Origin of the sequence: Nostoc sp. (assembly GCF_036919615.1) — a bacterium.
Taxonomy (GTDB): Bacteria; Cyanobacteriota; Cyanobacteriia; order Cyanobacteriales; family Nostocaceae; genus Nostoc.
The window spans coordinates 57,672-115,342 of sequence record NZ_JBALCN010000003.1; the positions used below are offsets into that span (position 1 = coordinate 57,672).

Annotated in this window: 46 protein-coding genes (2 of these 46 cut by a window edge); 29 read left to right on the forward strand and 17 right to left on the reverse strand. The window is 41.2% G+C overall.

The genetic code is table 11. The features are described from left to right. The 3 genes from V7K48_RS01120 to V7K48_RS01130 all read left to right on the forward strand — a co-directional run. On the forward strand, positions 1–609 hold the 3' portion of the coding sequence (locus V7K48_RS01120) for a class I SAM-dependent methyltransferase (protein WP_335068784.1). It extends 183 nt beyond the left edge of the window; the window shows 609 of its 792 coding nt (coding positions 184–792); the start codon falls outside the window, past its left edge; it ends in the stop codon at positions 607–609. A 1-nt stretch (position 610) separates the two neighbouring features. Beyond that, positions 611–1,819: a precorrin-6y C5,15-methyltransferase (decarboxylating) subunit CbiE gene (gene cbiE / locus V7K48_RS01125; RefSeq protein WP_335068786.1), complete on the forward strand. Its 1,209-nt coding sequence runs from the start codon at positions 611–613 to the stop codon at positions 1,817–1,819. A 293-nt stretch (positions 1,820–2,112) separates the two neighbouring features. Continuing rightward, positions 2,113–4,134 carry a GAF domain-containing sensor histidine kinase gene (locus V7K48_RS01130; RefSeq protein WP_335068788.1) on the forward strand — a complete coding sequence of 674 codons (2,022 nt, stop codon included), beginning with the start codon at positions 2,113–2,115 and terminating at the stop codon, positions 4,132–4,134. Between the two features lie 435 nt (positions 4,135–4,569). On the opposite strand, the gene V7K48_RS01135 is transcribed toward V7K48_RS01130, so the two are convergent. Beyond that, positions 4,570–4,803 carry a hypothetical protein gene (locus tag V7K48_RS01135; RefSeq protein WP_335068790.1) on the reverse strand — a complete coding sequence of 78 codons (234 nt, stop codon included), beginning with the start codon at positions 4,801–4,803 and terminating at the stop codon, positions 4,570–4,572. A 45-nt stretch (positions 4,804–4,848) separates the two neighbouring features. Here V7K48_RS01135 and V7K48_RS01140 point away from each other — a divergent pair, with 45 nt between their 5' ends. Next, positions 4,849–5,052, forward strand: a complete 204-nt coding sequence (locus tag V7K48_RS01140) for a type II toxin-antitoxin system HicB family antitoxin (protein WP_335068793.1) — start codon at positions 4,849–4,851, stop codon at positions 5,050–5,052. 232 nt (positions 5,053–5,284) lie between these two features. Here V7K48_RS01140 and V7K48_RS01145 read toward each other — a convergent pair whose 3' ends face one another. After that, positions 5,285–10,984 (reverse strand): alpha-2-macroglobulin family protein, encoded by a 5,700-nt coding sequence (locus V7K48_RS01145; protein ID WP_335068795.1) that lies wholly within the window; start codon positions 10,982–10,984, stop codon positions 5,285–5,287. Positions 10,985–11,573: 589 nt separating this feature from the next. On the opposite strand from V7K48_RS01145, the gene pbpC reads away from it, so the two are divergent. The 3 genes from pbpC to V7K48_RS01160 all read left to right on the forward strand — a co-directional run bounded on the left by pbpC (position 11,574) and on the right by V7K48_RS01160 (position 16,795). Then, positions 11,574–13,982: a penicillin-binding protein 1C gene (gene pbpC / locus V7K48_RS01150; RefSeq protein WP_335068797.1), complete on the forward strand. Its 2,409-nt coding sequence runs from the start codon at positions 11,574–11,576 to the stop codon at positions 13,980–13,982. A 1,081-nt stretch (positions 13,983–15,063) separates the two neighbouring features. Next, positions 15,064–16,434, forward strand: coding sequence for a PQQ-dependent sugar dehydrogenase (locus V7K48_RS01155; RefSeq protein ID WP_335068799.1), 1,371 nt, complete (start codon positions 15,064–15,066; stop codon positions 16,432–16,434). A gap of 205 nt (positions 16,435–16,639) precedes the next feature. Continuing rightward, on the forward strand, positions 16,640–16,795 hold the full coding sequence (locus tag V7K48_RS01160; RefSeq protein WP_335068801.1) for a hypothetical protein: 156 nt from the start codon (positions 16,640–16,642) through the stop codon (positions 16,793–16,795). A 95-nt stretch (positions 16,796–16,890) separates the two neighbouring features. Here V7K48_RS01160 and V7K48_RS01165 read toward each other — a convergent pair whose 3' ends face one another. Next, the gene (locus V7K48_RS01165) at positions 16,891–17,820 is read right to left on the reverse strand and encodes an NmrA family NAD(P)-binding protein (RefSeq protein WP_335068803.1); all 930 of its coding nucleotides are present in this window, start codon (positions 17,818–17,820) and stop codon (positions 16,891–16,893) included. 265 nt (positions 17,821–18,085) lie between these two features. On the opposite strand from V7K48_RS01165, the gene V7K48_RS01170 reads away from it, so the two are divergent. The 5 genes from V7K48_RS01170 (at position 18,086) to V7K48_RS01190 (ending at position 23,935) form a co-directional block, all read left to right on the forward strand. Continuing rightward, positions 18,086–19,129: a nitrilase-related carbon-nitrogen hydrolase gene (locus V7K48_RS01170; protein ID WP_335068805.1), complete on the forward strand. Its 1,044-nt coding sequence runs from the start codon at positions 18,086–18,088 to the stop codon at positions 19,127–19,129. Between the two features lie 143 nt (positions 19,130–19,272). Further along, a complete protein-coding gene (locus V7K48_RS01175) occupies positions 19,273–20,694 on the forward strand; it encodes an aldehyde dehydrogenase family protein (RefSeq protein ID WP_335068807.1) in 1,422 nt (473 codons plus the stop codon). Between the two features lie 367 nt (positions 20,695–21,061). Next, positions 21,062–21,508, forward strand: a complete 447-nt coding sequence (locus V7K48_RS01180; RefSeq protein ID WP_335068809.1) for a DUF3598 family protein — start codon at positions 21,062–21,064, stop codon at positions 21,506–21,508. Positions 21,509–21,669: 161 nt separating this feature from the next. Then, a complete protein-coding gene (gene hisS / locus V7K48_RS01185) occupies positions 21,670–23,058 on the forward strand; it encodes a histidine--tRNA ligase (protein ID WP_335068811.1) in 1,389 nt (462 codons plus the stop codon). A gap of 241 nt (positions 23,059–23,299) precedes the next feature. After that, on the forward strand, positions 23,300–23,935 hold the full coding sequence (locus V7K48_RS01190) for a restriction endonuclease subunit R (protein WP_335068813.1): 636 nt from the start codon (positions 23,300–23,302) through the stop codon (positions 23,933–23,935). A gap of 447 nt (positions 23,936–24,382) precedes the next feature. On the opposite strand, the gene V7K48_RS01195 is transcribed toward V7K48_RS01190, so the two are convergent. From V7K48_RS01195 to V7K48_RS01205, 3 genes are all read right to left on the reverse strand, one after another. Further along, positions 24,383–25,621, reverse strand: a complete 1,239-nt coding sequence (locus tag V7K48_RS01195; protein ID WP_335068815.1) for a GUN4 domain-containing protein — start codon at positions 25,619–25,621, stop codon at positions 24,383–24,385. A 250-nt stretch (positions 25,622–25,871) separates the two neighbouring features. After that, positions 25,872–26,924 (reverse strand): glycerate kinase, encoded by a 1,053-nt coding sequence (locus V7K48_RS01200; protein WP_335068816.1) that lies wholly within the window; start codon positions 26,922–26,924, stop codon positions 25,872–25,874. Positions 26,925–26,939: 15 nt separating this feature from the next. Continuing rightward, positions 26,940–27,272: a DUF565 domain-containing protein gene (locus tag V7K48_RS01205; protein WP_335068818.1), complete on the reverse strand. Its 333-nt coding sequence runs from the start codon at positions 27,270–27,272 to the stop codon at positions 26,940–26,942. A gap of 557 nt (positions 27,273–27,829) precedes the next feature. Between V7K48_RS01205 and V7K48_RS01210 the strand changes: the two genes are divergently transcribed. Continuing rightward, positions 27,830–28,462: a hypothetical protein gene (locus V7K48_RS01210; protein ID WP_335068820.1), complete on the forward strand. Its 633-nt coding sequence runs from the start codon at positions 27,830–27,832 to the stop codon at positions 28,460–28,462. 382 nt (positions 28,463–28,844) lie between these two features. Beyond that, positions 28,845–30,830, forward strand: coding sequence for an ArnT family glycosyltransferase (locus V7K48_RS01215; RefSeq protein ID WP_335068822.1), 1,986 nt, complete (start codon positions 28,845–28,847; stop codon positions 30,828–30,830). A 421-nt stretch (positions 30,831–31,251) separates the two neighbouring features. On the opposite strand, the gene V7K48_RS01220 is transcribed toward V7K48_RS01215, so the two are convergent. Then, positions 31,252–34,515 (reverse strand): ATP-binding protein, encoded by a 3,264-nt coding sequence (locus V7K48_RS01220; protein WP_335068824.1) that lies wholly within the window; start codon positions 34,513–34,515, stop codon positions 31,252–31,254. Positions 34,516–35,152: 637 nt separating this feature from the next. Here V7K48_RS01220 and V7K48_RS01225 point away from each other — a divergent pair. The 10 genes from V7K48_RS01225 to V7K48_RS01270 all read left to right on the forward strand — a co-directional run bounded on the left by V7K48_RS01225 (position 35,153) and on the right by V7K48_RS01270 (position 42,905). Further along, the gene (locus V7K48_RS01225) at positions 35,153–35,734 is read left to right on the forward strand and encodes a KaiA family protein (protein WP_335068827.1); all 582 of its coding nucleotides are present in this window, start codon (positions 35,153–35,155) and stop codon (positions 35,732–35,734) included. 104 nt (positions 35,735–35,838) lie between these two features. After that, complete coding sequence (gene kaiB / locus V7K48_RS01230) at positions 35,839–36,153, forward strand: circadian clock protein KaiB (RefSeq protein ID WP_335068830.1); 315 nt, start codon at positions 35,839–35,841, stop codon at positions 36,151–36,153. Positions 36,154–36,230: 77 nt separating this feature from the next. Then, positions 36,231–37,793: a circadian clock protein KaiC gene (gene kaiC, locus V7K48_RS01235; protein ID WP_335068832.1), complete on the forward strand. Its 1,563-nt coding sequence runs from the start codon at positions 36,231–36,233 to the stop codon at positions 37,791–37,793. A 103-nt stretch (positions 37,794–37,896) separates the two neighbouring features. Next, on the forward strand, positions 37,897–40,137 hold the full coding sequence (locus V7K48_RS01240) for a TolC family protein (protein WP_335068834.1): 2,241 nt from the start codon (positions 37,897–37,899) through the stop codon (positions 40,135–40,137). Positions 40,138–40,317: 180 nt separating this feature from the next. Further along, positions 40,318–40,695: a hypothetical protein gene (locus V7K48_RS01245; protein WP_334811771.1), complete on the forward strand. Its 378-nt coding sequence runs from the start codon at positions 40,318–40,320 to the stop codon at positions 40,693–40,695. 22 nt (positions 40,696–40,717) lie between these two features. Then, complete coding sequence (locus tag V7K48_RS01250; protein WP_335068836.1) at positions 40,718–40,966, forward strand: hypothetical protein; 249 nt, start codon at positions 40,718–40,720, stop codon at positions 40,964–40,966. An 85-nt stretch (positions 40,967–41,051) separates the two neighbouring features. Then, positions 41,052–41,558 carry a hypothetical protein gene (locus V7K48_RS01255; protein WP_334975856.1) on the forward strand — a complete coding sequence of 169 codons (507 nt, stop codon included), beginning with the start codon at positions 41,052–41,054 and terminating at the stop codon, positions 41,556–41,558. Further along, complete coding sequence (locus V7K48_RS01260; RefSeq protein ID WP_335068838.1) at positions 41,558–41,779, forward strand: hypothetical protein; 222 nt, start codon at positions 41,558–41,560, stop codon at positions 41,777–41,779. The genes V7K48_RS01255 and V7K48_RS01260 overlap by 1 nt, the downstream gene beginning before the upstream one ends. Then, positions 41,779–42,081, forward strand: a complete 303-nt coding sequence (locus tag V7K48_RS01265; protein WP_335068840.1) for a GNAT family N-acetyltransferase — start codon at positions 41,779–41,781, stop codon at positions 42,079–42,081. Before V7K48_RS01260 ends, V7K48_RS01265 begins: the two co-directional genes overlap by 1 nt. Positions 42,082–42,125: 44 nt before the next feature. Continuing rightward, entirely contained in the window at positions 42,126–42,905 is a 780-nt protein-coding gene (locus V7K48_RS01270) for a photosystem II S4 domain protein (RefSeq protein WP_335068842.1), read from the forward strand. A gap of 224 nt (positions 42,906–43,129) precedes the next feature. On the opposite strand, the gene V7K48_RS01275 is transcribed toward V7K48_RS01270, so the two are convergent. From V7K48_RS01275 to V7K48_RS01295, 5 genes are all read right to left on the reverse strand, one after another. Then, a complete protein-coding gene (locus V7K48_RS01275) occupies positions 43,130–43,906 on the reverse strand; it encodes an SDR family NAD(P)-dependent oxidoreductase (RefSeq protein WP_335068844.1) in 777 nt (258 codons plus the stop codon). A gap of 154 nt (positions 43,907–44,060) precedes the next feature. Beyond that, the gene (locus V7K48_RS01280; protein ID WP_335068846.1) at positions 44,061–44,990 is read right to left on the reverse strand and encodes a hypothetical protein; all 930 of its coding nucleotides are present in this window, start codon (positions 44,988–44,990) and stop codon (positions 44,061–44,063) included. Positions 44,991–45,208: 218 nt separating this feature from the next. Beyond that, the gene (locus V7K48_RS01285; RefSeq protein WP_335068848.1) at positions 45,209–45,766 is read right to left on the reverse strand and encodes a hypothetical protein; all 558 of its coding nucleotides are present in this window, start codon (positions 45,764–45,766) and stop codon (positions 45,209–45,211) included. A gap of 638 nt (positions 45,767–46,404) precedes the next feature. Next, positions 46,405–47,010 carry an exopolysaccharide biosynthesis protein gene (locus V7K48_RS01290; RefSeq protein WP_335068850.1) on the reverse strand — a complete coding sequence of 202 codons (606 nt, stop codon included), beginning with the start codon at positions 47,008–47,010 and terminating at the stop codon, positions 46,405–46,407. Between the two features lie 131 nt (positions 47,011–47,141). Further along, the gene (locus V7K48_RS01295) at positions 47,142–48,026 is read right to left on the reverse strand and encodes a lipid kinase (RefSeq protein WP_335068852.1); all 885 of its coding nucleotides are present in this window, start codon (positions 48,024–48,026) and stop codon (positions 47,142–47,144) included. 371 nt (positions 48,027–48,397) lie between these two features. Between V7K48_RS01295 and V7K48_RS01300 the strand changes: the two genes are divergently transcribed. Next, entirely contained in the window at positions 48,398–48,520 is a 123-nt protein-coding gene (locus V7K48_RS01300; RefSeq protein WP_335068854.1) for a hypothetical protein, read from the forward strand. Between the two features lie 329 nt (positions 48,521–48,849). Here V7K48_RS01300 and V7K48_RS01305 read toward each other — a convergent pair whose 3' ends face one another. Next, the gene (locus V7K48_RS01305; protein WP_335068856.1) at positions 48,850–50,367 is read right to left on the reverse strand and encodes an ABC transporter permease subunit; all 1,518 of its coding nucleotides are present in this window, start codon (positions 50,365–50,367) and stop codon (positions 48,850–48,852) included. A gap of 261 nt (positions 50,368–50,628) precedes the next feature. Between V7K48_RS01305 and V7K48_RS01310 the strand changes: the two genes are divergently transcribed. After that, the gene (locus V7K48_RS01310; protein ID WP_335068859.1) at positions 50,629–51,384 is read left to right on the forward strand and encodes an amino acid ABC transporter ATP-binding protein; all 756 of its coding nucleotides are present in this window, start codon (positions 50,629–50,631) and stop codon (positions 51,382–51,384) included. A 71-nt stretch (positions 51,385–51,455) separates the two neighbouring features. Here the strand turns inward: V7K48_RS01310 and V7K48_RS01315 are convergent, their stop codons facing one another. Continuing rightward, positions 51,456–51,656: a hypothetical protein gene (locus V7K48_RS01315; protein WP_335068861.1), complete on the reverse strand. Its 201-nt coding sequence runs from the start codon at positions 51,654–51,656 to the stop codon at positions 51,456–51,458. Positions 51,657–51,838: 182 nt separating this feature from the next. Then, positions 51,839–52,531 carry a lipoyl(octanoyl) transferase LipB gene (lipB, locus tag V7K48_RS01320; RefSeq protein ID WP_335068863.1) on the reverse strand — a complete coding sequence of 231 codons (693 nt, stop codon included), beginning with the start codon at positions 52,529–52,531 and terminating at the stop codon, positions 51,839–51,841. A gap of 617 nt (positions 52,532–53,148) precedes the next feature. Here lipB and hpf point away from each other — a divergent pair. Further along, positions 53,149–53,796: a ribosome hibernation-promoting factor, HPF/YfiA family gene (gene hpf / locus V7K48_RS01325; protein ID WP_335068865.1), complete on the forward strand. Its 648-nt coding sequence runs from the start codon at positions 53,149–53,151 to the stop codon at positions 53,794–53,796. Between the two features lie 123 nt (positions 53,797–53,919). On the opposite strand, the gene V7K48_RS01330 is transcribed toward hpf, so the two are convergent. Beyond that, positions 53,920–54,381 (reverse strand): peroxiredoxin, encoded by a 462-nt coding sequence (locus tag V7K48_RS01330; protein WP_335068867.1) that lies wholly within the window; start codon positions 54,379–54,381, stop codon positions 53,920–53,922. Positions 54,382–54,500: 119 nt separating this feature from the next. On the opposite strand from V7K48_RS01330, the gene V7K48_RS01335 reads away from it, so the two are divergent. After that, positions 54,501–55,628: an acyltransferase family protein gene (locus V7K48_RS01335; RefSeq protein WP_335068869.1), complete on the forward strand. Its 1,128-nt coding sequence runs from the start codon at positions 54,501–54,503 to the stop codon at positions 55,626–55,628. A gap of 443 nt (positions 55,629–56,071) precedes the next feature. Continuing rightward, positions 56,072–56,755 (forward strand): CAP domain-containing protein, encoded by a 684-nt coding sequence (locus tag V7K48_RS01340; protein WP_335068871.1) that lies wholly within the window; start codon positions 56,072–56,074, stop codon positions 56,753–56,755. A 359-nt stretch (positions 56,756–57,114) separates the two neighbouring features. Here the strand turns inward: V7K48_RS01340 and V7K48_RS01345 are convergent, their stop codons facing one another. Beyond that, positions 57,115–57,671 carry the 3' portion of a carotenoid oxygenase family protein gene (locus V7K48_RS01345; RefSeq protein WP_335068873.1) on the reverse strand. It continues 829 nt past the right edge of the window, so only the last 557 of its 1,386 coding nucleotides appear in the window; its start codon lies off the right edge, out of view; the stop codon is at positions 57,115–57,117.

Genomic DNA, 57,671 nt, shown 5'->3' on the forward strand with positions numbered 1-57,671 from the left:
GACCAATCAAAACAGATGATTGATGCTGGTATGAATAAGAGTAATGCTGTAGCTTGGGAAGTTGCAGAAGCTGAGGCTTTACCTTATGCTGATGGGACTTTTTCAGGTGTGTTATGCACGCTAGCAATACATCATTTTGCTGCACTAACTCCTGCTTTCCGGGAGATTTACCGTGTCTTGGCGGCTGGTCGTTTTGTATTGTTTACTGCCACGCCGGAGCAAATGAGCAAATATTGGTTAGTCGAATATTTTCCAGAGGCTATACATAAATCTGCTGAACAAATGCCAAGTTTAGAAAAAGTCAGATATGCTCTTAATCAGGCAGGTTTTAACTCAGTAGATATCGAATCTTATTCTATTTCCGAAAACTTGCAAGACCTATTTTTATATAGTGGAAAACATCGTCCGGAAATATATTTAGATGAAAATGTCCGCTCTGGAATTTCTACATTTGCTTTGCTAGCTTATGCGGATGAAATTGCCGTAGGGTGTCAAAGGCTAGCAGCAGATATTAATACAGGACGCATTACCAAAATTGTCAATAAGTATGAAAATAATCAAGGAGATTACTTGTTTGTAATTGCCGATAAAGTATTAATCATGAATTAACATGACAGAGAAATGGCTTTCTATCGTCGGTATTGGGGAAGATGGCTTACAGGGGTTAAGCGCGATCGCTCGTTCTCTAGTCGATCAAGCTAAAGTAATTGTGGGAGGCGATCGCCATTTAGCAATGCTCCCTACAGATGACCAACGTGAGAAACTAGTCTGGACATCTCCCATTAGCGCCTCAGTTGAGGAAATCATCCAGCATCGGGGTGAATCAATTTGCGTACTTGCAAGCGGCGATCCTATGTGTTATGGCATTGCTGTTACCTTGATGCGGCGAATTCCCGTCTCGGAAATGACGATTATTCCCGCACCTTCAGCCTTCAGCCTCGCCTGTGCCAGGGTTGGATGGTCTTTAACTGAGGTGGAAACCTTGAGTTTGAATGGTCGTCCATCCTCCCTGCTCCAGTCTTACATCTATCCGAAAGCGCGGCTGTTGATTTTGAGTGAAGGCAAGGACACACCCGCGATTGTTGCTGAAATTTTGACAAATCGCAGCTATGGTGGTAGTAAAATCACCGTCTTGGAGCGCATGGGCGGCACTCATGAAAGAATTGTAGAAGGTACGGCTGCATCTTGGAATGAAACTGAAGTTGCTGCTTTGAATGCGATTGCAGTTTATTGTATTGCTGATGCTGGGGTTGTCCTTTTACCAAGATTACCAGGACTACCAGATAATGCCTATCACCACGATGGACAATTAACTAAACGTGAAGTTAGGGCAATCACCCTAGCAGCTTTGGCTCCCACACCGGGAGAATTATTATGGGATGTTGGTGCAGGTTGCGGTTCAATTTCTATCGAATGGATGCGGAGTAATGCTCGGTGTCGGGCGATCGCGATCGAACAAAACTCATCTAGACTACTATATATTGCTGATAATGCCGCCACTCTCGGTACTCCAAATCTGCAAATCATTGAAGGTAAAGCGCCCCATGTGCTGAAAGATTTGCCAGCACCAGATGCGATTTTTATTGGTGGTGGCGTAACAGCAACGGGACTTTTTGATGTTTGTTGGGAAGCACTGCGATCGGGTGGACGTTTGGTGGCAAATGTCGTGACGGTAGAGGGTGAGCAAACTTTATTTCAATGGCATCAACGAGTCGGTGGCGATTTAACTCGTGTTGCTATCCAACGGGCGGAACCTATTGGGAAATTTTTGGGCTGGCGAGCAATGGCGGCTGTGACACAATGGGTAGTTGCAAAATAACAAGATTTGTGCGTCATCTGAAAACGTGCCAGCTAAATCTTTGAATCTTCTTGTCAATAAAAAGACCTAAATCTCAATTAAGCTTGGTTCCTAGAAAATAAATCAAGCGATAAATCTGATTATTTTAATAACACATTAACTAATGTTTTGTCAAGATTAATTTAAATAGATGCGCTTAATCTACTTATCTTTAATTTATAAATATTCAATTCTCTTAAAGTTTTGAGGAGGATGTTAAGGTTCCAAGTTTTTTAGGGAATTATTAGATACGTAGAATAAATAATATTTTGTTTATGAACTTAAATTTACAGGCATCAAGCAAAACAACTCAGTCAAACAATAACTGGCATAATTTTGATAATTCATCAATAAATTTCAGCTATCAAGCCGCAGTCAATGCATTAGGACAAAAAGCACTTTCAGGACTGGAATTATCGTATTTGTTCCAAGATACAGTTGCTTTAGTAGCTCAAATACTCAATGTCAAATACAGTAGAATTTGGCAAGTACTTTCAGATAGTAATGCTTTTCGTAAAGTAGCTAGCATTGGGGATAAACCTTTAGAGACAGACTATGCTGAGATTAATGTCACAAATAATCAGCAAGTACAAAAATTGTTGGATAATACTCAGTCAATTACTAATTGCAACACACCCTATTGTCAGATAGATGATTTAACTATTCCCTTTCCTCCAGATAGCGTTACTGGTTTGAGTGTACTAATTCCAGGTACGAATAAACCTTTAGGTTTGCTGGAAGTATATGCTACTGAGGGGAGGAATTTTTCTCCAGATGATGTTCATTTTTTACAATCTGTAACCCATATCTTAGCAACAGCGATTGAACGCAAGCGTTCAGAAGCATTAGTGTATACCCAAAGCCAAGTTCTAGAACAAGTTGCGTTTGGAGTCAACCTATATGAAATTTTTAACAACCTTTGTGTATTGCTAGAGCAACAATTACCTGGGGCGTATTGCTCCATTTTAGTTGTAGATCCAGACAATCAACGACTGCGGGGAGGAGCAGCACCCACTTTACCACAAGAATATGTTAAGGGTGTTGATGGTTTGATGATTGGTGAATGTTGTGGTTCTTGTGGAACAGCAGCTTATAGAAGAGATTCAGTATTTGTTACTGATATTGCTACTGATCCTTTATGGGCTGATTTCCGAGATTTCGCTTTAAGTTACAACATCAGAGCTTGTTGGTCATCACCTTTTACTTCGCAAACTAGTGAAGTTTTAGGGACATTTGCTATATCTCATAAATTTCCTTGTCATCCTACTCAGCATCATCTAGAAATTCTGAAAACCGCCACCCATATTGCCAGTATTGCTACAGAAACCTACAGAGCCGCAGCAGCTTTGCTAAAGGCTAACAATGAGTTAGAACAAAAAGTTGCAGAACGAACCTTTGAATTAAGAAAAACTCTGCTGGACTTACAAAATACACAAGCTCAACTGGTTCACAGTGAAAAAATGTCCAGTCTAGGACAAATGGTAGCAGGGGTTGCCCATGAGATTAACAATCCTGTTAGTTTTATTGCTGGTAATCTCAGATATGCGAATCAATATATCAATGATTTACTAGATTTAATTACGGTTTATCAAGGGCAGTATCCCCAATTAAATCCCACCCTAGTAGCCAAAACAAAATCTATTGAGCTGGAGTACTTGTGTGAGGATTTACCTAAGTTAATGGCATCTATGAGAGTAGGTAGTGAGCGAATTACAGACATTGTTCTGGGCTTACGCAACTTCTCACGACTAGATGAAGCAAAATTTAAATCTGTAGATATTCATGAAGGCATAGATAATACATTGATGATTCTGAATCATCAGTTGATACTACCCAATAAATTACTTGATATTCAGATAGTTAAAGAGTATGGTCAACTGCCCAAGGTTAGTTGTTATGTCAACCAGTTAAATCAGGTATTTATGAATATTCTCAACAATGCAATTTATGCCTTAAAGGAGAATATGCAATATTGGCAGTCTACAACTAATATACCAACTATTCAAATTCAAACTTTAGTTGTAGACAACGAGAGAATTTTAATTCGGATTAAAGATAATGGACCTGGTATCAAGTCAGAGATTAAGGAACAGATATTTAATCCCTTTTTCACTACTAAACCTGTTGGTCAAGGAACTGGTTTAGGGTTATCAATCAGTTATCAGATTGTTGTTGAAAAGCACCAGGGGAAACTCAGTTGTATCTCTGCATTAGGTGAGGGAACTGAATTTCAAATTGAAATTCCTATTCAGAATTTTAAGGAGTCAGCAATAACATCGATTGACCCTTTACCTTAAAATTGGGCTGTATCTCTTGTATGACTGCCGATATTGTTCCGGTGCGCTAGAGGTATTGCAGCAACGATTGGGCAAATGGCGGTAGGAGATGGACATTGCCATAACAGAATGCCCCCAGTGTTAACTGGGGACTTTTGTTTACGCCTATATTTCGTCAGCAAGTTCAACCCACTAGATCCCAACACGGTTAAGTTAAAGGTAAAACTGTTTTTTTTGAACGTAGACGCTCGCACTCTACTGTTAAGCGCCCTGTTTATCTCCTATTAAAGTACTCAATTTTTCTTTATAAAACTCAGCGCATGACGCTTAAAATATGGACGCAAATTTATTTTAATAAATAAATCTTTCAAGAATTCGCAAGAAAAAAGCGAGCGCTTTTTTTGTCGATGTTGTAGGATTGCATAGGCGTAGCCCGCCGTAAGCATCGCCTGTCTTTTAACTACCGTGTTTATCTATTATTAGATTCCTCAATTTTTCTTCATCAAAACTCAGCCCATGACGCTCAAAATATGGGTGCAAATTTATTTTAATGAATAAATCTTTCAATTCTTGGGCAATTTCTTGGGGTGGATTTCCTGATAATGCGTAGGCGTAGCCCGCCGTAGGCATCGCACCTTTCAAATTTTCCCACTTCAATGACAATGCGTAGGCACAGCCCAACCCAGGCATTGCCAAAAATCATTAAAAATAGAAAAGTAGGTTCATTGTCAAGTTATGAAACTCAAAGTTGTATTAGAACCCAGTGACGAAGGCGGATACACTGTCTATGTTCCTTCACTTCCTGGCTGTATCAGCGAAGGAGAAACAGTAGAAGAAGCATTAGAGAATATCCAAGAAGCAATAGAACTTTACCTTGAGCCATTGGAAGATGAATTGATTACTCAAGAAGGCGTAATTGTCAGAGAATTGGTACTGTGAGCAAAGTTCCCAATTTACCCTACACTCAGATTCTCGCTGCTTTAAAACAGGATGGATGGATAGTCGTACGCCAGTGAGGTAGTCAGATTAGATTGGAAAAAACCTTACCAGATGAAGTTTTGAAATTAACTGTTCCATCTCATCGGCCAGTTAAGCGTTCCACCCTAGCTAAGATTTTAAAGCAGGCTCGTATGAACTTGGAAAGATTTTTAGATTAAGATGGCATAAATAATTACTTCCCATCCTCCAGTATTAATGTAGACTCAGCTGTACGGCCAAATTCTTCTGGTGCATATTGCAAGTGAACTTGGGCACCAGGCCAAGAAAATGTACCAGGAGTAACAGAACGGACTAAGTAATGCAGACTATAAACTCCTGGTTCCAGGTGGTCGGCGTAGGCGATAATGCGATCGCGGTAGATATTTTTAAAGCCAAGTTCCCAGCTATCGGCTTTTGCTTGTAATGCAGCCGTGGTAGTTTGAAAACTTGCATCCACCGCCTCAAAACCTGCTGGTAGCGGATCTTTAATTACTATATGATCCACGGGGCGATCGGCGATGATTTCTAAACCAATATCAAACACCTGTCCAGAGGCTAAAGTCAAGGGTTTATCGAAAGCATAAAGACCTGTTTTTTGTAAAACTTTCTCTTTATTTACTTGACTAATTTCACGTGTTATGCGTAAGCCGTTAAACCTACCTGGTTGATTTCCCTGCAAGCGATAATTATAAGCAACCAGATAGTGCAAAGTCCCATTACCTGACTTTTCTAGCGTTAAATCATTACGACCATGAGGTAATTGATTCATCGGCACATTCATTTGTAAGCTAGGATTTTGGTAGCCTTCAAAGCGATTTTCTCCTAACTTCTTACCAGCTAATTGCACTGTGGCAACAAAATTAGGCGGTGTGGGTTGCAGTTGACTATATTCTACCAGAGCTGTTAATGCTTGAGCATTATTATAGTTAGTTTGCCATGTGCCATTCCGTCGCAATGTGAGAAGACTTTGGAATAACTTATCTATAACTTCGGGTTTACTCTGCTTGGCAATAAATAGGCGTAAAGCTTGCGCTTGCGTTGTGGTAGATGAACTCATCCATCCCCAACTACCTGGTAAACTCACAACTGCTGTGCGACCAGTTTCATATATATTCTGTTGTAACTTGTTCACCAGTTGTTGAGATTCGTCTTGCCATTCTGGGAATTGAGATAAGTATCGCGCCAATTTAATTTGAGTTACTAAATCAAAATTATTGCGCTGTTCATAAATATCTGCAAGAAAAGTATTGCGTTTGTCTCCTAGTTTTGCTAGGGCTATTAAAGCATTAAATTGTAGTTGTCTTTTACACAGTTGCTGTTTACAAAAATCGTATTCTCCCGGATTTGCCAGAACTTTTTGTAGATAAGCTTTGAGGCGAGACACCATTGCAGAATCGACTAAATTAGAGAACACCTGACTGGCTTGAGCTAAAGATTCACCCGTATATGAAGAAACCCAAGGATCTGATTTTTCTTGTCCGGGGAAAGCGGCAAAACCACCATCTGCTATTTGAAGTTTTTGTAATTTTTCAATTGCTTGATTTGCCTGTTGGGTGGGATTAAATTCTGCAAATACCTGACCATATTTTTGGACAATAGTTTGCAGATTGGTAGCAATGATTAACTGACTCGCAGCAGGTTCTGTAAACGGCAAATCATCATCATCATCTAAAACCTGCTTTGCTGGTGCTTTAATTTCCGTTATCAAAGTACTCGCCAACTGAATATCTAAACCTCCCGCATCAGGGAAGGTATTTTTATCAACATTCAGGGGAATCTTCACCTTATCCCCCCCTTTGGTAAGGGGGGTTGGGGGGATTACACCAGATTCAACGACTTGTTCTGTAATTTCAATTGGCTTAATTTCCAAAGGTACTTCAAAAGCATCTGTGGCTGTATTTAGCTGAGTGGTAAAGCGAACTTTCCCAACTCCCACACTATCCGCCACCATTGGAAAGCGATAAGCATGAGTTGCAGATTCAGCTTTGGTTTGCAAAGCAATAGTTGTAGGGTTTTTCTCGGCAAACTTCACATTAGTGCTAAGTTCGCCATTAATTGAGAGATTTCCTGTATTTCCAGTGTTGTTAGTTACGGATAAACCAGCAAGGATGCGATCGCCTGGACGGGCAAATTGTGGCAAGATGGCATTAGTTAGCAGTGGCTTTGTGGTGATAAACGTCGCGTCCCCATTACCGAAGCGCAGATTTCCATCGGTGGCGACAGCCATCACCCGCCATGTAGTTAAGTCATCCGGCAATTTAAAGGTTATCTGTGCATTACCATTAGTATCAGTGAGGACAGAACCGTTGTAGTAAGCTAAGGCTTTAAAATCGGTACGGGTACGAGTATTTGCTGCACCAGTTGAGAAACCACCGCCATAACCCCAACCTTTGGGTTTGGCTACATCTTGTGGTTGTAATATTACATCCGGTCGATTATCGCTAAAGCGGGTAGATATTGGCTGTTCTGCATAAACTGTATCCACCAAATCTGGCGGACGATAACCAGAAAGTTGTAACACCGCCTCGTTCACCACCATGACTGTAAACTGTCCTTTGGTGGGGTTACCTTGATTGTCCTTCAGTTCTAGTTGTACTGTTTCCTCTGCACCAGGTTCTAATGATGCTTGCACTGGCTTAACTTGCAGTTTTAAATACTTATCTTCTAAGTTAACTTTAAAAGGTGTAAAACCAATCTTCACCAAGTTATCTAAACTTCCGGCTTCCACTTGGTTTATCGGTTTACCTTGCCTTACTAATACAGCTTCGATAGCGGCATTTGGTAGCATTTCTGGCGTGACTTGAAACTGAATTTTTGGTGTGCCTCCCTGAACTTTGATAATCTGCTGATAAAGGGGTTTGTTTTTAATCACAGCAAAGTACAATTCTGCATCTGGATAGGGAGATTGAATTAGTGCAGTAGCAGTTTCTCCTGGTTTGAACTCTTTTTTATCTAATTTAACTTCTAAGACATCTTGTTCTTTAGAACCCCAAAAAACCGGATTTCCTCCAGTTGCCCAAATTTGTAAATCTGTGGCACTTAATTCGCTTTTGGCATCGCTAAAATTAACTCTAATCCGATATGAAGCAGATTCAGGTGCTGTCAAATTTACCGATTGCGGATTGCTAGCAGATATAATTTCTGCTTGTCCTACTGTTTTATATTCAACTTGATTTTTTGGTGTTTGGCTACCTTCCACCAACTGCGTGACGCTGCTGTATTTAATTTGTTGTAATTCCAGGCGCACCCGTTGACCTATTATTGGTTTTCCTGTAGGGTCAGTAACAATCACTTCAATCGGAAAAGCTTTTCCAGCATCAGCGATAAAATTACTTTTTAACCCGATGAGGTGATTACTTGGTAGGGCTGTAAAAGTTTTGGAATTCGCTACAGACAGATTAGAAACATCTGCAACTTGTACATCTACTCGGTAAGTCATTGGATATGGTAAATCCTTAGCCACTGTTACCGTTTGGCTGGTTGTCCCATTAACATCTAATTGGGCATTAGTTTGTAACACATCACTAGATATAGTAGGAGTTTCCTCCGGCCATAACCATTGCCTACCAAAAGTAAATTCCTCCCAACCTTTAGGGATAAAATTAGCCTGCTGGCGAGTAATAAAATATTTTGCTTCTCCACCTTCTACAGGCGCACCAAACAAATAATTACCTTTAGCATTAATATCAATTTTTTCGTCAATGAGAGTAAATTCTTTATCTAAGTTGAGTTCGACTTTAAAATTAGGTGGCTTAAACTCAGCTACCCGAAATTCTCCAGAAATTTCTTGCCCGTTTTTTCCCTTAGCCTGGATTGTATGGTAGCCTAAGCGCTGAGTAGTCTTGATTGGCAATTCTAGAGAAAATGTGCCAAATTCATTTGTAGTTTGTGTACCTAAATTGGTCTTTTGTCCATCAGGATTTACCAAAGTTAATTGGTAAATAGCATTTTTATCTTGCTGAATTACACCATTTTGTAAGTAGTCTGCAAACCCAGTTAACCAGGCTTTTTCGCCTGGTTGATATAACTGTCTGTCAGAGAAAATTACCCCGCGTGATTCTGGCTTACCATCTTGCCAACTTGCATCAATGCCATATCCATAAACGCCGCTATATTCTTCAGTTCTGGCGAATGCCCAATCTTGATTTTCATGGGCAATTACTAATAATTGTGGTGATTTACTAGAGCTTTCATTCCCAGAATAACATTGCTGTAATTCTTCACGAACAATTTTAAAAGTTCCATTTTCATCAGTTTTACCCGTTGCACAAGGTAAAGGTTCGGGGCGAGATTTTGCCTGTAACTTTGATTGATAAATTTCAACAGCACTATTTTTAACTGGTGAACCATCTGTAAGATGATTAACACGAATCAAGCCTGACTCAGGAAACCATTGAGTAAATATGCCCAAATTCGTCAATTCAACTAAGCCATAAGTTATCGGTTCTCGCCACAATTCCTTACCATTCTCCTGATATTTATTAGTCCGGGCTTGCACTCCGTAAGCTAACATTCCCGTAGCAGCACTTATTTTTTCCCGGAGAGGAACAGCAATATCAACTGATTGATTTTTCTTACCTGATACCTTAAAGCTTTGCCAATCAGAAGGTTGTGGTAATAAATCATTACTATTATTAAAATAAACTAAATCTGTCGGTTTAACTGCTCGATAAGCTGCTTTGTACTTAGATTCTGGCAGATTTCCCGTACTAATATTTAGCTGTAAATCTTTACCTGTGGGGAAAATATTCAAATCTGATGGTACCCAGATATCCCCAGCTAAATCTCCAGTATCATATTTAACTGTGACAGCTTTACCCAAAGTTTGTCCAAACTTATCTTTGAGATTAGCACCGATAGTAATTGTATAAGTCTTGGCAGGTTCTAGCGCATAAGGATTGATGCCGACAATTTTATCTTCATCATTTATTTGTATAATTCTCGAAATGGCTTTTGGGGCTGGATTAATAGTAATGTTTTCTTTAGCTGAATCTGCTAATAAGACATTATTAAATTCTAGCTGCGGACTGCCTTTAAGAAATCTTCCAAAAGTTCCACCTGCATCTGGCTGTCCGTAAAAGTTAATTTTCTGAAATGCCAAAGGCGAATAAGTTACTAACTTAGTGGCAAATTCTTTTTCTGTAGAGAGATTGCCATAAGCAGGACGTATTCCTGGGGCAAATACTAAGCGATAACTAGTCGATTTTTCGAGATTTTGCTGGGGGATGAGGTTATAAATCCAATTGCGTGCTGAAGGGTCAAATTTTTCTAAAGGGTTTTCATTTTCTTCTTTTAATGGTTTTTCTTCTTTGTTTAATTCAACTTTAAAACCTGTACCTTTATTTTTTCCTTCAGAAATTAACTGTAAATGCTCTTGTACAGAAGCTAAATCTAATTTTACATTGGAAGTAAATTGTAACTTCTGTTGTAAATCAATTGGTTCAACATCAGCCTTCTCAATGGGATTGACACCTGGTAAATTAGTCAGGTTAATAGATTCAGTATTGAAAGTCCAAGGTAAATCTTTGTCTAAGCGATGATTTTTTAAATCGGCTAAACCTGCTTTGAGAGTGACTTGAAATCTTGTCGCTATTGGCAATGCTTTATCAGCTTGAAAACCCACCATCCGCGGTGTTAAAAAGCGAAACTGACCAGGTAAAGGCGGCGAAAAAGCAAATTTTTCTAATAATTTTTGTTGTTTTGGACTGTCAAGACTTTCAACTGGTATTAAAGCTTCTTTAAAACGGATGCGGATTTGGTTAAGAGATTTTGCATCCCCAATGGGACTAATTTGTTCTATCCAGTCTGGTAATTTCGGCGGTGTGAGTGGGGAAACTGTTGGGAGTTGTTCTTTACTTGAGTTGATACCAAAGAAATTACACCCTGTCATCATTAGTATAAATGTAAAGAGAAGAATAAACTGTATTGTTCTCTTCTGGCTTGAGGAATGACTAATTTTTTTTAACGAACTGCCAAGGACGCCAAGGGAGAAATTGATAACTTTATAGTTAAAACGGAGTAAAACTCTGATAATCATATTTTTAGTAATTCAAAATTAAAAATTCACAAATTATAGCCAACAAAAGTTTGCACCACTTCATTGATTGGGCAATACCAAGACTAAGAAAGTCCGCCAGATGACTAGTACCGCAAGGCGGAAGTCAAAAGTCAAAAGTATTACGGAATGGGCTTTTTAGGGTTTTTAAATGGTTGCTCTATTTACGCCGTGGCGTACTAGTTATTTGTACTCAAAGCTTTGATTTAACTATGTTTATTTACATTGATAACTAACTCAGTGTGATTGTTCCAAAAAATAACTACAATTCTTAACTATAAAGAAGTATTTAAATTTCGCAAACATTAATTTACATTTGCTAGGTTAGTAAAAATGAATTATTAAGGATTTGACATATTTACTGATGTAGATGTAAGTAAGTCGGCGGGAAAATTAAGGTAAGTTTTCTTAGACAGGGGATTCCCTGATGAAACTAATTTCACGATCGCTAACTCAAATTAAGCACAAACTGCGTCAAACGAGTAAAGTTATCCTGGTTGTGCTGCTAATCTGTCTGATGGTACACTTATTACCATATTTTGCGCCCATTCGTGCCGCAGACATTGCCCAAAATCAACTGGCAATGCAATTTAGCGATCGCAATGGTTTACCATTAGGAACATTGCTCACCCGTGACCAAGAGCATACATCAGTAGTGCCACTAAATCAGGTTTCGCCCCAGTTTATCCATGCCATTTTAGCCGCCGAAGATGGTAGCTTTTACCATCATGGGGCGTTGGACATGAAAGCTGTTGTCCGTGCCATCAAAGAAGCCATCCACGCCAAAAGAGTTGTTTCCGGCGCTTCCACTATTACTATGCAGTTGGCGCGGATGTTAGATGCTGTCCCCCGTAACTTCTCTGGTAAACTGAGTGAGGTTTGGCTATCTTGGCGGTTAGTAGCAGGGATGAATAAAGATGAAATTCTCTCTGCATATATCAATCGGCTGCCAATGGGAGGCAATATATATGGTGTGGAAGCAGCCGCGCGGACTTATTTTTCCATCCCAGCTAATGAATTGAATCTTGCTCAAGCTAGTTTGTTGGCTGCTATTCCTAATAATCCCACTTACTTTAATCCTTATGAGCATTGGGAACGGCTGAAGCAGCGACAAAAATACGTCCTCAATCGGATGGTACAGGAAAAGTATATTAGTGGGGCGATCGCAGCCCGAACACACACTGAAAAGGTTGTGTTTCAGTCTCGCCAACCAGGAATCATCGCCGCACCACACTTTTTATTTTGGTTAGCCAATCAGATCCCCCCAACCCCCCTTTTTAAGGGGGGTTGGGGGGATCAATCCGTTATTCGCACGACTATAAATCGTCCTTTACAGCAGTTTGTCGAAGCACAGGTGCAACAGGTAATTTCTTCCCTAGCTGCGAACAATGTTCATGATGCATCTGCATTGGTGATTGACAACCGCACTGGTGAAGTATTGGCTTATGTCGGTTCGCCTGATTACTTTAATGAAGCAAAACTAGGACGCAATGATGGAGTGCAGGCACTACGTCAACCAGGATCTACTCTCAAGCCTTTTGTGTATGAATTAGCTTTAGAAAAAGGTTTAATTCGTCCAAATACTATTTTGCCAGATGTACCAGCCCATTATGCAATTCCTGGTGCGAAACTTTATAGCCCCACAGACTATACCGAACGCTTTCTTGGCCCAGTAGGGGTGCGAATCGCTTTAGCAAATTCCCTAAATGTACCCGCAGTCAGGGTGTTAGAAAAGGTAGGCGTGGAAACTTTCTTAGAACGACTGCATCAGCTAGGATTTGAACACCTCAATCAAACACCAGAACATTATGGTTTAGGTTTGACTCTAGGTAGTGGCGAAGTCAGTTTATGGGAATTAGCCCGTGCCTACCTGACCATAGCACGACAAGGAGATGCTACCCCTTTAGTAAGTACATTTTCCAATTCCCCAATCCAAAATCGTTCGATTGAGCGTAGCCGTACCACTTCGTGGAAGCAAGCTACGCGTAGCGTTCCGCAGGAAAGTCCCAAATCTAAAATCCCAAATTCGACGACGATATGGCAATTAATCACCAACATACTCAGTGACAGCCATGCTCGTGCAACAGCATTTGGTGTAGACTCAGTGTTAAATTTACCCTTTGCCACTGCTGTTAAAACTGGCACTTCTTCCAATTTTCGTGATACTTGGACAGTTGGCTTCACTACCGATTACACCGTCGCTACTTGGGTAGGCAATTTCAACGGCGAACCGATGCGACAAGTTTCAGGTGTTACAGGGGCTGCACCCTTGTGGAATCGGATTATGTTACACCTGCACGAACATCAAGAACCAGCAGGTTTTCCATCTCCAGAAGGTTTAGTGCAATTACCTATTTGTGCAATTTCGGGGTTACGACCAACACCAGATTGTACCTCAGTGATGCAGGAATATTTCTATCTAGAAGATAAAAGTAATTACCAACGTGAAAATCAATTCAATTTGCCACCAGAGTATGATGAATGGTTGGCAAAACAACAGCAATCGAATTTTACTTCTACCAATTTGAGAATTTTATCTCCGCATCATGGCGATTTATTCTTACTGTATCCAGGTAAAGAAGCAAAGCAAAAACTCGAATTTAAGCTAGTGGGAAATAAATCTGCACCCGTAGAGTGGTGGCTAAATGGTGAAAAACTAGATACACAGTCAGCTAATTCTTTATTTTGGGAGCTGCATCCTGGTAATTGGACTTTGGAAGCGAGAAGCGGGGAAATGAGCGACAAAGTAAGTTTTCAGGTGGAATTAGCAAGTCTTAAACCCACGCGTCGGGGATTTTCTATTAGTAATTCTCAGATAAAGAAGAATCGCCCATAATTCAATAGTAAGTGGGCGTGAATAAATAAAGTTTTACACTCAATACCTTGCTCTAAAAAGAAGGACAAAGATAGATAAATGATGTCAGTAAGCTAACAATAACTTGTATTTGAGTATCGCCATTTTTTGCTAAAATATGATATTCAATTCCAGCTTACGTAAATTTACTAACGTAAATTCACTATAAAAATTTTCTCTATAAAAATTAAATATTAGTGAATATACGAGTTACGTTTCACTTTTATCTCAATAGGATGTAACCAAACATAGGAATCCGACTTGAATAATGATCAGCATACTGAAACTCAAGCCTTTGTCCAGCAAAGTTTTTATCTGAAAAACTTTTCATTAATCAAACCGGAGTTCTATATATGCTAGTTAAATCTAGCCAAGAGCAATATTAATCAATCAAACCTGTAATTCAGAGATTTTGATGTCACAATTAGACTTGCCCAAAAATTTATAACCCAGTCTGCTTAAGGGTTTTAGACAACATTTATATATATGTCTTCAAACAATGCAGCAATCAGTATTTAATATAGTTGCTGAGAATTGAAAGACAAAAATAGTGTTGTTTGATTTTAAGTATCTGCCCGATTTCGGATGTTATGTATTCCGTACTAGTCTTTTGGAGTATTAATTTGATTCAACAGAGATAGCATTTATTTCTTTGGTTTATTCCCAGGAAAATTTGAGGCGGGTCTATTAACTAGAATCACCTTTAATCATCTATCTGAACTCAGATTATTGGCAAATAGACTCAACTTATTGCTAGCCCCATACTTTAACAACTAGCAGAATTTTAAAAAAGCTATCTCTGAATTGACCCAAATTAAGATAAAATCTTTACTGGTTTTTTTCTTGGAAAATAAACAGTTTAAGGTTTGGAAGTCTAACTAGTGTGGAAAAAGTAGGGCTACTTAACCAAGTACATAAGTATTGAGTAATTTTCAATTCACTCAGCACTTCATTCTCAACACTCAGTGCAGTCAAAGCGTTTTTGGTCGCTACAACTAAGGCTTTAAACACAGTCTTAAGTGTAGTTATGTATTTTACTACTCACATCAAAAGGAAGTTGAAAATGTCAATTCTGTTTTCTCTACAGCCAAAACAGTGGCTCGGACGGATAGTATCTGCGCGGCTAGTTAGTTTGCTCGCTCTGCTTACTACAGTGATGCACTTCGAGGTTCTTTCCACCCCAACATTGGCCATCCCTGCAGCTGCATCTGTTGACACCAAGATTAAGGTGCCTAATACAATGAGCTATTCGCCCTTCAATATTAGCCGTTACTTGAAAGTGCCGCCCAACTTCTCCATCTCCGTTTATGCTCGCATTGCGGGTGCCCGCTTTATGGCAGTTGCTCCCAATGGCAATCTTCTAGTGTCGCAGCCCAATAGCGGTAAAGTGCTAATTGTCAGGGCAAATGGCAACAAAGACCCAATTATTTCTAACTTCGTGACAGGTCTACGCAGACCACACGACATTGTGTTTCACACGATTAACAACACCACATACCTTTATATCTCTGAGACTAATCAAATTAACCGCTTCATCTACAAATATGGAGACATAACCGCCCAAAATCGCCAAATTGTTGTAGCTCGCTTACCAGACAGCAGCACCTCGGAACTGAAAGGTGCTTACGGTCACGAACTGAAAAATATCGCACTCGATACCAACCACAAACTATATGTGTCGATCGCCTCAACATGCAACGCCTGCCTAGCAGATACTGTCAGTAACCCACGGCGGGCTGCGATTTACCAGTACAACGCTGATGGAAGCAATCCGCGGCTTTTTGCCCAAGGTTTACGCAATGCAGAAGGACTGGCATTAGTTCCTGGCACAAATGACCTTTGGGTAGCCGTTAATAATCGAGATAACATTCGCTATCCCTTCAAGGATGCCACTAACAACTACGGTAAGATTATCCCATCCTACGTAGACAACCACCCACCTGAGGAGTTCACCCGAATCCGAGATGGCGGCAACTACGGTTGGCCATTCTGCAACCCCAATCCTGACACGTCAAATGGCTTCAACTTTATGCCCTTCGACCGCGACTATCAGTTCAATGCTAATGGACGTGTTAATTGCAATGCGATGGACAAGATTGTTAAAGGTATTCAAGCGCATTCGGCTCCTTTGGGACTAACCTTCTTACAAAAGACGAACTTTCCTAGCCTGTACTCAAATGGGGTAGTTATAGGGTTGCACGGTTCATGGAATCGCCAGCAGATAACAGGCTATAAATTAGCTTACTTTCCTTGGGATAGTACGAAAAAGCTCCCAGGGAACCAGATAGATTTAGTGAGCGGCTGGGTAGTTGCAGGAACGCAACAAATCTGGGGGCGACCCGTGGATACGGTAGTGGATCAGCAGGGTAATTTGTTAATCTCGGATGACTACAGCGGCACCATCTACAAGCTCTCCTACACGCCGCCACGCTGACCGAATTTACGATGTTTAAATAATGGCAAAATGGAATTGAATCAGACTTACATCTAAAATTTAAAAAGCGCAAAGTCTGAGCGGCTGATGATAGCGATCGCGGTCTGGGATGTAATATAGGCTTTGGTAAGAACGCACAGATGTTCGCCCTCATAACAGATGGGGAAAGTGTCAAAGTCTATATTAAAAGCAACAAACTCAAACTATGACTCAGCAACCAACTGGTCTGGACAATAAAGCTGTATTTGAGCAGTTGTGGGAAATTACAAAGGAACTCCACCAAAAACTGGAGGCTCGTTTTCAGTTACATCCAGACCCTTCTACACAAGATTTACAGCAATACCGCAGTCTCGATGACTAAGATTTCCACCCACCTTGAAAGGGCTAGTCCTAGTCTAGTTGCTCAGAGCAACTGGTTAAAGGTAGACAAACTTTTGCCACAGTGTACTAATCCGATCACAGACTTTCGTAGGTGAGTTCCGCATTTGCCCAATTGGTTTCTGCCAGAAATTCCCTAAATGTAGTCAAAAGTCCAGGAAACTCCTCTTCTCGTAAACGCTGGACATCGGCTTGATAACCTTGTTTGCGATACCACTGAATCAAATCGAACAGTTCCTTTTGCAGCAAGAGTAAGAAAATCCAGGCGGGTGTCTCTTTGTGGACAACTTTCATCCCCTGCGCTTGGGAAAATGCCTCTGCCATCTGCTTTGGAGTCAGCACATCACCAGCTAGCTCAATTTCTTGACCAATATACTTGGTGGGATGTTTGATTACGTAGGCAGCAACGCGACCCATGTCCTTGGTTGTAATTAGATGAAGGGGCTTATCTGGTTGAATGGAAAACGGGAAACTACCTTTAAGGATGGAAGGTCGCGTGTACTTCTTCCAAAACTCCTCCATAAACAAGCAGGCTCGCAACATAGTAGTCGGTAAGCCAGCTTCTTTGAGAATTTGCTCTACTTGGTACTTTTGCTCAATGCGGGGGATTCCGGAATTCCTGTCTGCCCCACCTGCGGAATTGTAGACAAAGTGCTTAATGTCAGCAAGCTTTGCAACTTGTGCAACTCGCCTTGCCCTCTCCACCTCTAGCGGGTCAATTTTAGTGGAGTCCGCAGAAGTAGCGTGGCAGTAAACAGCCGAAATCCCTGCGAAGGCTGCTATAAGGGAGGTTTCATCGTTGAGGTTAGCTTTTACCAGTTCAACTCCGGCATCGTTGAGTTTTGCAAGAGTTGGACGATTAAGGTCAATTTCTCTAGTAATGACTCGCAGGTTGGTAACTCCCTGTTCGAGAAATCCCTTGATGACATTTCCACCTGTGCCGCCAGTAACTCCGATGAGTAAGACTTTATCGATGTTTGACTCCGTGCGATCGGGGAAATTTGACATTCTCTCTTCTACCTGGAGTTCTTTATTTAAATTAAGTTTATACAAAGACAGGAGAAGCAAACAATAATATAAGTAGCAATCTGATTTAAACTTTGTTGATCTGGAATATTTGGATCGCTACTATGAACCTACAATGCCGACCTAACAGTGCGTCTCCTTGGCGCAGCCTCTCGTAGAGAAGAGTTGGCTGGTCTACGCCTACGCTCTGGGGTGGCTTAGGCGTAGCCCGCCGTAGGCATCGCATCTCTGAATTGGTGAGGGAATTTTGGACAATAACACCGATAATCTCAACTCATTCCGGGCCTTGGCCCTCCAAGTTACCTGTGATGCAGTCAACCAAGCAAGCGATCGCCACCAAGCGCGATCGCTCATGCAAAACTCCATCAACCGCCTAGCTCAACAAATTGCTGCCAGTATCGCTTTCATTGGCTTTGATTGTCGTTTAATTGTACTGCCAGAATATTTCTTGACTGGTTTCCCGATGGGAGATTCTCTCTTAGGGTGGGCAGAAAAAGCCTGTATAGAAATGGCTGGTGCTGAGTATGAGGCGCTTGGTAAAATTGCTCAAAAGCATAAAATCTTTTTGGCTGGCAATGCCTACGAAGTTGACCCCAACTTTCCCAGATTGTACTTCCAAACCTGCTTTATTCTTGACCCCTCTGGCTCAATCGTCTTGCGGTATCGGCGGCTAAATTCCTTGTTTGCTCCCACCCCCCATGATGTTTGGGATAAGTATCTCGACTGCTATGGTTTGGAGGGAGTTTTCCCTGTTGCCAAAACGGAGATCGGTAATTTGGCAGCTTTAGCATCAGAAGAAATTTTGTATCCAGAAGTGGCGCGGTGTCTGGCGATGCGAGGAGCGGAGATTTTTCTGCATTCCACCTCGGAAGTGTATAACAAAAACCTCACACCTAAAGACGCAGCAAAAATCACTCGCGCCGTCGAAAATCTGGCATACGTAGTTTCAGCTAATACCGCAGGCATCGCTAATATTGCCATCCCCATAGCTTCGGCTGATGGTGGCTCTAAAATCATTGACCATCGCGGAATCGTTTTAGCAGAAACAGGTACAGGTGAAAGCATGGCAGCTTTCGCAGAGATTGACATAGCCGCATTACGCCGCGATCGCCGCCGACCGGGGTTAAATAATTTACTTGCACGCCAACGATTTGAACTATACGCCGAAAGTTATCGCCAGTCACACTTTTACCCTGCTAATACTATGCTAAAAGGAGAAGTAGACCGCAAACACTTCCTCCAAACGCAGCAAGCCACCATTGAGCGGTTAGCCAAATTGGGGATAATTTGAATCGGGGAATGGGGCGTTGGGCAGAAGAATTTTAGATTTTGGATTTTGGATTTGGGATTGAAGAAAAAATCTAAAATCTAAAATCCAAAATTGAATAACTCCTACCTCCTAACTCCTGCCTCCTACCTCCTGCCTCCTGCCTCATGACAAAAACAATAGAAGTCCGCAATCCCCGAACTGGCAAATTTGACTACGTAATTATCCCACCGCCTCCAAGGCTGCTGGTACAGCAATGTAACCGCAGCCGCAGAGCGCAAGTTCGCTGGCAGCAGTTGGGTTTAGAGGGGAGAATAGAAGCCTTACAGCAATGGAAAAAAGCCATATTATCCGGGCGCGATCGCTTAACGGAAGCTTTGGTAAATGATACGGGAAGATTGTCAACCTCAGTATTAGAAATAGATTCTTTCCTCTCTAGCATCGATCGCTGGTGTAGATTAGCGCCGGAATTGCTGCAAGAATCTGCAAAAAATACAGCCATTCCGTTTATCGCCTTGCAACAAACATCCGTTCCTTATCCCCTAGTTGGGATAATTAGTCCGTGGAATTTTCCCCTGTTGCTGTCTAACATTGATGCCATTCCGGCATTGTTGGCGGGTTGTGCTGTCATTATCAAACCCAGTGAAATTGCTCCCCGCTTCGTAGCACCACTGACAACAGCACTCAACGCCGTTCCCAATTTGCGCGATGTATTAACTTTTGTTGAAGGAGCAGGCGCAACCGGAACTATTTTGATTGAAAATGTAGATTTGGTATGTTTTACAGGCAGTGTAGCGACAGGGCGAAAAGTAGCAGAAGCTGCTGCTAAACGGTTTATTCCAGCTTTTTTAGAATTAGGGGGAAAAGATCCTGCGATCGTCTTGGAATCAGCCAATTTAGAATTAGCAACCTCAGCAATATTGTGGGGTTCCGTCGTCAACACCGGACAGTCATGCCTATCAATTGAGCGAATTTATGTTGCTGAATCGATATTTGAAAAGTTTTACCATCAACTAGTAGCCAAAGCTTATCGCCTTGAGCTAGCCTACCCTACAGTCGAAAGTGGAGAAATTGGCCCCATCATCGCCGAAAGACAAGCAGCAATTATTAGCGACCATCTCTTAGATGCAGTTGAAAAGGGAGCAGTAATTCACTGCGGCGGTGTAATTGAAGACTTAGGTGGAGGTTGGTGGTGTCGTCCGACAGTTCTCACCCAGGTTAATCATTCTATGAAAGTGATGACCGAAGAGACTTTTGGCCCGATTATGCCAATAATGCCTTTTTCGACAGTAGAGGAAGCAGTCTCTCTAGCAAACGACTCAATTTATGGATTGAGTGCTGCTGTGTTTGCCGAGTCAGAAGCAGAAGCCTTAAAAGTTGCCCACCAGATAGATGCAGGTGCCATCAGTATCAACGATGCTGCACTCACCGCCCTCATGCATGAGGGAGAGAAAAACGCCTTTAAATTCTCTGGTTTAGGAGGGTCACGCATGGGTACGGCAGCGTTGAAACGGTTCATGCGAAAAAAAGCTATTTTGATCAAAACTAACGCTACTAATGACCCTTGGTGGTTTGATAGTCAAGCTTGACACTCTCAGTTAATAAATTAAAATGTAGGGTGCGTTATCTCTGAGAGTACGGCACCATCAACAATTCAAGGTGTCTTAGCCTACGGCATAACACACCCTACTACAAATTTATGTGGATTCATATACATTGAATTTTTCTTGCCGACTTACTTAATGTATCGACTCACAATGGCATTGCATCGACTCACAATGGCATTGTATCAACTCACAATGCGATTGTATCGATTTACAATGGCATTGTATCGACTTACAATGCCAATGCTAATATTCAGCAGTTTTTGTAGGGTGAGCATTGCTTAGCCACTGAAACTGTTATTTTTACCTTGTGTTGTACGCCTTACCTATGTTTATTGAGAGGTGAATTGCAATGTCAAATATTCGAGAAGAAATGCCCGTACTTGCCCGTCATCAAGGAGATTGGGTAGGAACTTATACATTAGTTGATACAGCAGGAAAAATCCTTGACAAGTATGAGTCTCACTTAACTTGTCAATTTCCAGAAAATGGCCCTCATCCCTACTATCAAATCAATCGCTACAATTGGTCTGATGGTAAACGAGAAGAGTATGAATTTCCAGGAAGCTATAAAGATAATAAACTCTGGTTTGACACCGATCGCATTCAAGGAAAAGCTTGGGAAGTAGATGATTCAGTTGTTATTTTGTGGTTTGCTTATAAGACAAACCCAGAAATGACCTTATATGAAATGATCTACATTAGTCCTGACAATAACAATCGTGCCCGCACTTGGCATTGGTTTAAGAATAATCAAATCTTTCAACGTACCCTAATTCAAGAAGAACGGCTAAAATAGTAATTTCTCCCCTCAGAAATAAGCACTCATTTTTTTATTCTCCAGTAGTTTTGTAGTTTTGTAGGGTGTGTTATGCCGCAGGCTAACACACCATCTTAGATTTTCAGTGTATTATTGGACATTAGTCCTAATGCACCCTGCCAGATTAGTAAGGTACATGCATGCCAAAAGGTGACAAAATAAACTTTTCGACTCCTAGCGGTTTTCCAGAATTTCTGCCTAGTGAAAAGCGTCTAGAATTATATTTGCTAGATATCATCCGTAGAGTTTTTGAAAGCTATGGATTTACGCCCATCGAAACACCTGCTGTAGAACGTTTAGAAGTGCTGCAAGCTAAAGGGAATCAAGGCGATAATATCATTTATGGCATTGATCCCATCCTGCCACCAAATCGACAAGCTGAGAGAGATAAATCGGGTGAAACTGGTTCGGAAGCAAGAGCTTTAAAGTTTGATCAAACAGTTCCTTTGGCAGCTTATATTGCTCGTCACATGAATGAATTAACCTTTCCCTTTGCCCGCTACCAAATGGATGTGGTTTTTCGGGGAGAACGGGCAAAAGATGGACGTTTTCGTCAGTTTCGTCAGTGTGATATTGATGTAGTTGCTCGTCGTGAACTCAGTTTGCTCTATGATGCTCAGATGCCTGCAATTATCACTGAGATATTTGAAGCAATTAATATTGGTGATTTTCTGATTCGCATCAATAATCGCAAAGTTCTTACTGGTTTTTTTAAGTCAGTAGGAATTGCCGAAGACAAAATTAAATCGTGTATTGGTATTGTTGATAATCTAGAAAAAATTGGTGAGAATAAAGTAAAACAAGATTTAGAGAAAGAGGGCATTTTAGCAGAACAAGCTCAAAAGATTATTGATTTTATTAAAATTAATGGTTCGGTTGATGAAATATTAGATAAGCTCAAGCACCTCGCAGAAAATCTGTCAGAAACCGAGCAATTGAGCTTGGGAGTTACCGAATTAGAAACGGTAATTGCAGGCGTGCGTAATCTCGGAGTTGCCGAAAATCGTTTCTGTATTGATTTATCCATTGCCCGTGGTCTTGATTACTATACTGGTACAGTTTACGAAACAACTTTATTAGGACATGAAGCATTAGGTAGTATTTGTTCTGGTGGAAGATATGAAGAATTAGTCGGGGTATTTTTGGGTGAGAAAATGCCTGGTGTAGGCATTTCTATCGGCTTAACTCGCTTAATTAGTCGTTTACTAAAAGCTGGTATTCTTAGTACCTTAGCTGCTACACCAGCCCAGGTGATGGTAGTGAATATGCAAGATGATTTAATGCCAACTTATTTAAAAGTTTCTCAACATCTGCGTCAGGCTGGAATTAATGTTATAACTAACTTTGATAAGCGTCCCTTGGGTAAACAATTTCAGCTAGCTGATAAACAAGGAATTCAGTTTTGTGTAATTATTGGTTCTGAAGAAGCAGCAACCCAAAAGTCCTCGCTCAAAGATTTGAAAACAGGTGAGCAAGTAGAAGTCCTACTGGTAGATTTGCCTGAGGAAGTAAAAAGAAGACTTGGCTAATATACTTCTAAAATCTCTTTTTCTCTCTGCGCCCTCCGCGTCTCTGCGGTTCAAAAGCTTTTTATTTAACCACAGAGGCACAGAGAACACAGAGTCAAGAAGTTAAAGAGGAGTTTCTTAAGGGTTAGTATTTGATTAACTAACAAATCTTTTTCGTTGAAGTTGGTCAGTCAAGCAGGGGTTAACATAGGTTTTATATAGGTAACTTGGATTGGGTTGCACCTTAATCAAGCAAAAATATATGACAATTCTCGACGCTCGTAATTTGTCCTTAGAAGAAGTTCAGCGTCTGTTTGGCTTTCAACAACAATACAGTGAGTCATTTTCTAACTACTTATCTCTGGAACCTCTCACGGAAATAGAACAGCAGGAAATTCTGCAAATTAGAAATGACTTTGGACGCTACCTTACAGCAGGCAAAGTTTCTGAAGGTCAGGTAAAGTTTCTTGCAGTTGCGCCTTTACTAAGATTAGCTAGTTTTTATCGCTATCCTATTGAGATTGTTTTAGAGGAAAATATTGCTGATATTGAAGTTGAAGATGAAAATATCAAAATTAAAGGTAGATTTGATATTTTAGCTATTAGTAAAGCTAAACATACAAAACCTCAAACATATTTTTGGGTGCTATTAATTGAATCTAAAAATAGCCAGATTGATATATCAACAGGTTTGCCTCAGCTACTCACATACTCTTATAAAAATTTAGATAATCAAAAATCAGTTTGGGGATTAGCAACTAATGGTAGAAGTTACCAGTTTGTTTATATTGAACAAGGAAATCCCCCTATTTATTATCTGTTGTCAGAATTAAATTTAATGGAGAGAGAACGTTCAAGTCAGTTGTTACAAACTCTAAAAGCAATTTCTCAGCTTTAATTGACTTTTGACTTTTGACTTTTGATTTTTGACTTCCCGTTAGGGTTGGCATCCAGTGTTTTTGAAGTTGGGTAAAACTCTGGATGAATACGCTGCAAAGTATCGAGGATTATGCAAAAAATACCGCCCTCAAGCAAAAAAAGAAACCGCAACTACTGGGGAAGCAAGTTATTACTAGGGTTAAAGGCTAAAGCAAAGGTGAAAAAATCGTCTCCAGGACAAATGAGACTACCTTGAGATGAATGGGAAGCAACTAACCAAGAAATAGAAAAAGTAGCGAGCAGATTTATCTTTGCTAATTGCTACGACAGTAAAAAAGCTAGTATTGTACTACAAGCACAACAATAAGACTTTTTTTCTGCCCCGTACCAGGTAACGGAAACGTAGAAACCGCAATACTTCGTGCGAAATGACTTGTTTGTGAATCTTCACAAATTCCTGTAAGCTTTATATGTTACTACAAGTCTCGACGCGAGAGAAGAACCTCACTCCACTATTCCTAAAACCAAATTCCCTCCATCCCAATTCACCCTTTTCAACCATTAAAAATTCCAAAATTCCTATCCTTATCAACTCCCTCCAAAGGGCAGGTAAATGTCCTTGCGGAGAGTTTTTTGTAAAGGTCAGGTCTGAGTAAGATAGCCACTCTTTATTAAAAAATATTCCTTTTCGCCATCCGACGCGATCGCCAAACTTTTCGTAGTCTTTTCCAACGCTTTTCCAAATGCGCTTTTGCACACTAAACCCAAAGTGCCCATCACTGTATTTTACCCACAGTTGGTCAATGGTGCGTAAGTCAGTGCAAGGAAAGTTGTTAATAGATTCAAGATCAAGCCAGCCTTTTTGTTCTCTGTCTGATGCTTTGAGCATAACAGCCAGAGTTTCTTGATCCGCTTCTTTCCAATTCCCAGCTTTCAGTAAATCGCGCAACCGCCTGTAGTCTACACCTTTCTCAGAGAGGAGATCATTACCAGTAGATTGTTGTTCTAGTCGCAGCTTCTCGGCTTCTTCTTGTACTCGTTGTCTTTGCAGCCTATCTGCTTTTTCTTGTTCTTGTTGTCTTTGTAGTCTTTCTGCTTCCTGTCTTTGTGTCCTATCTGCTTCTTCTTTTTGTTCCTGTAACCGCAGCCTTTCTCGTTGCTGTTGTTGTAATTTTCTTGTTTCCTCTTCTTGTTCCCGTAGTCGCAGCTTATCTGCTTCCTGTTTTTGCCTTCGTTCGTCTCTTTCCTTCTTTAGCTTCTCAGCAGTCGCCCGAATTCCTCTAGCTACATCTGTGAAGGCTTCATCTTGATTGTGCCAATTCCTTGACACTACAGGTTCAGCATTCTTAGGCAAAGCTTGAAGTTTTGCAAATGGTGCGCCACTCCAATCAACGCTTCGCAGAATAACCGGTATAACACAAGCATCTCCAGCATGGTGACGTTTTATCGCCTTCTTAACTTCGACATCCCAGCAATATTTAGAAAAAAGAAAATCTGAACTGATGAGTAACAGAATAATGTCGGCTGTGTTTAGATTATCGTTAATTTGGTGATCCCACTCCTGTCCAGGTAGTATCTTGCGATCATGCCAGCTTGAAATCACACCCTGCCATTCTAATATGGTCAGGTGTTTAGCTAGTTCATCCCGTAGAGCTTCGTCTTTGTGAGAATAAGAAAAGAAAAGCTGTAACGATACCTCTGGCATTTTTGGTCTAAGGAGTAGGATAAATCACGCTTTAAGCAAATTATAGTGTTTTTAGCTGATTGGCTTAAGAACTAATATCATGTCTGTTTGATTACTTATTAAACTTCAAGAACCCCACCCTGCCAAAGCTACGCTTTGTCTCCCCTCCCCGCAAGCGAGGAGGGGATTAAGGGGAGGGGTGCAATGACTGTGGGAATCATAACTAATTACCCAGACATGATATTAGGAGTTTGAAGTTACGAGTTACGAATTACGAATTAGCCCGATCGCAATACACTTCACCAAAGCTATGATTGCCATGAATCTCAATCACTAGATCAACCACTGTTGCATCTTTCACCAACGGCTTGATGAATAATTCTGGGTGAAGCGATCGCCAAAAATAATTGACAAATTGCTCTATATCTGCACTGCTCATCCCTGATTTACCCGTAGCAATCATCTGCTGTTCCGCCTGTTTGCGCCACTCCAAAGAATAGCGGTAATCGGTGGGATATAACAAAATTAAGCTGTTTAATCGCTTCCACAGTGGTAAATAATCGTGAAGGCGATGATTAATATCACGGGCAAATGCTCTATCTTCATCTGTGATAATTGGTGGCGGTGCAGTATTAAATATATCTGGGTCAATTGGTCGCACACTCACAAACCAACCTTCAAATAGTACAATATCTACACCTGTGACCATTTCTGGAGTCGTGCGATCGCCAGCGCCGCCATAAGCAGATTTATCAAAGCGGGGAACCATAACTGGACTTTGCAACTGGCAGATTTGATCTAGTACATTTAAACCTAAATCGATATCGTGGGTTCCTGGTGGGCCGCGCCAAATCAAGCGGGGATCTTGCTGTGTTAAAACCAAGCGATCGCTATAAGTTTTGTATAAGTCATCCAAAGACAAACTCAGAGTGTGATGCCCTAACTGTTGGAGAATCAAGCTGAGAATTTTGCACATTGTGGTTTTCCCAGTCCCTTGTCCTCCCAAAATGCCTTGAATCAGAGGGCGTCCCAACTGTTGGCGGTGCAATGCAAGTTTGATCCCCAAAGGAAGCCACAAATCCCACAATACCTGTAACATTTCCTTGGGTTCGATTTGGAGGCTAGTTAGGCAGAATTGACTAAAGGCTGGGAAGACAGATTTTAGTAAATGCGATCGCCTTTCTATCACTTCATCGACATTTTCCAGCGTGATCCCAAAAGCATTTGCCTTGACTCTATCTGCCAGCGCGGCAACTCTAGCTTGCTGCTGCCAAGTTTCCCCCACCGCATCCGTTGCCAAAATTTCACCTAGCCACAAATTCATAAATTCCCCATCTCACTACGATCCCAGCTTAAAGGCTTCGAGAAACAGGCTGTAGGTGAAACCAACTTTCAGGAGATTTAATGAGTCTACCAAGAGCGATCGCCTTGAGAAAAAGTTGCGACTATAAAATATCCTGCTGGTAATTTCCGTCAACAGTACTAAAAAAGCAGCTACCACAATGTCCAATACACCTTGTTGACCGGCTGTAGTGGAAACTGCGTTTCCCAGAAAAAAACCGAACAAAAAACTAATTATCAGCAACGATAGTCGCCGCCAAGGATTTAAAAACCATTGCCCCAAGCGTCTAGCAATGGCATTGAACAAGTTATTGAGACGAGTGTTTTGCATCAACGGGACTTCTGGGGGAAAGTCAAGATATCTTGAAATATATCTATAATTAAGGAGGATATTGGTTTTAGCCTAAGCTTGTTTGTTAATATTGTAGATATATACTGGATTTACAGTGTTGATTCAAATTTTGACATCCGATCATCTTTAGGTAAGTACAAGCCCTTAGAAGGGTGCTTATTCTAACGCCAGATTAAATATACATCTTAGATTTATCTAAGGGTTTGGCAAAGGACGCCTTGTGAGGCCGTTAGTGGTTTCACAAAATTTTTATTTTTTATAAAAATGAATTGGCTGGCTCCGGAGCTAATTTTCTTATTTTTATCCAAGCCTACGGTCAAGACAGAAAGGAATAGGTGTCTGTACGCCTTGTTGAGCAAACATAAAGTAAATAATTTCCTCCAAATATTTTCTCCTCCAAATGATACTTATAATACATTGGTATCTTTAATTTGAGGAAAGTATATATAAGGCTACTTTCTCTGATTGCCTTTTGTGATAATGGGCTACTATTTGGTCAAGCCTAGACAAAATATTTATTTCTAATAACTATCAATATGAAATCTTCAGTGTATCGTAACGTCGGTGTTACAGCTTGTTGCTTGGGACTGCTTGTTGCTCTGGTGGGATGCTTTGGAGTTAGCGTGTCCTTAGAGTCCACAAACCCAGATACATCTTCACAATCGCCAACTGAAACTAGCCAATGGGAGACAGCTTCGTCTACACCCGTTTCACCTGAAAAAGGTATTTCTGCTAGCCTATCTACTCCAGGAGCAACCCCAACCAATCAAGTAGAACATAGCGGTAAAGAGAATACTCATCCTGTCTTGGCAGATCGTGATAAATCAGCAAGCATTGTCAAGGATCAAGGGACTTTGCGAATAAGCAATCAAACAAATCAGCCTGTGCGGCTGGCTCTACTGGCGCGACAGTCGGTAGCAAAAGGTGGTACTAAACAAACTAACTATAATGTACCGGCACATTGGGATTTTGCTCCCCAAGAAGGTAGTGATAAGGGGCTGATTCTATCCCTACCTCAGAATAATTTAAAGTTGGAGAAGGGAGATATTTTAGTTGCTTTTGCAGAAGATGGTTCTCGTCGTTACTGGGGCCCCTACGTTGTCGGCGAAACTCAATTACCTAAATGGAATTCCCAAAACAGAGAATGGCAACTAGTGCTGAGTCCATAGTCCATATTTAATAGTACTGAAGAACTAGTACGGCGGGCGCGTAAATTCAGCTATCATCAGCAAGACTTGGGGCTTAAGCCCCAAGTGAAAGCTAGGCAAACTTTCGCCACAGTCTACTAGTACGCCACGGCGGAAATAGAGCAACGATTTAAAATCCTTAAAAAGCCCATTCCATAATACTTTTGAATGAGTGAATGAGTGACTTCCGCCTTGCAGTACTAGTGTGTTGGAGAAGTTTCTTCGGCGACTTAGAGCAACAGGCATTACTGAATAGGAAAAAGTGTAGAGGACTGAGTAGAGGAAAATTGTTGAATTTAAAACTCCGAAGAACAAAACATAGATAACCAACGACTATTGATTAGTGATTGTTGACTATTGACTAATGAGAATGAAATTGAGTGTTAAACGCACTGCTGATCAGTGGTTCAACAAAATAGAAAAGAATCCAGCCCTTGGTATAAGTGTGTCGATTTTGTGGTTGATAGTGATTGGCTGGGTAGCTTTTGGGTGGAATTTGGGCAACACTGGCTTGGTTGATGAGACAGAGCCACTGTTTGCCGAAGCTTCCCGCCAGATGTTAGTCACAGGTGATTGGATAACCCCATTTTTCAATGGTGACACTCGTTTCGATAAACCTGCTTTAATTTATTGGTGTCAGGCGATCGCTTATGCAATTATTGGCGTGAATGAGTGGGCAGTACGCCTTCCTTCAGCGATCGCAGCCTTAGGCTTAATTTGTTTAGCTTTTTACACCGTACATTGGTATTTGGCTAAACAAGACGAATTAGAGCAAGTTTCACGTCCTACTCGCCGCTACTTGACATCTTTTATAGTAGCAGCGCTGATGGCACTCAATCCCGAAACTATTATTTGGGCGAGAACGGGTGTCTCTGATATGCTGCTCACCGGATGTATGGCATCAGCTTTGTTATGTTTCTTTGTAGGGTACGCAGGGAAGGAAGGGAGTAGGGAGGAGCAAGGAGGGAGCAGGGGGCAGGGAGAAAATTTTTTGCCTCAGTCCCCTGCACCTAGCCCCTCTGCCTCTTCTGCCCAATCCCTGATGCCCAATGCTCTATTCCCCAATAAGTGGTACTTAGCTTTTTATTTGCTGATTGCTGGTGCAATTTTGACTAAAGGCCCAGTGGGAATTGTCTTGCCAGGGCTAATTGTTGGCGCCTTTTTGCTTTACGTGGGAAAGCTTCGAGAGGTGTTGCGGGAAATGCGCCTTCTCGTAGGTATACTGATAATTATCGGTTTATCAGTGCCCTGGTATGCTTTAGTTATTTGGCGCAATGGCTGGAATTACATTAACTCCTTTTTCGGTTATCACAACCTGGAACGCTTTACAGAAGTAGTTAATGGTCACTCAGCCCCTTGGTATTTTTACTTTTTAGTGGTACTGCTGGGTTTTGCGCCCTACTCAGTGTATTTACCACTCTCTATAGTAAAACTAAAGTTTTGGCAGCGATCGCACTGGCGATCCCTTGAACGTTTTCAGCAGTTTGGTTTATTCGCCTGGTTCTGGTTTGCTAGCATCTTTGGCTTTTTCACCATTGCTGTTACCAAACTCCCTAGTTACGTCTTGCCTTTAATGCCAGCAGCGGCAATCCTGGTAGCCCTGCTATGGAGCGACCTTTTACCAAACACAGAGACAGGGGAACGCAAGGACAGGGAAAATCAAGAGGACGTGGGGACACGGCAACACGGCAACACTAGTTCACCACGTCTCTCCCTCTCACTCGTCTGGAGTGGTTGGGTGAATGTAGTGTTTTTATCATTTTTGGCAACAGCACTGTTTAACATAACCCACATATTAGGTAGTGATCCAGCTATAAGTAACTTCCACGAACGAATTCAAAAATCTGGTTTACCAGTAATAGCCTGCGTAATTTGGCTGGTTTGTGCTGTTTTGGTTGCGGGTTTCTTACTGAGTCGCCGCTGGAACTACATTATCAGTATTAACTTGCTAGGATTTGTAGCGTTTTTAATTTTTGTCTTAACGCCTGTTTCATTCTTTATTGATCGAGAACGCCAATTACCCTTAAGGGAGTTGTCTGCGATCATCCTAGAAGCAAAACAACCAGATGAAGAATTGATCATGCTTGGCTTCAAAAAGCCTAGTGTAGTCTTTTACAGCCACATTCACATAAATTATTTAGGATTTCCCCAAGAGGCTGTAGAGCATATTAAAAACCAGGCTGCCAAAGGACTAAAACCTCCTTCAGTGCTGCTGTTGGCTGAACAGAAAAAGTTTTTACAAATGGACTTACAGCCAGATGATTACAAGAGTTTATCGACCAAGGGTGCTTATAACTTGGTTCGAGTTCCCTTTAACAAAAAGAAAAAGGAAAAAATAGACATATCATAATTGGGAATGGAGCATTGGGCATGGGGTATTGAGCAATTCAATTTTGGATAATGGAATTGACGATAGCGTAGCGTAAAGCCTTCTCTTCTCCTTACAGCCCTTCTCCTAAAGGAAATGCTCTTGCGTTCGGGCATCCTATGGCAGGCGCTAGCCTCTGGCAATGTGAGAAGGGGAGACGCCAAGGGCGATGGGGTTTCCCCAAGTAGAGCAAGTGGCGTGAGACGCTGTTCGCGTTCGAGAGGCGAGTCTTGCGACACGCTGTTCGCATTCGCCAACGGCATATCTTCTCAATGAGACGCTGTTCGCGAACGTTTAGAGCGAGTCCGCGCCCCTTGTGCGTCTCGTAGAGAGCGTCTTTTGAATTAAATTCAATTCTTTAATCCAAAATCTAAAATCTAAAATTCTTACTTCCCACTCTCCATTAACATTTGTGATTGTAACCGTTGACAGCTAAAGCTTGATTGATCTGATTTAAGAGGTCTTCCATTGATATCGATCGCGGTAATATTTGGGTAGCGATCGCACCAACAACAGTTTCTATAGATTCCAAACCATTCTTTTTTTGCTTGTCAATTTCTTTGTAAGCCACCCCAGACTGGAAACTGGTTTCTGGGCGATTTAATCGCTGATTGAGTACCAAAATTGGTGGTAATTTGTCAGGCGAATCTCCCAATGTCTTCAGTGCTTTTAGCACGTCTTTGTGGATAGCGGATTCTCCTAAACAAATTAACAGTAAGTCAACGCTTTGGTGGCGAATTTGTTGTAACACTTCTGCCCAACAGGGACTGATCGCCGCTTTAAAGCCTGCTGTTTGTAGGTACTGAATTAAAGCTTGGAACCACTCAGACCCCCGTTTAGCAGTTTCACTACTAATTGAGCAATTTTCTTCAGTCTGATAACCCTTAACTTGCTTGCGTCTTCCCTGTGGAAAATCACGCAGCATTGTCAAATCCACTACCAAGATGTTGGCAGGACAGCAGATACCAGAAGCAATTTGCAGTACTGATAGTAAGGCATCTGTTTTTTGGGTGCGACTGCTCTTGTCTTTAGCAAATGGTGTTAAGTAAGGAAATACAGATAACCCTGGTATTTTAGAAGCTATTAAGGTGGTTGCAACATCACAAGTAACCAGTGGTATAGCCGCCAAACGTGGGTGTCCAATTAGTTGTTGTAGATAAATTTGGGCAGTGGTACTTTCGACATCTAGCAAAATTACATCAAACTGCCATACCCGCGCCAAAAGTTCTGCCTGATCTAGGTCATCTACTTCAATCACCCGGTGTTCTCGAAGTGAAGGGTGGGGATTGACCGATTCCAACTGGGGATTCACCAACCTAAGAATTCGTAATGGAGTCTTAGTTGGGATAATTGCGCTGTTGTCTAACCCTAGCTGCAAAATTGCTTGTGCAGTAGATAATTTTTCTAAAACTGGTGCTAAGACCTGATGCTCTACTGGCAAGCTTAAGAAACCATCGGCTCGGTTAGCAAATGCTTGCTCCTTTTCCGCTGCCGTCGCTGTCACAATTACAGGTATATGACGGGTTGCGGTGTCAGATTTCAGTAAAGTCAGCACATCCCAGCCTGATAGCAAAGGTAGCAACGGATTCAAAAATATCGCTATTGGTTGCAAGCGTCGAGCTTTTTCAACTGCTTCTGTCCCTGATCGCGCAATTACTACCCGATATCCTAAACCTTTGAGTTGTTCGGTCAAGTCTTCAATATATCGAGCTACTGCCTCGACCACCAAGACCAACCGTTGCAAACTTGCAGGATGATGCTGCGTAGGGGTAATAATATGCTGGCGAGCTACTGCGGGAATTTTCTGTGTCTGTTGGTGTCGTGTTTGTTCGTCTTCTCTGATTCCCATATCTGGTTCAGAAAAGCTTGTTTTCGGGGGACTGGGCGGCAGAAGTAGTGTAAACTGGCTGCCTTGACCTTCACGAGATAAAAAGCTGACATCTCCTCCGTGGAGGCGAGCCAAGGCGCGAGTTAATACTAGCCCCAAACCGGTGCCTTCAAATTGGCGGGTGAGGGGATTTTCTAGTTGTTGAAATTTTTGAAAGATTAAGTGTTGCTGGTGTTCAGGAATGCCAATGCCTGTATCCCAAATTGTAAAGGCAATCCATCCTTCCCAACGACTTACCCGCAACCCAATTTCGCCAGATATTTCGGTGAATTTAAAGGCGTTGGAAAGTAGGTGTACTAGCATCTGGCGTAAGCGTAATTCATCTGCCACTATCTGGTCTAAGCCTAGTTCAATGGAAAGGCAGAATTGGGGAGCAGATAAACGGCCATTTTGAGTTGGCGAGGCAGATGTAGCTTTGGTAGTTTGAGTGTGGATCGCTTTGGCCTCCGATAGGGCGCGATCGCACACAGCTTGAATTTTTACCGGAGTCAGCGTCAAATCCATTTGTCCCGTTTCCATGCGGGTCAAATCTAAAATGTCATTAACCACACTCATCAGGTGGCGTCCGCTTTGATGAATTAGTCCTGCATAACGGGCTTGACGCTCGTTAAGTTCTCCCAACTGCTGATCCACGAGCAAGCGCGATAATCCTAAGACGGCAGTTAGGGGAGTTTTGAGTTCATGACTAATACAAGCTAAAAATTCATCTTTCAACCGATTTAGTTGAATTAAATCGGCATTCTTCGCTGCCAATTCTTTGCAAAGCTGCTGCTGCTGAGTCACATCAGTAGCTAAAACTAACCACAAATCATTGCTGAGTGCAACCTCAGATTCGGCACTCATGACTTTAAATTCAGGACTATCTAATGGAATTTTGGCAAACTGCCAGATTTGCTCCTGACCATTTTGCACTTCAACAACGCAGGTACAAGTACCCACCTGACTATCCAAATAGCACCGACTGTATACAGCATCACCAGATGCTTCTTGCTGAGTCAGTTCTTCTTCACCATTATGCTCATCCTCCCTACCATTGGGATAAACCTTGATTGCTCCTTGGGTGGCATATTCTGGTTTTTCGGAGTGATTAGTGACAAGTATTGCCTCCACCTGTTGCCTAACTCCTTCTGGATCTTTCAAGGCTCCTAATTGCTGCCACCAGGCGGGATTTCGTGCTACCACCTTGCCAGTACCCGTTTGCAACATCAAAGGCCAAGGCAGTCTTTCCAGCAAGTGTACTAGTGGCTGGTGTCTTAATGACTTGGGGTCATTTGGCGTCTGCACACCAGCATCATATTCATGGCGATGCTTACCAGACAATTTCTGGATGCCTGAACTTTGTAATCCAGCCATGCGTTCCTTAGCCAATAGTCGCAACAGGCGTGAACTATCCAATAGCCCCAAATATTGACCATCAGAGTCAATCAGCGCCCAATCTAAGGAGGAGTGTTTTTCGGTTTGTGGATCACACAAGCGCAAGCTTAATTGCTCTACACGCTCAGAAGCTGATATTGTCTGTATTGGCTCAATTAGAGTTTGACCCCAGATAGAGAGTGATTGGTGTAAATTTAGATTTTTATCGTCACTATGTGCTAATAATTTTTGGATTAAACGGGCAGAATACAGCAATCCGATGGGGCATTGCTGTTGATTCACTACTACCAAGCGATCGCACTGCTCTTGCTCAAAAAGCTCCAACACCACTGCCAGAGAACTTGTTCGGGGGCAGCTAGGTACGGTTGCCTGAAAGTCATAAAGCGGGTAATCTAGCATTAACATAGGGCTTTGGGGGTCATTCTTCCTGTGGAACCCTCCGGCATTTCCATCTGCCAAATGTTGATGGTCTTTTGCCTGAAGTCATATCCTCTAAGAAGACTCATATAAGCAACTCTGGTTATTTCAAGCCATTAAAACAACGGGATTTCTCCTCACGGACACGGGAATTGTGTCCGAGTACGTTTTTCCAAGAGGCGACGTTTCTCTATTTCTAGCAACTAGCCTCCCCAGTGTCTTACTGGTATTTAAACTCCTCATCGATAGCGACAGCTAAAACAATTATGGCCCCAAAGAATCGCTTTAGAACCTTGAGGAATTATAATGATTTAGAATGCGACAATCCTTTAAGTTCGTTTAAGTATCTTATCAAGGAGCAAAATAAAAAATCTATTTATATACTATGCAAATAAGAAACTAGCTACTGTGTCTTGCTATGCCGATAGATACCTGATCATCAAAGACGTACTAAGTCCTACCACTCAGTTGCTGCACTCTTGTTGTTGAGCAGCTAGCACAGAGCGTTATTTTGGGGTGAAATCACCAGTTTACTGTATACCCAGTATTACCCTAGAGGCGTCTGCCAAACTTATTAGCCTACGTTTCTTGGCTAGGGCGCTTAAAAAGAGATATTCAAGAATAGATGTTATTACCGATATTGATTCTGCAATCTGATATTAACAAAAGTTTAGATAATCCAGTTGACTTAGCCAACCAAAAAGGTTTGAGCGCGTGGGTGTGGAAATTTATTGAGCCGATTACTGTCCAATTTTGCTACCTACCTGTAGCTGCAACTACCTCTGGAAAAATCAACTATTTACCTAATTGGCTGCAACAAAATCTTAGTAAGGCATACACTGGCAAGTACATCTATGTATTTGCCAGTCACACCCAAAAAAGCCAACAGCATTTCCAGGAGATGACTCCTGCAGTAAGGCAAGGATTATTAAGACAACTTAAATTAGATTACAGCCTGATTCTTATAAATTATTTTACCACAGACAAAACCCTCAAAGAACAAATTGATAAATTTATCAATACTATATTTTATGCTAATATTCCTGTGCCCCAAATCATCGAAATTCACATGGAGGTAATTGAAGAATTTTCTAACCAGCTAAAATTAGAAGGAAGGAGTAATGAAACGTTACTTGATTACCGCCTGACGTTGATAGATATCCTGGCTCACCTGTGCGAAATCTATAGGAGTTCGATTTCTAAATAAATTAAATTTATTGATGTTTAACTTGGAACAAGCTACCGCTGTTAGTTACTCCCAATGTGCGAACAAATATTGTATTTCGATGATTATGACTAGGCTTTAAGTATATGAATAAAGACAGAAAAACCTATGTTCTCAAGCTTTATGTAGCAGGGAATACGCCTAATTCCGTCCGGGCGTTAAAAACACTCAAAAATATTTTAGAAAAGGAGTTTGAAGGTGTTTATGCTTTAAAAGTAATCGATGTATTGAAAAGCCCGCAGCTGGCGGAAGAAGATAAAATATTGGCGACACCAACATTATCTAAAATTTTGCCTCCACCTGTTCGCAAAATCATTGGGGATCTTTCAGATAGAGAAAGAGTATTGATTGGATTAGATTTGCTCTATGAAGAACTGAGTGAACAAGATTTTGAAGAGTAAAATTTTAATCATAAAAAAATTGAGCACAAACTTTAGTAATAAAAAAACCGGATTTAATACTAATTTGTTATCCAGCAATGAGTGAAAACGAGCAAGTAAAACCAAATAAACCACCGATAAATAGGGGCATAGAAAAAATTCGCACGATGATCGAAGGGTTTGACGATATTAGTCATGGTGGTTTACCTGTTGGTAGAACTACCTTGATCAGCGGCACATCCGGCACAGGCAAAACTTTATTATCTCTTCAGTTTCTCTATAACGGTATTACCTACTTTGACGAAGCTGGAGTATTTGTTACCTTTGAAGAATCACCCAGTGATATTATTAAAAATGCCCATATTTTTGGTTGGAACTTGCCACGCCTAATCGAAGAAGGCAAGTTGTTTATTCTTGATGCATCTCCCGACCCTGAAGGTCAAGATATCATTGGTAATTTTGACCTTTCTGCACTCATTGAACGCCTGCAATATGCGATTCGCAAATACAAAGCTAGACGAGTTTCAATCGACTCAATAACAGCGGTATTTCAGCAGTATGAAGCGATGGGAGTAGTGCGGCGCGAGATTTTTCGCCTGGTAGCACGTCTCAAACTACTGAGTGTTACCACTGTAATTACTACTGAACGTAGTGAAGAATATGGTCCTGTTGCCTCTTTTGGAGTAGAAGAATTTGTTTCTGATAATGTAGTAATTGTTCGCAACGCTTTAGAAGGAGAACGCCGCCGTCGCACAATTGAAATTCTCAAATTGCGCGGTACAACTCATATGAAAGGCGAGTATCCTTTCACGATTACTAATGAAGGAGTTAACATCTTCCCACTGGGAGCAATGCGCTTGACTCAACGGTCTTCTAATGTCAGGGTATCTTCCGGTGTCAAAACCTTAGATGAAATGTGCGGTGGTGGTTTCTTTAAAGATTCAATTATTTTGGCAACAGGAGCTACAGGTACTGGCAAAACCTTGTTAGTCAGTAAGTTTATTCAAGATGGCTGCCTGAATGGAGAACAGGCAATATTATTTGCTTATGAAGAATCACGCGCCCAACTATCTCGCAATGCTTCCTCTTGGGGAATTGATTTTGAGGAATTAGAGGATCAAGGTTTACTCAAAATAATCTGTACCTATCCGGAATCAACTGGTTTAGAAGACCACTTACAAATTATTAAATCAGAAATTGCTATCTTCAAACCAGCTCGCATCGCCATTGATTCCTTATCAGCACTAGCTAGAGGAGTAACCAATAATGCATTTCGGCAGTTTGTAATTGGTGTGACGGGTTATGCTAAACAAGAAGAAATTACTGGTTTCTTTACCAACACAACTGACCAGTTTATGGGATCACATTCGATTACTGACTCCCATATTTCCACGATTACCGATACAATTCTGATGTTACAGTACGTAGAAATTCGTGGAGAAATGTCGCGAGCAATTAACGTGTTCAAAATGCGCGGCTCTTGGCATGATAAGGGGATTCGCGAGTATAATATCACTGCTGACGGTCCCGATATTAAAGATTCTTTCCGGAACTATGAACGGATTGTCAGTGGTGCTCCTACTCGCGTTAGTATCGATGAAAAGGCGGAACTTTCTCGCATTGTTAGGCGTTTTGAAGACAAACAGAGTTCCGAACCCTAAATTTAGTATCGTAGTATATTCTTTCCTAAGTTTAGTATCGTGCTATATTCTGTGGTGAAGAAAGGTTTTCTGCCGCTAGATTGATTTTCGTGTGAGGGATGCGGTGAAAGGACAGCAATTATTTTATAGCTTCTTACCTGGTGTAACGGCAGCAGTCTTAACAACTCAGGCTGCTTGGGCTGGTAGTGTGAAAGTAACTGGGGTACAGATGTCCTCTTCTCCTAGCGTTTTGGCTTCTACTCATGGTCAAGACTTGGTTGTGGACATCATAAATACGCAACTACCTAACAGTGCAGATGTTAGTGTTCCAACCCTGGTACCTGCTTTTGGTTTTACTAAACTTAGTGTGAAGCCTTTAAGTAATAACAATATTCCAGTGTTTACGGCTGGAAATACTGTTGTGCCAATAAAACAAGTATTTAAGAAAGATGAAGGTAGATTTTTAAGTTTGACACCTACCTCTAATCCTTCCCAACAGCTTGACGTCAGCCGTTCTGCTCAAAATAACCAAAAACAGAGTAATTCAAGCGCCTATGGGCAGAAATTAAAGAGGATAGTAGTTCCCAACTACACTTCAAAATCCCCTTCTGTCCAAAAAGAAATTTTGTCCCTGTCTTCTGCACAGCAGCCAGTGGTTCAAAAGATAAATACTGTTACTCAGTTACAAACATTTTTACAAACTTCAGCCACAGGTGTAGGAGCCGCAAAACTGTTGTCAGCGCAGAGGTGTCCACAGGAGTTGGGAAAAAGCAAAACTGATTCTTCATCTGCTTTGCTACTGACCGCAAGCACCTGCTTACAACAAAATGCGATTGGCCGTGTGGCTCAGAGTAATACCCCAATTCCGACAGATTCGACGCCAATTCCGACTGTGCCAGGAACCGTAACTCCTGTACCAGGGGGTTCAGTGCCACCTCCCACCTTACCAGGAACTATAACTCCTACACCAGGGGGTTCAGTGCCACCTCCCACTGTGCCGAGAACTGTAACTCCTGTGCCCTCAGGTTCGGTACAAATTCCTGATAACCTGATTCCTAGCTCAAATCCCTTGCAATTTCCCACCAAACCGGAGGAAGTGAGACTTGATAAAAATCAGCCGATTAGTTTGGCACAGGCTTTGGAGTTAGCACGGCGTAACAATCGGGATTTACAGGTGTCCTTATTGGAGCTAGAACGCAATAAAGCTGCTCTACGCGAAGCGCAAGCTGGTTTATTGCCCACTCTGGGAATTAGTACGGATATTACTCGTAGTCAGTCTGCTAGTGGTCAGCTTCAGGACAAATTAAGTGCGCGAAATGGGTTTCCCTCTAACCAAGATCAACCCAATACATCTTTTAATGGTCAAGCACAACTATCATATAACGTCTACAGCTCTGGAAGAGTGCAAGCTACGATCAGAGCGGCTGAAGAACAGGTACGTTACTATGAGTTGGCTGTAGAAACTCAGTTTGAGACAATCCGTCTGAATGTTGCCACTGACTACTACAATCTGCAACAAGCTGATGAACAAGTACGTATTGCCCAGTCAGCTGTGCAGAACTCCGAAGCTAGTTTGCGTGATGCAGAAGCTTTAGAGCAAGCTGGGGTTGGTACACGGTTCGATGTGCTACGCTCGCAGGTGAATTTAGCAAATGCCCAACAAAATTTGACTAATGCTAGATCCCAGCAGGCAATTGCCCGTCGTCAATTAGCAACTCGGATAAGTTTGCCGCAGGCAATAAATATCAGTGCAGCTGATCCTGTACAGTTAGCTGGTCTTTGGAACCCAACGCTTGAACAAAGTATTGTGCTGGCTTATCAAAATCGTCCGGAACTGCAACAGCAGCTAGCACAACGCAATACCAGTGAGCAACAGCGTCGGCAGGCCCTTGCAGAACTGGGTCCTCAAGTTAGTTTGGTCGCCAGCTACAACCTACTAGATCAGTTCAATGATAATGTCAGCGTTACTGATGGTTATTCATTAGGAGTTCAGGCAACCCTAAATTTGTATGATGGAGGAGCAGCAAGAGCAAGGGCAGATCAGTCAAAAGCTAATATTGCGATCGCAGAAACTCAATTTGCTGAACAGCGCAACCAAATTCGCTTTCAGGTAGAACAAGCCTATTCTACCCAGCAATCTAATTTGGAAAATGTTCAAACCTCTAATACCGCTTTAGAACAAGCTAGAGAAGCTCTACGTTTAGCGCGTTTGCGATTCCAAGCTGGTGTAGGCACTCAAACTGATGTCATTAACTCTGAAAACGACCTCACACAAGCTGAAGGTAATCGAGTCACAGCAATTTTGAATTACAACCGCGCTTTAGCTCAGTTACAACGGTCTGTTACCCTCAGAGCACTACGCTAGTACTGCTGAGTGATCGTCTCAATTAAAAATTCAAAAAGCCTTATTTTTCAATAATTTAGATTGAAGAATGAGGCTTTTTGCTAAAAAACCTATTTGTAACAGGAATTTTGTGAAATGATGTAGCATAACTGAGTGTTCGTAGTTTACCGCCGTAGGCATCGCTCGCCTTGTCAAAGACTCATGACTAAAGTAACGTCTCAAGAGATTGCACAGTTTCGCTCTCAATTGGCAGATGATCCCAGTGATATGGAAGCGCTGGATTTGATTGAAGACTGTGATGGAGATTTAGAAGATGCGGCGATGACGCTAGCTATCCGCGCAGGACAACAACCAGAAAGAGCAAATTCCGAATGGTTAGATGCCTTGGCTAGAAAATGGCGTGTGGTCATTTGCGAACAAGAATATCGCGAAGATTTGCTTAACACTTCACTTCAGAAGATGATGGAATATCTAAAAACAACGCCGACGTTTCCTAAAATTTTGGCAACACCAGTTTTGATATATGTCCTCAAGCAAGGCGTGAACAATTTTTGTGAGCCACTAGATTCGCTAAAGTGATCAGCCCATGTACATTTAACTTGTGCGATGCCTGCGGCAGGCTACGCCTACGCCGTTTGCAGTTGAAGTTCAATATAGACCTAACCCCCAACCCCTTACGCCAGTTGCTACAACGGGGGAAACCCCCCTTCGGGTGACGCTCGTTCCTCGCTACCGCTGCGCTAACACCAGTCGCCTACGGCGGGAAACCCGCCTACAGCGCTGGGTTCACCGCAACGTACTGGCTCCCCTACTAGCGTTGGGGAATAAGACTAAGACTCCTAACTCCTGACTCCTAGCCAATGCAAGATTGATTCGACCAGGACTGATACGCTGTTAATTAAGGCAAAACTTCTATTAGACAAATTGTAAAATCAATGAATTACCTTGTTGCCGTATTACCAGACCGCATTCAAGCCGAAGCTGCTTACTTAGCTTTAGAAAAAGAAGGCATAAACAGTACTATTTTGGGGAGGGGGTATAAAACGGCTGACGAGTTTGGCTTAATTGACCCCAAAGACCAAGCTAAAAACCAAGCACAACTGATGGCAACCTGGCTGATACCATTTGGCTTTTTTGCAGGTTTTACGTTCAGCCTGATCACTGGTTTAAATACTTTTGCCTGGGCGGGTGAAGTTGGCAATCACATCGTTGGCGGGCTGCTGGGTGCTGCTAGTGGTGCTATGGGTGGTGTGCTTGTGGGTGGCGGAGTCGGTTTACTTGTAGGTAGTGGTGATGCTTTACCTTATCGTAACCGCTTAGATGCGGGTAAATACTTAGTTGCTGTTCAAGGTTCTGAAACTCTCACTCGACAAGCAACTCGAATATTACGTCAGTTTGATCCAGAAAATATCCAAGGTTATGCTGACACAAGTAGCGTGTAATGAATCATAGTTTACACATCACGACACAGCGACTTGAGTTACTTCCCTGTTCTTTGGAGGTGGCGCAAGCCGCTGTGATCAAAAACAAATCCCAAGTAGAAAGACTTTTAGGGATAAAGGTTCCTGATGATTGGTATGCATCTGAAGTACTAGATTTTTTTCCAATGTATGCTCAAATGCTAATAGATGATGCTTCTGGGCTGGGTTGGGGTGTATGTTGATGATTCACATTGCTGATTCTACCCTAATTGGTGATTTGGGATTTGATAGCAAACCTGATCAGACAGGAACTGTAGAAATGGGTTATGAAGTGTTATCAGCGTATCGTCAGCAGAGATTTGCTTTTGAAGCAGTAGAAGCACTGGTCAATTTTGCTTTTACTCAGTCGGAACTCAAAAGAATTATCGCTCATTCTCCAGACAATCATCCTGCCTCGATTCGCATTCTGGAAAAATTAGGAATGCAACAAATTGGTAGAGATGAAAACCTGCTGAAATGGGAATTAAAGTTAGAATCAAGATAGTTATAACCGATTAATTTTCAATTCATAACTCATAATTTTTAAGAATGTTGCCACGAGAAGAACTTTTAAAAGGTGTTGAAAATCGAGATAGTGTAGCTCGTATAATTGACCAAGCAGAGCAAGCCATTAAAACTTGGGAAGTGGTTTTGACAGATTTTTTATCCCCCCCAGAATTGGCGGAAATTCAACGGGTGTTTAACCGATTAACAGAAGTACAATTGGCGGCGTGGGGTGGATATCCGCAAGCTGAACGCCAAAGAATAGCGATCGCTCGTTCGGAACTTCCCTTAGATCAATCTCAAGTCAGCCTTGTCGCCGTGGAAATTGCTGGTAATTTCCTGTTTGATACCGCCTCTCACCGCGACTTTTTAGGCGCAATGTTAGGTACGGGAATTGTTCGTGAAAAGACGGGAGACATTATTGTCTTGGGAGAACGAGGGGCGCAAGCGATTGTCGCACCAGAGTTGGTAGAGTTTTTAGAAATGAGTCTTAAACAGGTGCGATCGGTTCCTGTGAAAACTCAGCGGATTGAGGTAACTGAATTGAAGGTTCGGGAACCTAAGAAAAAAGAATTAACGACTGTGGAGGCTTCTTTGCGATTAGATGCGATCGCATCTGCTGGTTTTGGCATGTCTCGCAGCAAAATGGTTGATTTCATTGATGCTGGTGATGTCCGCGTCAATTGGAAGGAAGTTACTCAAGCTAGTTCTCAAGTCAAATCAGGCGACTTAATTGCTATTCGCTCTAAAGGACGTTTAGAAGTTGGGGAAATCGCCGTTACAAAAAAAGACCGTTACCGAGTTCAATTAACAAGATATATGTAATAAGTAAAGAGCGAAACGATTTTAAATTTTAGATTTTAGATTTACCTCATACCTGTCCCTTGCGCCTTCCCGCTCTTTAGGCGTTCGCTCTAAATAAATAATTTTAGATTTTGGATAATAGAATTGTTCTCACGTTTAAATTTGCTTGCTCTCACACCTTTATAAATTTTAAATCTTTCTATCCAAAATCCAAAATTGAAAGGCTCCTAACTATAAATATATCCTTAGGCTCCAAAGTGTTTTGCTAACATACTCAGCAGAAGTTTGCGTGGTACGAGCCGAGATAATTTGCTTCTAAGTTGAGTGTTAGTATCAGAACTAATAACGGTTGGATACCCTTTTTCCAAAGCCTTTAAAGATTCCCAAACCACTTTTTCGCAAGAATACACTTTATCTGTGCTGCTTGCCAGCGCTGGAGGAAAATTAGCTTCTGCAAAAAAGTTTGTTTCTATGGGCCCTGGACAAGTGACTAAAATACGGACACCATATTGACGATTTTCTGCCCATAGTGCTTCACTAAAGCTAAGAATAAAAGCTTTACTAGCAGCATAAACAGAAAGGTATGGTATCGGTTGAAATGCGGTAATAGAAGATACGTTAATAATACTTCCAGAACGACGTTGCCGCATCAAGGGTAAAAATTTATGGGTTAAATCTACCAATGCCAAAATATTTAATTGTATGATTTTGACTTGCCTTTCTCCATCTCCTTCAGCAAAGTCGCCATAGTAACCAAAACCAGCATTGTTGATTAATAAGTCTATGGTTAATCCCTTTACTTTAGTAACATCAAATACAGCAGCAGCTGCATTAGGTTCTGTGAGGTCTTTAACTATAACGTCTACTTGAATTTTATATTGTTCTTCTAATTGTTTCGCTAATTGGCTTAGTTTTTCTTCGGAACGAGCAACGAGTACAAGATTTGTCTTGCGTGCAGCTAGTTCTTGGGCAAAAGCTTTACCAATTCCACTAGAGGCACCAGTAATTAAAGCAGTTGGCATTTTACATATTAAGATAATTTTTAGGCATCATTAAAATATTAGCTATGCTGGCTATAAGTTTTAACTACCCAAAGTGATATATCCAAAAGAGTAAAAGCAGCATCTAGTACTGAAGTCTGAGTGGAGGTTTCCTCCACTCAAAACTTATCCTTCGCTAAGACTTGACTTTCGGAAGCGATGTGAATTCTCCAACTACGCCAATATGGGAGATTCTTAAATCTTCTTCATCTGTATATTGAATAGACGAGTCAATTTTTTCTGGTAATTCTCCGTCTTTGCACGACCATTCAAATACAAATTTAGAGTCCAAATGCTTGAGGTTAGAAAATATATGCTTCCATTGGCTTCGTCGAATTCGATTTCCCCACCTTGATTGTAAGTCTCTTGAGTAGGAATCCTGTTGATAAACAAAAAAATCAAATGGTTTTTCATTTGAATTTTTGTGATCTAGTAAATGAATTAGATGGAACATAAACCCATCTTCAGAAAGGCCACTTACAAGATTTTCTAAAAGTGGCACAACATCATCAACTGGCACATGCTCTAACACAGATTTGGAGAAGATGAAATCTATTTTTTCTTTAGTAGGTAGTTTTTGAGATAAATCAATTGGAGCAATGTATTCTATGCCCAAGTCTTGTAAGACTTCTACGGATAAATTTTTTAATGAAAGCAGTTTCTTTAAACGTAAGCCGATAATCTCACGATCCTCAAATGTCGATAAACTATCTAAGATACTCCAATCTACAGACTTACAGACGGCTTTGAAAATATTTTCGGGTTGTAATAACGGGTAAACATCCGTTGCATAAACCTTTTTTGCTCCGAGAAGGTAAAATACTAATGAATGAGTTAATAACCATCCGCTTCCAATTTCAAGACAAATTTTATCACGCAATACATATTTTTCTTTACCAGCCTGAAGCAGATAGATAGCAATTTCATTGGCACAAATATCAAGCCTTTTACCTGCAACAGCTAGCTTACTTGAATGCATTTTATTGTATAAAGCTTGATATAGTTCAGATGATCTAATAGTCGATTTGGTTCCTTCATCAAGGAGACTCTTTACTAGATTTTTCATTTTACACACCTCTCTTGCTTAACTTATCGTGAATTGAACACAACACTATTAACTATACCAGTGAGATAGGTTCCTGTATAACAAAAACCTTGAATACTTGTAGTTTATTATACTTATCACTTTGGGAAAGGGTAGATAACTTTCCCAGACAGTCTTTAGAAAACCTACAGAATAATTGAGCTTAATTAGAAAAATTCAAATTCATTTTGAACTGCTAATTACCATTTTTCAGACCAATAGATAATTTCTGAGGCTGAACTATTAATTACGACGCCGTAGCTATCTCCATGATTCCACTTGAAGCCAGGTCTACCTTTGTCCTCTGTATTTAATACCAATATTTCATAATTAGCTGGAAAAGATTCTGTAGGAGAGTCACCGGTGTAGAAGAAAGTTGTTGGCACACCCTCAGGCTGGTTTATATGGTCGTTTGTGTTCCCACCCATATATTTGTGCTTTGCACTACTTCTGTATTGTGAAAGTAATTTTTCTATGATTTTTGGTGGCTGTTTCAGCCTAATTTGAAAAAAACTACTTCCTTGCAAAAATTCGGGAGAGTAGGCAAGGCGAACGCCTTTGGCATCAGGGGGAATCTCATTAGGAAAATGTTTTACTTGGTCATTATTAGACCATAGTTGATTACGAATTTCTTTGTAGCGTGATGTATCAGTTATTATTTTAGGTTCACTAGTACTGCTAAAAGTTGTTCTCAGAAAAAAGCTTCCTCCGACAATACTAAGACTAGCAAGGGCTAATAGAAATTGCGATCGCTTCATTGAGTTGGGTGCATCTAACTTTCATAGTCATATACCTAACTAATAAACTAAATTCGTATTATTGCGGATATCCGAGCAGAGATATTAACAGAAACTTTGTGTATCTAGAGGAAATTTGGGATAATTGTAAAATTACTGTGAAGTTGGTCAATGATTACCTAGTCAAAAACCGCAGGTTATCCTTGTTGAGACTAGTACTATTTTTGTAGCTAAACGAAATCAATTCCATAGCTATCCATTTTTTTTTAAATTCTTCCTGATATAGCAAGAACTAAGGCGGATATATAAATAGTAGATGCACCTTAATTAAATTACAGCCCTCAGCTTTTAGTTGAGGGCTTTTTTTATTGCTGATATTTTTTAATTTAGAAATAAAATAAATTTTCTTAAAAGTCTAATTTTCCCGGATATGGTAATTAATAAAGTGGATTAAGAAATGGTAGATGCACCTTAATTAAACCATAGCCCTCAGCTTTTAGTTGAAGGCTTTTTTATTGATGATATTTTTTAATGCTTGAAAAAAATAACTTTGTATACAAGTTAAATCTGCCCGGATCTGGCAAGAAATAAGGCGGATTAATAAATGGTAGATGCACCCTAAAAAATTACAGCCCTCAGCTTAAAGCTGAGGGCTTTTATTATTTAAATATAGATGGCAGCAAACTGGGAGCTAACCATACTGCATAACCAAGAAATCCAAACAGCAAGGTAATCAGAACAGTAATGCCGTAGCTGATGCAAATTAATAAACCGTCAGATTCGACGGTGGCAACAGTCAAAAGTAAAATACCTACAGTGGGGATGGGATTTGTAAACGGAATTGGTAATATTAGTAATATTGTTAATAAAGAGATACAAAGCCCATTAATTCGCCAAATCAAAGGATTATTAGCTATTTTTGCCAATCGGGGACGGGCTATTTTCTGTAAAACTTTGGTAAGACGTCCCAAATTTTGCAAAAGTAACTGGGCAAAGGGACGAGGAAATTTGTAGTTAGCGATTCTTTTTGGCAGCCAAGGCGATCGCCTCCCTAAAATCATTTGCGCTGACAATAGTAAACAAGCACCACCAAAAGGGCCAGTTAATCCTGGTGGCATCGGAAATAAAAAGGGCAAAACTAATAATGTAATTACTATGCAGAACCCTCGTTCTGAGGTTTCCACCAGAATATCACCTAGAGTCAGCGGTTGTTCAGCTAGGCGTTGCAAAAGGGACTTTATATCTTGGGAAAATCTCAGATGCATTTGACGTGAGTTGATGCGAGTTCCCATATTTTTAGCAGAGGGAGATGGGAGAGAATAACTCCTAACTCTGCCAATTTTGAATTTTGGATTGAAGGAAAATCTAAAATCTAAAATTTAAAATTGAATGACTCCTAACTCCTAATTTCTGGGGATACTAAAACAGCTATTGCTTTAGGTATAACCCGAAAATGAGCAGGTGTGTAGGTAGTGATTTCACCATCTGTATTGATAGGGCGCGGTTTGCGAGTATATACCTCTATTTCTTGACCTTGAAGAGAGCGTACACTTGGCCAATGTATATGTCGCCCTTCTCGCATCGCTGGGAATATAGGTATAATATGCAGCCAGTGTTTTATCTCTAAGCTATAAAGGTCTAGCCTTTGGTCATCTATTGTGGCATCGTGAGCCACTGCCATGCCACCCCCGTAATAGCGGCCGTTACCCACAGCAATTTGCACTGTTTTCACGCGAACTGATTCACCATTGATCACAATCTCCGCAGTAAAAGGTCTAGCTTCCCAAATCACTTGCAATGCAGTGGCGGCATAAGCAAATATTCCCCAACGGCGTTTGACTTGTTTGGTAAGTCGCTGGGTAATTTTTACACTCAATCCCAGACTGGCAACGTTAAAAAAGTGCTTGCCATTTACCCAACCCAAGTCGATGCGGTGTAAATTTCCATAGGCAATAATTTTGCAAGCTTCGCTGAGAGAATTCGGGATTTCCAAAGTTCTCGCTAGGTCGTTGGCAGTTCCCAGAGGCAAGATTCCCAAAGGCAACTGAGTATCAACTAAAGCATCGACTGCGGCATTGAGAGTCCCATCTCCTCCACCAATAATTACCAACTCAACTTGATGCTGATAGCGAAGTATAACTTCAGCAAGATGTTTGGAGTCTTCTGTAGACTCCTCAATTAAATCAAAACCGAATGTCTTCAGATATTGAATTGCTTCTGACAAACCCTTTTGCCCTTGGCGGGCATGACGATTTACTAACAGCAGTGCGCGGGAACTCATGGGTAGTACCTTTTGTAGTTGATATGTCCAATTATCCGCATCCATGTATTCTGCTTGAAGTTGCTATAAAAAAGTGTTTAAGGTGTTATAAGCAGTCATCAACAATTCATTTCGTCAATGCTTATGATGTTGTGGTTATTAATTTTTCATTTCTATTTTATCTATTTTATCTTTATTAGTCCTCAGTGTGTTACTCCTCAGTCAATATAATTTTTACTCAATAAATGACTAGATTTAAGTATTTTTATTTATAAAATAGAGATTTTTGTCAATATTATAATATCCAGAAAATAATATCAAACAAAGAGATATTTTTTATTGGCTTAGATACATATTTGTAGATTAAATTTGTATAAATACTATATCTAGAGATGATGCAACACGAAGCAAACCTGCATAAAGGTTTGCACAGTGGTCATGTGCGAATTGCAGCTTTTTGCAGCGTCGCCACCCATTTATTACCAAAAGCGATGCCTACGGCGGGCTACGCATAAAGAATTCAGTGAAGCAACTGGCGTGCAACTTCTAGTCATTCGGGTTTAGTACAGCATTTCATTAATTCGTAGCGAATGAAATTTGGTAATACCGTGCAATGCCAATGTGTCAGCTTACATTGTTAATGCGTCTGCTGCATTGTTAATGCGTCAGTTTACATTGTCAATGCATCAGCTGCATTGTTAATGCGTCAGCTTACATTGTTAATGCATCGGCTGCATTAAAAACGCTACATTTTTACACAAAACTGTACTTAGTGCTTACTCTAAAAGTTAATTGACATTAGCAATCCTAAATTAAAGGAAGTCGGAAAATTACTGAAAAATTATTAGGTATCGTACTTCCTTCGCCGTTTAACTGGATTCATCCACACTTCTAAGCGACTAAATGCCTGTGAAAAAAGTAACGTCAAGCACAGATATACCAAAGCTACAGCTGCATAAATTTCAAAAGCGCGATAGTTGTCGGCGACAATTAGCTGTCCTTTACGAAACAATTCTTCAAAACCAATCACTGCAACTAAGCTTGTATCTTTCAACAAACTGATAAACTCATTACCTAAAGGTGGAATCATTCGCCGGAAAGCTTGGGGAAAAATTACAGAACTCATTATTTGCACGGAACTTAAACCTAATGATTGTGCTGCTTCTGCTTGTCCTGGTTCAATTGATTGAATCCCAGCACGGACAACTTCGGCAATGTATGCACCACTATTCAAACTTAAGGCAATTACCCCAGCTACCAAACGATCAAAAGTAAATGTCAAACCAAGTTCTTGTAAAATTGCCGGGAAACCAAAGTAAATCATAAAAATTTGCACCAACAAAGGCGTTCCCCGGAAAAAATCCACATACGCCCTCGCCACCCAACGTAAAGGTGCAACATGAGAAAGGCGAGCAATACCAATCAGGCAACCCCCAATTAAACCAAACACTACAGAAAGTATCGTCAATTGCAACGTTACCAAAGCTCCCTGTAATAAAGTCGGAAAAGCCTGTAAAATCACACCAATTGAGGTAAATATTTTAGGTGTACCAGCGCTAGTCTGGTTCTCAAATGGTGATTTAACTGGTAATGATGGCGGCTTAGTTTTAAACCATTTTTGATAAATTTGGGAATAAGTGTTATTTTTCAGTACCCTATCCAAACCGTTGTTTATTAATGCCAAATTCGGCGAATTTTTAGCTGTAGCAATCCCGTAAAATTCCTCCGTCAGCAATTGCTGTACTATCTTAATTCCCTTGAGATTACCCGTATTAATAGCATATAAAGTTACTGGTGCATCATTGATTACCGCATCCACATTACCATTGAATAATTCTTGCAGAGCTAAAGGTGCTGAATCAAAACTGCGAATTTGCACTCCAGGAATACTCTTAGCTTTTGCAGCCCCAGTTGTACCAATTTGTACTGCAATTTTTTTATTTTTGAGACTGTCAAAGCCAGTAATATTTTGATTATCTGCACGGATTGCGATCGCTAACCCAGCTTTAAAATAAGGGCGGGAAAAAGAAATCGTCTTCGCCCTCTCCTCTGTAATCGTGATCGAACTAATCGCTGCATCTACTGTTTTAGCTGCCAAAGCTGGGATAATGCCATCAAAAGGTATACTCTGAAATTCCGCTTTAAAGTTAGCAGAGGAAGCGATCGCATTCATCAAATCAATGGAAAAACCCTGTAACTCACCACCTTGTCCTTTAAACTCAAAAGGTGGAAATGCCGGTTCCGTAGCAACCCGTAGAGTTTTCCCCGCAGTAGAATTCACCCCACAGCCAGCCAGTAACAAACAGCTAAAACCTACAACCACACACCAGCGCAGCCAACAGATAAAACTAAATTTAGCCATATTATTTTCTCTCCTTCTCTGCGCTCTCTGCGCCTCTGCGGTTCGTTCAAGTTATATCTTGCAACTGTCCAATCTCCCATCAAAAAATAAATTTATTGGCTAATAGCTAAAGTCTACTTAACTAGACTAAAACCCTTACTTAGTCTTCTAAAGAAGACTTGAGCTATTAGCCTCAGAATTCATTCTGAGGCGTTTTTTAGGACTGCTGCGCGTCTACGTTAAAAACACTACAATCAACTGTAGAACAGCTTGGCATAAGTAATGAACAATACCATCCCCGCCATTATTTTTGACAATATCGAAAAAAACTTTGGTTCCTTAAAAGTCCTCAAAGGAATCACAGGCGAAATCAACCGGGGAGAAGTCGTTGCAGTTATCGGTTCCTCCGGCTGTGGTAAAAGTACCCTACTACGCTGCTTTAACCGCCTAGAAACTATTGACAACGGGCGTTTAATAATCAACGGTATCAACTTATCCCGACCCACTGTCAACTATAACCAACTGCGGCAACTACGAACACAAGTAGGTATGGTTTTCCAACAGTTCAACCTGTTTCCTCATCTCAGCGTCTTGGAAAATATGACACTCGCCCCTCGTAAAGTCTTGGGTAAAACACCGAAGGAAAGCGCCCAACTAGCGAGATTGTATTTAGAAAAAGTTGGCTTACATGACAAAGCCTCTGCTTATCCCGAACAACTTTCTGGCGGGCAAAAGCAACGAGCAGCGATCGCCCGTAGCTTATGTATGAATCCCCAAATCATGCTATTTGATGAACCCACTAGCGCTCTAGATCCCGAACTCGTCGGCGAAGTTTTGCAAGTGATGCAGCAATTGGCAGCAGAAGGGATGACAATGGTGGTTGTCACCCATGAAATGCAATTTGCACGGGAAGTAGCCCATCAGGTGATATTTTTAGACAAAGGTATTGTCACAGAACAAGGCCCAGCCTATGAAATACTGACCAATCCGCAGAGCGATCGCCTACGTATTTTCCTTAGTCGGCTCAACGTTAGATAGTTAGGAGTTAGGAATTAGGAGTTGGGAGTTGTCAATTAAAGGTTTTTTCATAACTCATAACTCATAGCTATTTAAAGGTACTCGCGCAAGAAATCAAAGGGATCATCTTCCCAACAAGGTTCAGGTATCAGCCAAAGCAAACTACAGCTGATGTCGGCTTCAATTTCATCACCGTCGTCTCTATCAAATAGTTCTATCAAAGCTGTCCAATCACGTTCTCTCAGAAACATTAACGATGGGGCATATACCTGGAGATTATTTGAGTAATTCACGCGCAAAGTTGTACTTGACAGCTGTATAAATTAGTATAGTAATTTGTAAATAATCAGATTTTAGCTTTGATAACCGCAGTTAAATAGTTATTTTGATACTATTAAATATGGACTACTCTTATAAGTGTCTCACAATTTAAATAGCACTGCTATAGTATTTATTAGATAATTACAAGCGGAATTTACTCAGACCGGAAAAATCCTTGAGACTGCGACTCAACTAATTCCACGTCAAAGACTTCCGCAAAGGACTGTGCTACATAAAAACGCACTTCTTGGCAGGTGATTCCTGGAATCCATTCGGCTAAACTGCCTACAGGTTTATCAGAAATACCGCAGGGTACAATGCGCTCAAAGCCTGTCATGTCTGGACAAACATTTAATGCAAAGCCGTGCATTGTAATCCAACGGCTGACTTTAATCCCAATAGCCGCAACTTTTCGCCCTTGTAACCAAACGCCAGTAAAAGCCGGAATTCTTTCTCCCTGCAATTCATAAACTGCCAATACGCGAATAATTACTTCTTCAAGTTGCCGTAAATACCAATGGAGGTCTTTACGATAACGTTGCAGATTTAAAATAGGATACCCCACTAGTTGACCGGGACAATGGTAAGTAACTTCACCGCCGCGTTCAACTCTATGCACATCATATTCACCTTTGTCAATATCAAATTTGAGAAAATCTGAGTTGGCTCCTTGCCCCAGAGTGTAGACAGGTGGATGTTCTAGCAAAATTAACACCTCATCTAGACTGGAGTCATGAATACGCTCAGTCAGGAGCGATCGCTGCCATCCATGAGCTTCTAAATAAGGGATTAATCCTTGGTTATACAGTAAACAACGGTTTTTGTGTGGTTTTTTACTATGGATCATGCCAAAAATCAATTGGGATTGGGAACGAAATATATTTCAAGTTACAAGATTTGAGTCAACAATTGTCAAGCTTTGCAAAGGATTTTAAAGGAAAGTCAAGGGAACCTGCATTAGAAAAAACAAAGTGCTAGCTTGAATATTAACCTCAATAGGTTTTAGGAGGAATTCTCTGCAATAAGCATCACGCCAAGACAATAAGAACGAATGTACTGGCTGATGACTCTAATACCATTGTTTGCATTTAACAGAATCAAACTTCCATAAAGACTTCTATTCTTGCTCAACAGCAAGCAAACCTCAATTGAACACACAAGGAGCAACTATCAACAGTTTTGTAAGCATTCCTTTAAAGGAGAAGGTAGTCACGGGAGCTACCCCTCAGATTTCCTCACCCAAGAGTTTTATGTGGACATCCAATTGGATATCAGCGCAGAGATGAGGAGGTAAATCAAGGGTATACTTGACAACAACTTAGATGCAGAAAGTTTAGAGACAGCTTACCAGTAGTACATACAATATAGTTCATAATTTGTTTTGGCGGGAATAACAGACCTTACCGCAACTTCTTTTCATACAAAGCAAATTCACACATCCAAATATTCAGCGGGAGAGTTTACATGAAGCTTGTCATCCACAGCAAAAATATTGAAATCACCGATGCAATTCGTGAGTATGTACATCAAAAGATTGAAAAATCAGTTAGTCACTTTCAGAGTATTACAAATGAAGTGGATGTGCATCTTAGCGTAGCCCGTAATCCCCGAATTAATCCTAGACAAGCAGCTGAAGTAACAATTTATGCTAATGGTAGCGTTATCCGTGCTGAGGAAAGCAGCGAAAGCCTATATGCCAGCATTGACTTAGTTGCAGATAAAATTGCCCGTCAACTGCGAAAATATAAAGAACGGCGTCAAGACCAGAAGACTCAAGCCCAACCAACAGAAGTAGTTGTTGCAGAGTCTGTAGTCACAGATTTAATTGGCGATCGCACCCCGGAATTGCCCAACGAAGTTGTTCGCACCAAATATTTTTCCATGCCGCCGATGACTCTTGCAGAAGCCTTGGAACAACTGCAACTCGTGGGACACGACTTTTATATGTTCCGCAATTCTGAAACTGGAGAGATTAATGTAATTTACGAACGCAACCACGGCGGTTATGGTGTGATCCATCCCCGCAATGGTAACGGTCATACTAACGGCAAGAATGGCAAGTCAACCCACACTAATATTGTCATGCCAGAAAAGTCACACTCGAATAAATAGGGAGTAGAGAGTCGGGAGTGGGGAGATAGGCAGAAATAACTCCAAACTTCCTGTACAGACGCGATTAATCGCGTCTCTACTCCTAACTCCTGCACAGACGCGATTAATCGCGTCTCCTAACTCCTACTTAGCCGCAAGTTGTTGCAAAGTTTTCAGCGCTTCTTCAACATGACCTTTAAAGTTAAACATTGAATCAAAGACGTATTGCACAACTCCCTGTTGGTCAATGACGTAAGTAACGCGACCAGGGAATAAGCCAAAGGCTGCTGTTGCGCCATATAGCTTCCGCACTTGGTTGCCTTTGTCAGTTAACAGCGTAAAAGGTAGATTGTACTTTGCAGCAAATCGCTGGTGAGATTCGCTGGAGTCAGCACTGACGCCGACAACTTCAGCACCAGCGGTTTTAAACACTTCATACTGATCGCGAAAGGCGCAAGATTCAGTCGTACATCCGGGTGTGTCGTCCTTGGGGTAAAAATATAGGATAACAGCTTTTTTGCCGCGAAAATCTTGGAGGCTAACTGTTGAGCCGTTTTGGGCAGGTAGAGTAAAATTAGGAGCGGTATCTCCAACTTTGATTGCCATAGCGAGTGATGGTAATGACTTAACAAAATTTTAACTTGTATTCGAGTCTATAAATTTTGCTTGCTTACCTGCATCAAGCGGGGTAGCTTAGATACTCATCTAATATTAAAATTCCACCTATGCGCCTGACTTCACTGGATGTTTTTCGCGGCATTACCATCGCTGGAATGATTCTCGTCAATATGGCGGGAGTTGCAGATGATGTATATCCTCCCTTAGCCCACGCCGATTGGCACGGTTGCACACCAACTGACTTGGTATTTCCCTTCTTTCTGTTCATTGTCGGTGTGGCGATGACTTTCTCGTTGTCAAAGTACACTGAAGGTAATAAACCAACCTCAACTGTTTACTGGCGGATATTGCGCCGTGCTGCCATTCTTTTTGCCTTGGGATTGCTACTAAATGGCTTTTGGAATCAGGGTATTTGGACTTTTGATTTGAATAGCATCCGAATTATGGGGGTGTTACAGCGCATTAGTATTACCTATCTGCTGGCTTCTTTAATAGTTCTCAACCTCCCGCATAAAGGTCAATGGATACTGGCAGCAGTGCTACTCATCGGCTACTGGCTAACGATGATCTATCTACCAGTGCCCGATTATGGTGCGGGAGTTTTAACGCGGGAAGGTAACTTTGGCGCTTATATTGACCGCCTGATTATTCCCAAAGCACATTTATACAAGGGTGATGGTTTCAACTTTATGGGAGATCCAGAGGGACTTTTCAGTACTATTCCTGCGATAGTAAGCGTCCTCAATGGCTACTTTACTGGACAATGGATACGCAGCCAACCTGTACAGTCACGCACAAGTATAGGCTTAGGATTATTTGGAATTGGTTGCTTAATTATCGGTTGGGCGTGGGGGTGGACATTCCCCATCAATAAAAAGCTGTGGACAAGTTCCTATGTAATCTTCACCAGCGGTTGGGCGTTACTTTTGCTAGCAGCTTGTTATGAACTTATTGAAGTCCGGTTGAATCGTCGCTGGAGTAAACCTTTTGAAATTATGGGCTTAAATGCGATCGCTCTTTTCGTTCCATCCGTTTTGTTGATTAAAATCTTAGTGAAAACCACTATTGGCACAGGCAAAGACGCTCCCAGTACCTACAATTGGATTTACCAGAATTATTTCGCATCTTGGGCGGGAGTCCTGAATGGTTCCCTGTTATTTGCCATAGTCACTGTGTTGTTGTGGTGGGCTGTTGGTGTTCTGATGTATCGACAAGGTTGGTTTCTCAAAGTGTAATATGATATCCGGCAAATCACCCGTAATATGTCGCTTCTCTTTCTCAGGACTTAGGCACAGGTAACGGAAAATTGAACCACAGAGGACGCAGAGAAGCCAGTGCGTTGAGCGGGTTAAGAGACTTGTTCGCTCTTAGCGTTCCCGTAGGGTAGCAACTGGCGCGACACGGAGGAATCAGAGTTTGAGAGGTTTTTTGCATAAGTCCTAGTATTAAGTAATCAATTTTTAACACTCAAGGAACAAAGACTATCGCAGCGTTATCTATACTCTTGATCAACTCATTTCCGTTCTTCTTAAAGAACTGATCGAAGTTCTGATGTCTGACAACAAGCCGCTTTTCAAATTCTGAATAAAGAAGCGTCTACAAACTTCTCTGTGTATTGAAAATTCTTATTTATTCTAATTCACTAAATTAATCCATAGAAAAAATTGTGAGGTAATTAATGCATCGCATTAGATTTTGGGTATTTTTGCTACTTACCCTAATATTCGGCTGCTCAAATCAAGTGTTTCAATCTAACCCAGCAGTAGTTAAACCAGCCAGTCCAACTTTATTAGCAAAAGCAAGTTACCTTTCACCGTTGGAACAACAGGTAATTGTTGAAACAAATAAAGTACGGACGAATCCCAAAGCATATCTCCCGATTATCGAAAAATATAGAAAGCGCTTCCAAGGGAATCAAGTCAAAATTTCTAAGAATCGCTATTTGCGAACTCAAGAAGGAGTTGAAGCAGTCGATGAAGCGATCGCATTTCTGAAATCAGCACGTCCTGTGGGAGCGTTGAGTGCCTCTAAAGGTATGTCTTTAGGAGCAAAAGACCATGTTAAAGACCAAGGCCCAAAAGGTGCCACAGGTCATGATGGTAGCGATGGTAGCAACCCCTTTACTCGCATCAATCGCTATGGTGCATGGCAAACAACCGCAGGTGAAAATATCAGTTATGGCCCAAACACTGCCCAAGATATCGTTATGCAGTTAATTATTGATGATGGTGTGCGCGATCGCGGTCATAGAAAAAACATTTTTAACGGCGCTTTTAAAGTGTCTGGCGTTGCTTATGGAACTCACAAATCATATAGAACAATTTGTGTAATTGACTACGCTGGAGGGTATAGGGAAAAATAATTTGAGGTTAGGAATATACTTGGCTATTAGAAAGATACTGTTGGTCAATTCTCTCTTTTGTTAAACCCTTCACCTCTAAAACCCTAGTTTAGTGTCGCTTTCCCGCCCTGCAATAAATTACGGGCTAATAGCTAAAGTACGTTTCAACGCACTGAAATTCCAGAAATTAAGATGGCTTGGGGTTGATGAGTTAGACCCCCTATCAATTCGCCAACAGTATCTTAGGAATTGCAGCTACACAAACAGGAGCTACACCTGCGTGGGCTAAGAGAAAATAAACAAGGGGTGAAATCCCCTTGTTTTAACCCGCGCAGACGGGTAAAGCCCCGTGTATATGTGGTTTCTAACCGCCTATTTAGCTATTCCTGTGGAACCCAAGCACCATGAAATCCATAAGGCACCCGTTGAGGAATTATCACCCGTGCTACAGGTTCAGCGGTCACATCTTGGGCATTCACTACTACTAATTCTGAAGTGTTTGAATTGTGATCGTGGAGGAAAGTCACAAGCCAACCATCATCCTCAGCAATTGCACCAGGACGCGGCGCAAACACAGCTTCACCACCATAGCGCCCCTGTGCGAATTTATGGATTTGGGACTGTCCACTGCTGAAGTCGTACTTAATTATCCCTTCAAATAGAGGCAGGGGACTATTCGCCATTTTGTTGGTGTAGCCATATCGGGTTTGTCGCCCCAATAGATTTTCGTTGACGCGGGGAAATTCTGAAGCTACATCGTCTAACATTTCTTCACGCACTGTCCCCGTACTGAGGTTAAACCGCCAGCGATACAAACGGGGGATATCTACTTCTGGATCGTTGGGTTGTGAATCACTAGAACTCAAAACACCAGTAGAACTCATCCGACAGGCAATCAGCACTACTTCGTCTCCCTCTTCGTAGGCGTTAAGCGTAT

Bases quoted from the DNA above. Each gene is read 5' to 3' on its own strand.
- V7K48_RS01330 (WP_335068867.1), bottom strand. From the start codon at position 54,381: ATGGCAATCAAAGTTGGAGATACCGCTCCTAATTTTACTCTACCTGCC.
- V7K48_RS01220 (WP_335068824.1), bottom strand. From the start codon at position 34,515: ATGTTAATGCTAGATTACCCGCTTTATGACTTTCAGGCAACCGTACCT.
- lipB (WP_335068863.1), bottom strand. From the start codon at position 52,531: ATGATCCATAGTAAAAAACCACACAAAAACCGTTGTTTACTGTATAAC.
- V7K48_RS01215 (WP_335068822.1), top strand. From the start codon at position 28,845: ATGAGAATGAAATTGAGTGTTAAACGCACTGCTGATCAGTGGTTCAAC.
- V7K48_RS01200 (WP_335068816.1), bottom strand. From the start codon at position 26,924: ATGAATTTGTGGCTAGGTGAAATTTTGGCAACGGATGCGGTGGGGGAA.
- V7K48_RS01245 (WP_334811771.1), top strand. From the start codon at position 40,318: ATGACTAAAGTAACGTCTCAAGAGATTGCACAGTTTCGCTCTCAATTG.
- V7K48_RS01295 (WP_335068852.1), bottom strand. From the start codon at position 48,026: ATGAGTTCCCGCGCACTGCTGTTAGTAAATCGTCATGCCCGCCAAGGG.
- V7K48_RS01300 (WP_335068854.1), top strand. From the start codon at position 48,398: ATGATGCAACACGAAGCAAACCTGCATAAAGGTTTGCACAGTGGTCAT.
- V7K48_RS01210 (WP_335068820.1), top strand. From the start codon at position 27,830: ATGAAATCTTCAGTGTATCGTAACGTCGGTGTTACAGCTTGTTGCTTG.
- V7K48_RS01280 (WP_335068846.1), bottom strand. From the start codon at position 44,990: ATGAAAAATCTAGTAAAGAGTCTCCTTGATGAAGGAACCAAATCGACT.
- kaiC (WP_335068832.1), top strand. From the start codon at position 36,231: ATGAGTGAAAACGAGCAAGTAAAACCAAATAAACCACCGATAAATAGG.
- V7K48_RS01190 (WP_335068813.1), top strand. From the start codon at position 23,300: ATGACAATTCTCGACGCTCGTAATTTGTCCTTAGAAGAAGTTCAGCGT.
- V7K48_RS01195 (WP_335068815.1), bottom strand. From the start codon at position 25,621: ATGCCAGAGGTATCGTTACAGCTTTTCTTTTCTTATTCTCACAAAGAC.
- V7K48_RS01310 (WP_335068859.1), top strand. From the start codon at position 50,629: ATGAACAATACCATCCCCGCCATTATTTTTGACAATATCGAAAAAAAC.
- pbpC (WP_335068797.1), top strand. From the start codon at position 11,574: ATGAAACTAATTTCACGATCGCTAACTCAAATTAAGCACAAACTGCGT.
- V7K48_RS01160 (WP_335068801.1), top strand. From the start codon at position 16,640: ATGACTCAGCAACCAACTGGTCTGGACAATAAAGCTGTATTTGAGCAG.
- V7K48_RS01225 (WP_335068827.1), top strand. From the start codon at position 35,153: ATGTTATTACCGATATTGATTCTGCAATCTGATATTAACAAAAGTTTA.
- V7K48_RS01140 (WP_335068793.1), top strand. From the start codon at position 4,849: ATGAAACTCAAAGTTGTATTAGAACCCAGTGACGAAGGCGGATACACT.
- cbiE (WP_335068786.1), top strand. From the start codon at position 611: ATGACAGAGAAATGGCTTTCTATCGTCGGTATTGGGGAAGATGGCTTA.
- V7K48_RS01175 (WP_335068807.1), top strand. From the start codon at position 19,273: ATGACAAAAACAATAGAAGTCCGCAATCCCCGAACTGGCAAATTTGAC.
- V7K48_RS01285 (WP_335068848.1), bottom strand. From the start codon at position 45,766: ATGAAGCGATCGCAATTTCTATTAGCCCTTGCTAGTCTTAGTATTGTC.
- V7K48_RS01165 (WP_335068803.1), bottom strand. From the start codon at position 17,820: ATGTCAAATTTCCCCGATCGCACGGAGTCAAACATCGATAAAGTCTTA.
- V7K48_RS01265 (WP_335068840.1), top strand. From the start codon at position 41,779: ATGATTCACATTGCTGATTCTACCCTAATTGGTGATTTGGGATTTGAT.
- hisS (WP_335068811.1), top strand. From the start codon at position 21,670: ATGCCAAAAGGTGACAAAATAAACTTTTCGACTCCTAGCGGTTTTCCA.
- V7K48_RS01275 (WP_335068844.1), bottom strand. From the start codon at position 43,906: ATGCCAACTGCTTTAATTACTGGTGCCTCTAGTGGAATTGGTAAAGCT.
- V7K48_RS01155 (WP_335068799.1), top strand. From the start codon at position 15,064: ATGTCAATTCTGTTTTCTCTACAGCCAAAACAGTGGCTCGGACGGATA.
- V7K48_RS01205 (WP_335068818.1), bottom strand. From the start codon at position 27,272: ATGCAAAACACTCGTCTCAATAACTTGTTCAATGCCATTGCTAGACGC.
- hpf (WP_335068865.1), top strand. From the start codon at position 53,149: ATGAAGCTTGTCATCCACAGCAAAAATATTGAAATCACCGATGCAATT.
- V7K48_RS01145 (WP_335068795.1), bottom strand. From the start codon at position 10,984: ATGATGACAGGGTGTAATTTCTTTGGTATCAACTCAAGTAAAGAACAA.
- V7K48_RS01340 (WP_335068871.1), top strand. From the start codon at position 56,072: ATGCATCGCATTAGATTTTGGGTATTTTTGCTACTTACCCTAATATTC.
- V7K48_RS01260 (WP_335068838.1), top strand. From the start codon at position 41,558: ATGAATCATAGTTTACACATCACGACACAGCGACTTGAGTTACTTCCC.
- V7K48_RS01335 (WP_335068869.1), top strand. From the start codon at position 54,501: ATGCGCCTGACTTCACTGGATGTTTTTCGCGGCATTACCATCGCTGGA.
- V7K48_RS01270 (WP_335068842.1), top strand. From the start codon at position 42,126: ATGTTGCCACGAGAAGAACTTTTAAAAGGTGTTGAAAATCGAGATAGT.
- V7K48_RS01290 (WP_335068850.1), bottom strand. From the start codon at position 47,010: ATGCATCTGAGATTTTCCCAAGATATAAAGTCCCTTTTGCAACGCCTA.
- V7K48_RS01255 (WP_334975856.1), top strand. From the start codon at position 41,052: ATGAATTACCTTGTTGCCGTATTACCAGACCGCATTCAAGCCGAAGCT.
- kaiB (WP_335068830.1), top strand. From the start codon at position 35,839: ATGAATAAAGACAGAAAAACCTATGTTCTCAAGCTTTATGTAGCAGGG.
- V7K48_RS01305 (WP_335068856.1), bottom strand. From the start codon at position 50,367: ATGGCTAAATTTAGTTTTATCTGTTGGCTGCGCTGGTGTGTGGTTGTA.
- V7K48_RS01130 (WP_335068788.1), top strand. From the start codon at position 2,113: ATGAACTTAAATTTACAGGCATCAAGCAAAACAACTCAGTCAAACAAT.
- V7K48_RS01180 (WP_335068809.1), top strand. From the start codon at position 21,062: ATGTCAAATATTCGAGAAGAAATGCCCGTACTTGCCCGTCATCAAGGA.
- V7K48_RS01135 (WP_335068790.1), bottom strand. From the start codon at position 4,803: ATGCCTGGGTTGGGCTGTGCCTACGCATTGTCATTGAAGTGGGAAAAT.